Origin of the sequence: Rhodococcus gannanensis, from assembly GCF_042681175.1 — a bacterium.
Classification (GTDB): Bacteria; Actinomycetota; Actinomycetes; order Mycobacteriales; family Mycobacteriaceae; genus Rhodococcus_G; species Rhodococcus_G gannanensis.
On the sequence record NZ_JBHUFB010000009.1, the window covers coordinates 650,199 to 707,103 of the forward strand.

Here is a 56,905-nt window from a genome sequence, read left to right on the forward strand (position 1 = left end):
TGAACCAGGCAGCGAGGTACGCCTCGCACATCATCGCCATGCACTCGGGCGAGATCGTCGCGCAGGGCCCGCCGGCCGAGGTGATCACCGCGGACATGGTCGAGCGCACCTTCGGGGTGCGGGCTCGCATCATCGACGACCCGGAGTCGAACACCCCGCTGGTGATTCCGCTCGGCGCCGGTGCCGTGTCCTTCGATCAAGTCCCCGGCGACACCGCCTCCCTGCGTCGCACCCGCAGCTGAATCGACAGGCACGACCGCCAGGCACGATGAGAGATGAGGAGAAACCGATGACCCCCTCGACCCCGCGACTGCTCGGCGTGCTCGGGTTGGCCGCAGCCCTCGCGTTCGCCGCCACCGGCTGCGTCCAGTCGGACACCACCGAGAACGCCGTGTACTCCGATCCGTCGGAAACCCCCGACCTGAGCCTGCCCGAGAATCCACGGGTCGTCGCGCTCGGTTGGTCCGACGGCGAGATCGCCGCGAGTCTCGGTGTCCCGCCCATCGCCATCTACGACTGGATGTCCTTCGGTGAGGCGACGAACGGTGTCGGGGAATGGGCCACCGACGAATTCGGGGACACCACACCGGTACTGATCCCGCCGGCCAGCGCCGGTGACTTCAACTACCAGCAGATCAAGGAATTCGACCCCGACCTCATTCTGAACGTACGGTCCAAGGCGGACTCGAAGGTCACCGACAGCCTCAAGGAGATCGCCCCGGTCGTCACCGCACCGGAGGGCACCCCCGACTACGCGATCAACTGGCAGGTGCAGACCCAGCTCATCGCCAACGCACTCGGCAAGTCCGCGGAGGGCGAGCAGCAGATCACCGAGACCACCGACCTGCAGGCGACACTCCGGGCGCAGAACCCTCAGTTCGCCGGGAAGACGTTCGTGTGGGGCGCCAAGTTCGGCACCGCCTACGGCGCCTACCTGCCTGGCGACGCCCGGTTCGACACCATCGCCGAACTCGGCTTCGTCGAGTACCCACCCGTGAGCGACCTACAGACGCAGGGCTTCTTCGCCTCGGTTCCGGTGGAGAAGGTGACCGCGCTGGACGCCCAGGTCGCCGTGTTCTCCACGATCGGGATGCCGTTGGCCGATCTGCAGAACGACCCGCTGATCAACTCCCTCGCGGTGACGCGGGACGGTCGGGCGATCGAGCTGGGGGAGGACGACCCGATCGCACAGGCCATGTCCGCCGGTACTCCGGAGTCGCTGCGGTTCGCGCTCGACGGACTCACCCCGATGCTCGCCACCGCGGCGTCGAAGGTGCAGTAGCCGTTCTGCAGTGCCCGTCCGTTGACCGGTCTTGTGGAACCCCAGCCGAGAAACGATACTGGCGGTCTCGTTTGCCGCCAGGGGAGGCCACGGATGACCGAGCAGCTGCAGTCGGGCAGTACCCGCATGTCCGCGCGGGAGGTGTGGACGCTCGCGGTGGTGTGTTCGGCGGTGGCGATGGTCGTGGGCGCCGCGGCCGCGCTGAACACGGCATTGCCGGTGATGGCGGTCGAGACCGGTGCCACGCAGAACGAGCTGACGTGGATCGTCGACGGATACACCCTCTGCCTGGCGGCGTTGCTGCTTCCCGCCGGCGCGCTCGGCGACCGCTACGGACGGCGCGGCGTCCTGCTCATCGGCCTGGCGGTGGTCGCGGTGTCGTCGGCGGCTCCGATCTGGCTGGACAGCCCCCAGTGGCTGATCGGGATGCGCGCACTCGCCGGTGTGGGGGCGGCGCTCGTCATGCCGGCGACCCTGTCGCTGGTCACCGCGACGTTCCCGGCCGAGCATCGCACCCGGGCCGTGACGATCTGGTCGAGCATCGTCGCGGTCGGAGGCATCGGTGGTCTGATCGGCTCGGGATTGCTGCTGGAGAAGTGGTCGTGGCAGTCGATCTTCGTGGCCTTCGCCGCGGTCGCGGTGGTCCTCTTCGTCCTGTCGTGGACGGTACCGCCGTCTCGCGAGCAGTCTCCGCCACCGTTCGACATCCCGGGTGCGCTGCTGGCCGTTGTCGCCGTCGGGCTGTTCGTCCTCGGCATGCTCGAGGCACCGATCCGGGGTTGGACCGACCCGCTCGCACTGACGGCGATCCTGGCCGGATCGGTCTGTGCGGTCGCCTTCGTTCTCGTCGAACTACGGCGTGACGCGCCGCTGCTGGACATGAACCTGTTCCGCAATCGTGCCTTCGGGGCGGGCGCGACGTCGATCGCCTTCCAGTTCCTGGCAACCTTCGCGCTGTTCTTCCTGATCTCCCAGTACACGCAGCTCGTGCTCGGGTACAGCCCGCTGCAGTCCGGCCTGGCGCTGGCGCCGATGGCCCTGCCGCTGCTGGCGGCGACGATCGCCATCCCGTGGCTGCTTCCTCGTGTCGGACTGCGCTGGCTGACGTTCACGGGTCTCGCGCTGTCCGGTGTGGGACTGTTCGCCCTGTCCTTCCTGGACGCCGAGGACGGCTACCTGACCGCCGCCCTGACCCTGCTGGTGTTCAGCACCGGTCTCGGTCTGTGCGCGGCACCCGCGACCACCGCGATCGTCGACAACACTCCCGACGAGCAGCAGGGTGTCGCATCGGCCGTCAACGACGCCACTCGCGAGATCGGCGCCGCGGTCGGCATCGCCCTCGCGGGCAGTCTGCTGGCCGCCACCTACGGACACTCGATCGCACCGGCCGTCGAGGCGCTGCCCGACGCGGCGAAGGAGCCGGTCGGGTCGTCGCTCGCCGCCGCACTCGAGGTCTCGAAACTCGCGGGCCCGCAGGGCGAACAACTGGCGGACTTCGCTCGCAGCGCGTTCATGGACGGAATGAGCGACGCGGCACACGTTCTGGGGGTGATCGTGATCGTCGCAGCGGGCGTCGCCGCCGTGTACGCCCCGCGGCGTCGCCGCACGCCCGAGACCACGGACGAACCGGCGTTCGTCAACGACTGATGCCTGGATCCGGCCGGATCTGATTACGGTGTCGTGGTGAGCACCTGCATCTTCTGCGCGATCATGCGCGGCGAGGCACCGGCGGAGCGGGTGTACGAGGACGACGACCTGCTCGCGTTCCTGGACTCCCGCCCGATCACGCGGGGACACACCCTCGTCGTGCCGAAGACGCATGCCGCCGAACTCGGGGACCTCGACCCGGAGGCCGGGGCGCGAATGTTCCGGCTGGGGCACCGACTGGTGCTCGCACTGCGGCGCAGCGACCTCGCCGCGGACGGCGCGAACCTGATGCTCAACGACGGTCCGGCGGCGTTCCAGACCGTCGCGCACGTGCACCTGCACGTGGTGCCCCGCCGGCACGGCGACCGCCTGCGGTTCGCGACCGGTCTGCTGCTGCGTCGCAGTACCGAACCTGCGGCGACGGCCGCCGCGATCCGCGCCGCGCTCGGCGGGCCGGACGCCGCGTCGTGACCGCCGGTCAGCCGCGGTTGACGCCGGGCACCGGGATCTGCGCGCCCGTGACGGCGGCGGAGGCGTCGCTGAACAGGTAGGAGACGACCTGCGCGATGTCGGCCGGGCTCACCCAGTTCTTCCGCGACGAATCCGGCTGCGACTCGCGGTTGCCCGGGGTGTCGATCACCGACGGCAGCAGTGCGTTGACGCGGATCCCGGCGTCGGCGTACTCGACAGCGAGTGCGCTGACGAACGCCCACACCGCCGCCTTCGACGTGATGTACGCGCTGGCACCGGAGAACGGGGAGAACGCGGACTTCGCGGACACCGCGACGACCGAGCCGCCCCCGGCGTCGACGAGATAGGGAAGTGCGGCCTGCGTGGTCAGGTACAGCGGACGCAGGTTCAGGCGCATCAGCTTGTCGAAGTCGTCGATCGGGGTCTCGTGGACCTTGCCTCCCATCGCGAATCCGCCGACGAGGTTCGCGACACCGGCGAGCGGGGCCTCGGGGTCACTGCCCGCGATCCGCGCCACCTCGGCGACGCTGTCCGGGTCGAAGAGGTCGGCCTGGACGAGTTCGAGACGCGGGTGGGCGTCGAGGCGGGACAGTTCGGCTTCGGCTATCCACGGGACCACGACACGCCATCCGGCATCGAGGAGCGTGGTCGTCACCGCGGATCCGAGTCCACCGGTTCCACCGGTGACGAGTGCAGTCTTGGTCATGGATCGTGTGTATCACCCGACCCACTCGGACCGGTAGCGCTCAACCGCTCTACCGTTGCGACCACGACACCGCCTGGGTCGGTGCAGCGAGAAGTAGGGGGATGCGTGAGCGGCGCGAAGGTTCCGGTCCTGATCGGCGTCGGCGAGGTTCGGGGGAGCGGCACCGGCACCGAGCCGCGCAGCCTCGTCGTGGAGGCCGCGCGTCGGGCGCTCAAGGGTCTCGACCTGCCCGACGGCGTGGACGGCATCTCGATGACGAACACCGCCAGCTGGCGCCACGACGACCTCGCGTCACTGCTCGCGCAGGATCTCGGTGTCCGCCCACGGCACGTGTTCAACGCGCCGGTCGGCGGACACTGGCCCACCCGGTTGCTCGACGCCGCCGCGCAGCGGATCGCGACGGGGCAGAGCACCGTGGAGGTCGTGGCCGGGTGCGAGGCGCAGGCGTCCACGACCAGGGCGATGAAGTCGGGTGTCGATCCGGTGCCGGACTGGGGATGGTCCGCCGCGCCCGGCGGGCCGCCCGCCTTCGATCCCGATCAGCTCGGGTCGCCGGCGATGCAGGCCGCGGGACTGATCGCCCCGTCCCGCGTCTACCCGTTGTACGAGGCCGGACTGCGGAACCGGCGCGGACTGACCGTCGAGCAGGCGGATCGGGAATCGGCGGCACTCTATTCCGCATTGTCGACCGTGGCAGCCACGAATCCCGTTGCATGGTTGCCGAATCCGATCGACCCCGCGACGGTCCTGACGGTCACCGACGGCAACCGGATGGTGTGCGAACCGTACCGGCTGTCGATGAACGCGATGCCGTTCGTCGACCAGGCCGCCGCTCTGGTTCTCACCGATCTCGACACGGCGCGTTCCCTCGGCGTCCACGACGACCGCATCGTCCACATCTGGGGCGGCGCGGGCGCGGAGGACGACCCCGACGTCCTCACGCGGCCGGGGTTCGACCGGTCGCGGGCACTCGCCGCCGCGCTCGACGCGACGCTCGCCGCGTCGGGGATCACCACCGCCGACCTGGACGTGATCGACGTCTACAGCTGCTTCCCGGTCGTACCCAAGCTGGTCGCCGAGCATCTGGCACTACCGGAGGGGGCCGTCCCGAGCGTGACCGGCGGTCATTCCTCGTTCGGCGGTCCCCTGAACAGCTACTCGGTGCATTCGCTCGCCGCTGTCTACCGCAGGCTGTCGACGGGCGGCACCGACGACCTGGCACTCGTCCACGCCAACGGCGGCTACCTCACCTACCAGCACTGCACGGTGCTGTCCCGCAATCCCGGCCCGCGGGGATTCGTGGGCGACCCCGAGCCGCTGCGGATTGCAGGCACCGAGACCCCGGTCGCCCCGATGGCCGGAACCACGCTGACCGTGGAGGCGGCGACCGTGGAGTACGGCCGGAGCGGCGCCCCGCAGCAGGCGTTTCTCGTGGCCCGCACCGAATCCGGAGCGCGGGTCGCCGCGCAGACCGAGCACGGTGACGCGGAGAGCGCCGTCGCGCTGTCCGTCTACTCGCCGGGTGCGCCGCGCGAGGTGGTCGGACGCCGGGTCCGGGTGGACGTGCGCGGCAGCGGGGCCGTCGCCGTCGCCGAACTCTGATCTTCGGGCGAATCGCCCCGGCTCCCGGGCCTGCCCTCGGTATGGTTCGGCCGTGACGTCCACGGATGCGGTGACCCAGCGTGTGTTGCTCGAGGCCATCGAAGGGGGCGGCATCGCGCACTGGGCGAAGGTGGAGGACTGGGACGGCGAGCGGAGCGCGACCATCGTCGAGCCCGGTGGGGTGCGCCACCCGATCGACCTCGACCACGCGAGCGTGGCCGTCGCGGACTTCCTGAGCCGGAATCCGGAGTTCCGTCCGCACGACGTCGACGGCGATCTCGCCGACGAAATCGTCCAGTTGTCCCTGTTCGGGAGCGTTGTCTACCTCTGACGCCGCGCCTTCGGAAAAATAATTCCGGGTCGATGTCGATCCGCCCGCTTTCCGTTCGACGTGCTGAATGAGAGGGTCGGAACGCGACCCGGACGAAGGAGCGAACCATGAAGTACATGCTGATCATGCGCGCAACCGACGAGGCGATCGAGGCGTCGAAGAGCATCCCGTTCGAGCAGGTCATCGAGGACATGGGCCGGTACAACGAGTCCATGATCAAGGCAGGCGTCCTCGTCGGCGGCGACGGCCTGTCCGATGCGGAGGAGGGATTCGTCGTCGACTTCTCCAGCGACACCCCGCTCGTGACGGACGGGCCGTACGGGGAGACCAAGGAACTGTTCAACGGTTTCTGGCTGCTGGAGGTCGCGTCCAAGGAGGAGGCGGCCGAATGGGCGAAGCGCGCCCCGCTCGGCCCCGGCTCGAAGCTGGAGGTCCGGCGCGTGACCGGGCCCGAGGACTTCCCCCAGGACAACGAGTGGATCCAGAAAGAAGTGGGCTGGCGTGAAGAGGCCGAGGCCAAGAAGGGCTGACCACGTGCCACCGACCGAGCGCCGCGCGGACGAGATCGAGTCCGCGCGGCGCTCCGTTGCGGCGGTGTGGCGCATCGAGTCCGCGCGGATCGTCGCAACGCTCACCCGCACCGTCGGCGACTTCGCCCTCGCCGAGGACCTCGCCCAGGAAGCACTCGCCGACGCACTCGCCCAGTGGCCGCAGACCGGCGTCCCGTCGAACCCCGGGGCCTGGCTGACCTCCGTCGCCAAACGCAAGGCCATCGACGGCTGGCGCCGCCGGGAACGCTACGACGACCGGATGGCCGTGATCGCCCACGACCTCGAAGCCGAGGAACGCCGCGCCACCGACGAATCGGAGTTGCCGTGGGATCCGGACCGGATCGACGACGACGTACTCCGGTTGGTGTTCGTCGCCTGCCATCCGGTGCTGTCGCGGGAGGCGCGGGTCGCGTTGACCCTCAAGGTGGTCGGCGGTCTGTCGAGCGAGGAGATCGCGCGGGCGTTCCTGGTGCCGACGTCGACGGTGCAGCAGCGGATCGTGCGAGCCAAGAAGACGCTCGGTGCGGCGAAGGTACCGTTCGCCGTGCCCGGGCGGGAGGAGTTCACCGAACGCCTCGGCGCGGTGCTCGGCGTCCTGTATCTCGTGTTCAACGAAGGACATTCGGCGAGCGCCGGTGACGACTGGATGCGTCCGGACCTGTCCCGCGAGGCACTGCGGCTCGGCCGTGTCCTCGCGCAGCTGGTGCCCGACGAACCGGAGGTGCACGGGCTGCTGGCGTTGATGGAGCTGACCGCGGCCCGGTTCCCGGCGCGCATCGACGCCCAGGGCGACCCGGTGCTCCTGGCGGATCAGGATCGGCGGCGGTGGGATCGCGCCGCGATCGTGCGCGGCCGGTCTGCCCTCGCCCGTTCCGACGAACTCGGCCGCGGCCGCGGCGCGTACGCGCTGCAGGCCGCTATCGCCGAATGCCACGACCTCGCACCATCCGTCGACGACACCGACTGGGACCGCATCGTCGTGCTGTACGAGGCACTGGGCCGGCTCGCGCCGTCGCCGGTGGTCGAGCTCAACCGGGCCGCCGCGGTCGCGATGGCGGACGGTCCGGCCGCAGCATTGGAGATCGTCGACGGCCTCGCCGCCGGGGGCGCACTCGCCGGATACCGCTTCCTGCCCGCGACCCGCGGGGAGCTGCTGTCCCGGCTCGGCCGCACGGACGAGGCGCGCGCCGAGTTCGAGGCCGCGGCCCGTCTCACCGGCAACGACCGCGAACGCAGGCTGCTCCTGGACCGGGCCGCAGAGCTCCGGTGAGCAGTCACCCGTCATGATGTGGCGCTGACGAACTCGACACTCTGACATCAACATTCATCGATTCCGCGGCGAACGAACACGGTGGTTCCCCGATGGTGAAACCCGCGGCGCGGGCCTTCAGCTCGGATTCACCTGTGCGATGAGCGCGACGCCGAGAACGAACGTTCCGACGATCGTCAGTATCGCGATGAGCGGCCACCAGAACACGGTGTGACGGGAGACGACCGCCCAGACGGTACCCACCACGAGAATAATTGCGGCAACGAGGATCCCGGTCCAGATGATGCCGTAGGCGACAGGGAGAAGGCCCTCGTTGCAGTCCTCGTACCCGCAGGAATCCGTCACCATCACCAACAGGGCCGAGAACACGACCGAGAACCAGCCCGCCGCCACCGCGAGCACCGCCAGGACCGCGGCCGCGACGATGTCGACGACCGATCGGCGCCGGCACGGTGGGAACGGAGTTTCCGAGTCAGACGAGTACACGGGGGTTCCTTCCGTCCGTGGCGCCGACGCACCGTCGTCGCCGCACCAGACGGGGCGGCGACGACAGCGGGCTACTCCGCGTTCTGATCGGCCTGCGTCAGGATCAGGTACTGGGCCGAGATCAACTGGTGCACCTCGGTCTGGTCGCCGAGGCCGACCGCGTCACCGATGTAACGGCCGACCCGCACCGAGCACTGGTACTGCTCGCCCGACGGGGACGCCTTGCTCAGGCACGTCGCCGACGGCAGCCCCGGCGGGGTCGCGGCTTCCGCCCATCCACCGGACAGCGACGAGGAGGTGAAGGTGTCGAGCAGTTCCCGTGCGTCCTGATCGGTCGACGCCCGGAACACGGTCGTCTTGTTGATCGCGTTGTGCACCGACCCGTGTTCGGTCAGCGCCCGGTACACGGTCTCCGGCGGGTAGTAGAAGTGCGACATGCCGCGCGGGCCGTAGACGCCGCTGAGGATGTCGCCCATCGGATCGTTCTTGCCCGCGGGAACGGCGTAGATCAGGATGTCGTTCTGGTCGACCTCGATCGGGATGTGGCGGCCCTGGGCCTGCGACTTCGTCGGCGTCGGCGGGAACTGGTCGATGAGCGGGGCCTGCAACTCCAGGGCCTTGACGAGTGTCGGCTCCAGGCGGTCGGCTTCGGCGACCGGCGCGCTCGCCCACGTGTAGACGACGTAGTCGTTGTGCGCGGTGAACGCCTGCATGGTGAGGCTGCCGTTCGGCTGGGTGCCGCGGACGGCGTGCGAGTCCGGCATCGCGGTGACGATCGCCGGTGTCGACCCGTCGAGCGCTGCGGACGCCTCGCCCATCTGCCGTGCCGCATCGGCCGCCGCGGTGGGATCGGTGTATCGCATCACCAGCTGGGTGAGGGCCCGACCCGTCGTGCCGCGCTCCACCGGCGCGGACACCGTCGCGGACGTCACGAACCCGTACACCCAGGACGACGTGTTGGCGGGGACGTTCACGACGGATTCGTCGAACGTTCCCTTCAGCTGCTGGTAGCCGCGCAGCACCATCGTCGGCAGGGTCGGATCGTTCAGCTCCCGGTCCACCTCGAAGGGTGCGACGACGAACTGGGCCATGCGCTGGGCGTCCACCGCCGCGCGGTCCTCGGGAGCCGCCTCGCCGAACGGCGCGGCAGGCGTGGTCGGGTAGTCGCCCGTGTCGAGCTGCGTGACGTCGACCTCCGCCACCGTTTCGACGTCGGACCCCGACACGGTGCTCGTCGCCTGGGCCTCGGACTCGGGTGTTCGGTCGGCTGCGCAGCCGGCTGCCGTGCACACGGCCAGCACGGCTGCCGTCGCCGCCAGTGCCCTCGTACGAATTCGCATGGTGATCCCCCTCGAGATCTGAAGTTCTGTCGACCGGACGGCCGGGTGTCGTCCCGTTCGATGCCGCCCGGGCCCGGAATGTTCCCGACCGGTCCTCACTCGTCGCCCCCCGGTGATCGGCGGTTAGTGTATGGCCCGCACACCGAAGCCAGCCGGTAAGGGGGGAGGGGACGTGGGCGACACCGCAGCCGACGCCGCGGGCAGGGCGACCGGATCCGATGAGTCCCGGGCTCCGGGGAAGCTCGCATCGGCGTTGGAGGCCAACGCCAAGGTGCTGCGCGCCTACGGCCTGGGCGACGTCGCCGACCTCGCGGCCCGCAAGAGCGATCCCGATCGGCAGGCCCGGACGGTGGTGGTGGTCGGCGAGGTCAAGCGTGGCAAGAGTTCGCTGGTCAACGCCCTCGTCGGAGCCCGCGACCTGTGCCCGGTCGGAGTCGAGGTGACGTCCTCGGCGACCGTCAGCGTGACCCCCGCAGCAGCGACGGACGACCCGGCTGCGACGTTGCTGTTTCCCGAGGGCGCCCGGCGCGTTCCGATCGGTGAGCTCGCCCAGTGGGTCAGCGTCGACGGCGAACACGTCCGCGATCCCGCCGCCGAGTCCCTGCCGACCGCGGCGGTCGTCGCGCTGCCGGGCAGTGCGCTCGGCGACGCGACCGTCGTCGACACCCCCGGCGTCGGCGGACTCGACCCCGCCATGGCCGCGGCCGCGGTGGCGACGTCGGCGCAGGCGTCGGTGCTCGTCCTGGTCTGCGACGCATCGACACCGATCACCGCACCCGAGATGGCTTTCGCACGGTCGGCCGCCGAATCGGTGGACGCGCTGATCGTGGCGGTGACGAAGACGGACAAGAACATTCGCCGCTGGCGCGCGATCGTCGACGAGAACCGGCGCCTGCTCCGGGAGCACCTGCACCGGGACGTCCCCGTGGTCGGGGTGTCGAGCCTGCGCGCGGTGATCGCCACCGAGGAGCCCGACCCGGACCGCCGCGCGCATCTCGAGGAGGCCTCGGGAATCACCATGCTGCGGAAGGAGATCCACCGCAGGATCGACGTCGCCGCCGGGCTGCCGGGGATCGACGCGTTGCGCACCGGACTCGAAGGACTGCGGGTCGTGGCGGCACGCGTCGACGCGGAACTCGCCGCCGTCGACGCAGGTGAGGCCGCGCTGCCCGACCTCACCGCCGAACGCGACCGGCTTACCGACCTCAAGGAGCACTCCCGCCAGTGGGAGCAGTACCTGGCCCGCGACATCACCCTCGCCCGGCAGCGCGCATCCGACGACCTCGACCGCAGGCTCGACGAGATCCGCGACCGCTGGACCACCTACGTGAACTCGCACGGAATGCAGGTGCTCCGGCGCAGCCCGCAGAAGTTCACCGCCGACATGCAGACCGATCTGCAGTCGGCGATGGCGGAAACCGTCGCCGGCTTCCTCCGCGCCCTGCACGACGACGTCGTCGCCCCGCGCCTCGGGGACAACCCGGTGATGTGGGAGCGGTTGTGCGGCGGCATCGTCGAGTCGATGCGGGACAGGACGATCGACGCCCAGCAGGTCGCGAGCCGGGGTCAGGGATTGATCGACCCGACCCTGCTGACGATGGGTGTGGTGGGATCGTCCACCCTCGGCGGCCTGATCGGACTGTCCGCGATCGTCGGAATCGGTGCGATCGTCGGAACCGTGTGGGTGGGAGTCAACCTGGGGCACCGGGCAATTCGCTCGGGCAAGACCAACCTGCTGACCTGGCTGCGGGAAACGGTGTCGACCACCCGCGTCGCGACCGGACGGTTGCTGGACGGGGCGGTCGCGCAGGCCAGGCCGGACGTCGTCGTCGGGTACCGCGAGCACCTGCGGGAGGAGCTGGAGGAGTTGCAGCGAACCATCGCGGCGGCGGAGAAGTCCGCGGCCTCCGATTCGGCGACCCGCGACAAGACCCGTGAGCGGCTGACCAACAATCGGCGGATCATTGGAAACCGCATGACCGACACGGAGAACCTGTTGGCGGAGTTGACGACTCGGAAGGCCGGACGATGAGCGCGCCGGTGACCGATCCGGTGCACGTCGGTCTCGACGCCGGACTGCACCAGCTCGCCGCGCTCGGCGGCGACCTCGTCGACCACGCCAACCGGATCGGCGCGATCCTCTGGTCACCGCCACGGGTGGTGATCGTGGGCCGGTTGAAGGCAGGCAAGTCCACGCTGGTGAACGCATTGATCGGGGCACCGGTCGCCGAGACGGCGGCGCTCGAGGCGACCAACGTGGTGACCGTCTACCAGGACGGCGCCCCGTCACGGGCGGAGCTCGCGACCCTCGACGGGAACCGGCGGGGCCTGCCCGTCACGGTCGGAACGCCGGTCGAATTGCCTTGTCCGGCAACGGAGGTCGCGTACGTGCACCGGTGGCTGCCGTCGGTGGCGCTGCGCGATCTGACGCTGGTCGACACGCCGGGACTGGCGACGCTCACCACCGCGAACGAGGATGCCACCCGCCGCGCCGTCGTCGACGGCTTCGACCAGACGCGCACCGCGTCGGTGGACGCCGACGCCGTGGTGTTCCTCTTCGACGCCACCCCGCGCGCCGACGAACTCGACTTCCTCGCGCAGCTGCCCTTCACGCCGCTCAACACCCTCGGGGTGCTCTCCCGGGCCGACGGTTTCGGGGAGGGCGCCCTCGGCAGGCAGGACCCGCTCGCGCACGCCGCCGAACACGCCGCCGTCCTCGCCGCCCGCCTGCACGGCGTGGTGTCGGCGGTGACGCCGGTGTCCGGGCTGATGGCGCAGACCAGCCACACCGGGGCGCTCACCGAGCGCGACGCGCAGGCTCTCGCGCAGGTGGGCGCGATGTCCGCGCTCGATCTGGCGGAGCTGCTGGAGTCCGACGACCCCGCCCCGCTCACGCCGGACCAGCGGGACCGGCTACTCGACCTCCTCGGCGAGTACGGGGTGCTCGGTGGTCGTCACGTTGCCCTCCGGGGTGCAGCCGCGTTGAACCAGTGGCTGGCGGAGCGGTCCGGGGTCGCGGAGCTGCGCCGGGTGCTGCACGCGTCGATCGGGCGATTCGCAGTGTTGCACCGCGCGCAGCGGATCCTCGACGAGCTGGACCGACTCGCTTACCGGCATCCCGCCCGGGACGGTATCCGCACGATCGTGCACCGGATGCGGGTCGATCCCGCGATGCGCCCCGTCACCCTGCTCGCGGATCTCGCCCGGCTGCACTCCGACGACCCGCGCTCGCCGCTGGTCGACGAGTTGCGCGCCCTGCTCGAAGGCCGGAACTCGGCCGAGCGACTCGGACTCGATCCGGCCGCGGGGCCGGACCGGATCCGGGCCGCGGCGCAGGCCAGGCTCGGTGAGGCGCAGAGTCGGGCCGCGTTGTACACGCACACCGCTGCGGAGGACACCGCGCTCGTCTCGCTGATCTCCGCGTATCAGGAGATGGCCGCCCTCCGATGACACCGCCCGACGACACCGACGCCGGGACCACAGCGCGACGCGGGAACATTCCGGCACGTCGGCGCATCGCACAACACAGGAACACCGCCCAGCACAGGGAGATCTCATGACCACGACCGACTGGTGGCTCAGCGTCGACTTCGGAACGTCCAACACCGCCGCCGCCCACTCCGGTGCGACCAGCGGGCGGGTGGAGGTTCTGTCGCTGTCGCACCGCAGCAACCTGATGCCGTCGGCGGTGTACGTCGACGCCCCGGACCGGATCGCGGTCGGCGACGTCGCCGCGAACGAGGCGCAGCGCAATCCGGCGGGCTACCTGCCCGCCCCGAAGCGCCTGGTCGGACCGCCGACCCTGACGGTGAACGGGTTCACGCTGCCCACGTCCGCGCCGGTCGCGGCGGTGCTGCGGACCGTGGTGAGCAGGGCCGTCGCCGCCCACGCGGGCACCGCCCCGGCCGGCGTCGTCCTCACCCATCCCGAGGCGTGGTCGCCGGAACAGGTGCAGGTGCTGATCGACGCCGCGGTCGCCGCAGGCATCGACCCAGTCACCGTCACCACCATCTCCGAACCCCGCGCCGCCGCGCAGTACTACGGCCGCACCCACGCGCTGCAGCCGGGCGCCCGCATCGCGGTGTTCGACTTCGGCGGCGGCACCCTCGACGTCGCGGTCCTCGCCGTCGACGAGGACTCCTCGTTCCGGGTGATCGCGGCCCGCGGAGACAACGGACTCGGCGGCAAGAACCTCGACGGCCTGGTGGCGCGGTGGGTCGACGAGCAACTCGACGACCGGAACCCGGACCTGCGCGAGTACCTGCGGCGGGCACCCCTCGACGTCCGGCAGGCGCTCGACGAGTCGATCCGGCACGCGAAGGAACTGCTCTCCGAGGCGCCGTCCGCCACGATCGCCGTGTCGGGGAACGGGGAGCGGGAGACGCTGCACCTGACCCGCGGCGAGTTCGAGGAACTCACGGCGCCGGTTCTCGACCGGGCGCTCGCGTTGACGCGGGAAACGCTGCGCGACGCGGGGATCTCCGCACCCGACGACCTCGCCGCGCTGTACCTCACCGGCGGCACCGCCCGCATGCCCCTCGTGCACGAGCGCCTGCGCGAGCTGGGTCCGGTTGCCACACTGGACGATCCGAAGACGGTTGTCGCGCAGGGCGCGCTCGCACACGTCGGGACCGCAGCGGTGGCGCCGGCGCCCGCCGCGGCCGGCCCGGTGGTCCCGACGGTCGCGGAGCTCACCCCGAACTGGAAGGCCGCACCGCAGGACACGGGGGCCGGATCGGCACGGGGGCGCGTCGTCGCGGCGGTGGCGGTGCTCGCCGTCGTTGCGGTCGCCGTCGTCGCGGGGCTGGCACTGAAGGGCGGCGGTGACGATTCGGCGGAGGCGAAGGAGACCGCGGCGACCGGGTCCGCGGGAGAGGACGGGGGCTCCGGTTCCTCCCAGAACACCGGCGCGAACGGGGCCGCCCTCGCCACCACCTCGGAGCAGGCCGTCGCGGTCCTGCCGCCCACGCTGCAGGACCAGCTCGTCGACTGCACCGACTCGAACCTGCGCACCGACCAGTCCGCGATGATCGTCTTCTGCGAGCTCGACACCGACGGTGAGCTGGCCGCGCTGACCAAGCCGCCGTTCAACTCGGTGACGATCTACCGCGATCAGACGGAGGCGAAGCAGGACATCTTCAGTGTGCGCAGCGGCGGATTCGAGGGCCCGAACAGCACTCTCCTCGAGAGCACGGACCGGATGGCGGCGGCCGACATCTCGGCGCCCGACCCGAACGACGGGCTCGTCGACTTCACCTACGTGAACATCAACACCGGCGTGAAGGTGACCGTCCGCGACATCACCGACGTCGCGAGCGCCAAGACGTTCCTGAGCCGTTCGGGCCTGCTCACCTGACCGTCGAACTTCTTTTCGCGGGCCGGGAACCTTTCCGCCTCCCGGGTGCATCTCACTGTCGACAGCGCACGACGGAGCACGCACCACCGACGGAAGGGACCAACCCCATGAGCAAGATCGATGCCACCGCCACCGGCACCACCGCCTCCGACCACTCGGCGACCTACCCCGGCGCCGTCGCCCGCGACGTCGACTTCGACGGCTCCGTCGACGTCATCCACTCCACGGACGCCGCGGGCAACCAGGTGATCACCCACGTCGACGAGGCCGGTCAGGTGACCCTCGTCGAGCAGGACAGCGACGGCAACGGCACCTTCGACACGGTGTACGCGACGCAGAGCGACGGCGCCTTCCTCAAGGGCAGGGACAGCGACGACGACGGCGAGATCGACATGGTCGGCCACTACGACGAGACCGGGCAGCCGGAGCGGGTGGACGTCCTCAAGGACGGCCTCGTCGTGGAGTCCACCTTCGACAGCGACGGTGACGGCGAGCCCGACACGCTGATCGCGGACAGCGACCGCGACGGCGTCGTCGACACCATCGCTGTCGACACCGACGGCGACGGCTACATCGACACCGTTTCCGCGGACACCGACGGCGACGGCACCCCCGACACGGTGTACGTCGACCTCGACGGCGACGGCGAGGTGGACTTCGAGGTCACGCCCGACACCGACTCCTACGGCCCCGGGATCGAGTCCATGTCGTACGGCACCGAGTCGGGGTACACCGGCTACGAGACCGGCGCCGGCGAGAGCAGCACCTCGTACGGAGACTCCTCGTACGGAGACTCCTCGTACGGCGACTCGACCGACGCCGGTTGCCACTGAGTCCGCTCATGACACCGCTGCCCCGACACGACGGACGGCCCGCCGCTGCCAGCGGTGGGCCTCCGGCCGTGTGTGCACCGATACGATCGGGCGTCACCGACCCTTGCCGATCCACACCCCGGGAGACACACCATGCAGGATGACGACGCGGTCGACGCGCTGTTCGACGCGGTGCGGTCCGATGTCGCGGCCCAGCCCCCCGCCGGTGTGTGGGAGTCGGCGCTGGAGGCGGCGTTCACAGCGGAACCGGTCTCGGCGGACGAGGCCGGGGTGCCCGAGATGGACGACGACCCGGTGTTCCCCGACGACGAGGTCGTGCTCGACGACGGGTCCGAGTACATCGACCTCGGCGACGACGCCGACGACGACCAGGACGACGTCGTGCTCGGCGACACCGACGAGATCGCCCTCGACGGCGACACCGACGAGATCGCCCTCGGTGCCGAGGAGTTCCCGGCCGACGACCACGGCGGCCCCGACCACCTCGACCCGCCCACCGACGACCACGGCGACGGCGGTTGGTGAGCTTCCGCCCGTAGCCCGCGCCAGGATCGTTCCTCTCCCTGGGATCAGGCCCCCGTTAGGATCAGCGCGGACCGCGACAGGGGGACGAGATGGACGACGTGACGTTGCTGGAGAAGGCGCGCGGTGGCGACCAGCGCGCCTTCGCGCAACTTGTCGAGGCGCACCGCAATCACGTGTGGGCGGTGTGCCTTTCCACCACGGGCAACGCCCACGACGCCGAGGACGCACTCCAGAACACGCTGATCGCGGCCTGGCAGCACCTCGACCGCTTCCGTGGCGAGTCGCGGTTCGGGACCTGGCTGCACCGGATCGCCGTCAACAACGCCTTGATGGTCGTTCGCAAGCGCAAGCCGGACACCGACCTCACCGACTTCACGGACGACGCGCAGACTGTCACGCTGACCGACGACGGCCCACGTTTCGACGACCGCATCGCCGACCACGACGCACTGCGGGCGGCGCTCGCCCAGCTGCCGGAGGACTTCCGGACCGCGCTCGTCCTGCGGGAACTCGGCGACCTCACCTACGCGGACATCGCGGAGCACCAGGGCGTCGGCGTCGCGACCGTGAAGTCGCGGCTCAACCGCGCCCGCACCCAGCTCGCCCGGCACCTCCGCGAGAGTGCCGCCTGACCGCTTCCGACCACATCCCGACGGAATGTCTGTAACGTCCCGTCCCGGTTCCGCGACAACCTCCGTGACGTCACGCGAGTGCGCGGGACGGAATGTCCGCTCGTCGGGCGGGATTCAGGGGAGTAGGGAAACGGCATGGAACTTCGTGGGTTCTTCGCGCGACACAGGATCGTGGCGGCGGTGGCCGCACCGCTGGCGCTGGGCGTCGCGGCGGCAGGCACCGCGTGGCTCGCCTTCGAGTCGCCGACGTCCATCGAGACCGAACTGACGGCGTCGACGACGGAATGCCACGACATGGTCACCGTGTCGATCGCCGGTCGCAACGACACCCCGCCGGACACCGTGCCCCGCCTCGTCGACGCGAACGGAAATCCGCTGCCTGCCGCCCTGTCCGACGACTACAGCAGCCACTGGGTCGACCCGGTCGCCAATGCGCCTGCCTCGGTGAACAACCTGAAGCCCGGCTCGTACGCCAACCTCTACATCGCGTACCCCGCGAACATGGACAGCTACGAGAACGCGGTCTCGACGGGCGTCGAGAACACCCAGCAGGTGATGCGCGAGATTCGCGTGTCCTGCCCGAACACCCGGTTCTCGGTGGTCGGCTACAGCGAGGGCGCCGATGTCGCGCGCCGCGTCGCGATGAACATCGGCCACCAGGACGGCGCCGACGGGTACGACATCGTCGATCCCGCGAACGTCGTCGGGGTGGTCATCTTCGCCGACGCCGGACGCTCCCTCGAGCAGGGCCCCTTCCCCGGAGCGCAGAACCCGTACACGAACCCCGACGGCTTCGGCACCGCCTACCAGACGGGCGAGAACACCGCGGGCGGTGCGGGCGCCGTCACCGGCACCGGCGGCTCCGACTTCGGTGCACTCGCGGGCAAGGTCGCCGCGTTCTGCTCCGACGGCGACCTGACCTGCGCGGCCCCGGAGAACATCTCCCTCCTGCAGCTGGCTGTGAACGTCGGCCGCCAGCTCAACATCGACTCGCTCGAGAAGGACGGCCTCACGCCCGAGAACGGCATCGGCGTCGCGACCGTGATCGGTCGGGTCGCGTACGACGCCTTCGCGGTCATCTCGTCGCAGCCGAACTGGATGCAGAGCGACCAGACCTTCCTCGACGTGCTGCTTCAGGTCTCCGACCCGGCGTACAAGCCGAGCGAGTCGGATGGTGCGCTGCCCGCGACGCCGGTCGCCGACACCATCGAGGCCGAGAAGCTGTCGCCGCTCGCGCTCCTGCCGGAGAAGCTGTTCAAGGAGGTCGTCAACCTCATCGCCACGAACCAGAACACCATCCCGGTCGTGATGAGCGATCCGTACCAGCTGACGCTGGGTGAGGGCACCGGCCGGCACTTCGACTACTGGCGCGACACCGCCGACGGCAAGCCGCTGAGCTCCGCCGAGTACGCGGCAGCCTGGCTGACCCAGCTGGCCGAGGACGCGCGGAACGGCAAGCCGCTGCCCACCACCACGACCACGGCATCGCCGACCACCACGACGAAGGCCGGTACCACGTCGGCCGCCACCACCGGCGGAGCGAAGGCGGCGGCGGTTTCGGCCGTGCCGTCCACGACGGTGCCGGTGCCCTCGTCCACCGCGCCGCTGCCGTCCGTGGTCGAGACCCCGGCGACGTCCGTGCCCGCCGCGACGGTCACCGAGCCCGTGACCACGCCGGAGGCGCCCGCCCCGACGTCGGGTGCGGTCCCGACCAGCGTGTCGGTCACCCCGACCCCGGTCGCCTGACCGGGTCACCACCGATCACGACGCCCATACCGGCCACCCCGCCGGTATGGGCGTTTCGTTCTGTTCGGCCGTGAGTTCTCCCTCACCGGCCGCTGCGGATGCGGTCCCTGGTCCGAGATGTCGTTAGCCTCGGCACTCGTGCCGGAGTCCGGAGCCGATCGAGTCGAGACCCTGCCGATCCCGGTTCCGGCGTCGGCGTGGTCGGCCTTGCTGTCCGTTCCCAGCCAGGGCCGGAAGTGGCCCGGCGTCGCCCGCGCCGCGGTCACCGTCGCACTGCCGGGGCTGGGCGGGCTCGCCTTCGGATCCGGCTCCGTGAGCGCCGTCGCGACCCTGGGTGCGTTCGCCGTCGTCTACGGCGAAGGCCGCCCGTACCGGGTGCGCTGGCGCATCGTCGCACTGGTCGGTGTCGCGCTCGTCGCGCTGGCCGGGATCGGTGCCGCGGCGGGCGCACTCGTGCACGCCCGCGATGCGTCCCCGGGCTGGTGGCTGCTGATGATCGGGGTGATGACGACGGTCGTCGCCGTCGGCGCCTACGTCGTCGACGCGCTGCGCACCGGACCGCCCGGCGCCTTCCTACCGCTGCTGAGCGTCGTGATCGCCTCCACCCTGCCCGGCGCGGGAGTACCGGTGGCGTCGGTGCTCGGGTGGACCGCCCTCGGCGCCGCGTCGGCGCTCGTGGTCGCCATGTCCGGGTTCCCGTTCCGGCCGCGCACTCCCGAACGGACGGCGGTCGCGGCCGCGGTCCGGGACGTCGAGTCGATGCTCGCCGAGAACACCGCGCACCGCCGCCGCGACGCCGTGCGGTCCCTGCACGGTGCCTGGCTGTGCCTGCACGACGCCGACCTGGTCCGGCCAGTCCGGGGACGGGCGCCGCATCGACTGGCGCGGATGCTCTACGCCGCGCATCTGCGGTGCTCGGCGGCCCTCCGCGGGGTCCCGCACGACGCGGCGTCACCCGAGGACGACCTGCACGCCCAGGTGCCGCTGAGGCGTCCGCCTGCGCTGCATCTGCTCGCCCGGGCCCGGCACCCGCACGGCCGCACCGTCACGATCCTGGTGCGACTGCTGATCGCCTGCCCGGTCGCCGGGGTGCTCGCGCTGGTCCTGGACACCGGGCGCCCCGACTGGGCGGTGATCACCACGGCGATGATCCTGCACCAGGGACCCGACCGAGTGCTCGGCATGCACCGCGCCGCCCACCGGTTCCTGGGGACCGTCGTCGGGCTCGTGCTGCTCGCCGCCCTGTGGTACCTCGAGCCGCGGGGTGCGGCGCTGGTGCTGGTTCTCGCCGCGCTGATGGCGGCGATCGAGGCGTTCCTGGTGCGGCACTACGGGATCGCGATGGCCGCGATCACCCCGCTCGCGATGATCCTCGGCGGCGTGGGCCTGCCCGGCGACGTAGGTCCCGCGATCCGCGACCGGATGATCGAGACCGTCATCGGGGTCGCCGTCGCGCTCGCCGTGATGTGGGGAGTGCTTCCGCGTGCCCACCGCCGGATCCTCGTCGACGCCGACGACCGTGTCGCCGCCGCCGTGGCGAACCTGACCGCCGAAACCGGGGACCGCGAGCGCCGCCGGTTGCGTCGCGACCTCGCGTTCGACCTGCAGGCGTCCACCGCCGCCGCAGTCGGCGCCGCGCACACCGAACCGCGGTGGACCGCTGACAGGTGGGCGGACCATCACGCGCTGCACGAGCAGGGCTACCGGCTGCTCGCCGCGCCCGTCGGCTCCGACTGATACCCGTTGGTGGTGTTCTCCCGGCTCCGCCCGTGGTTACGTGGACGGCAGTCGATGTTGGGAGTAGCCATGACCGAAGCGAGGAAGCGACGTGTCGGTGCAGGGCTCGCGGCCGCGGCCCTGACCCTCACACTGGTGACGGCCTGCAATTCGACCGACGAGTCGCAGACACCGTCCGAGCCCGAAGCCCCGATGACCGAGCACGATCTCCACGCGAACACCGACGAGGACACTCCACGGACCACCGCGTCGGTTGACGAGGCCACGACGATCACCATTCGGAACTTCTCGTTCGGCCTCCCGGACAGCGTGTCGCCCGGCGCGACGCTGACCGTCGTCAACGAGGACTCGGTGGAGCATTCCGTCACCGCGGACGGTGCGGACCTGTTCGACGTGGACGTCGACGCCGGCGAGACGGTGACGGTGACCGTGCCCGACGAGCCCGGGACGTACTCGTTCCACTGCACCTATCACCCGGAGATGACCGGGGTCCTGACCGTCGGATGACGCGCACTGCCGCGACGCCGCCGCGCGGGTAGCCTCCCGCGTATCTCACGAAGGCGGCGAAGGTGAGGGCCCCGGATGGCGATCCACCGGCACACCCTGGCGGGTGTCACCCACGAGTTCCACGGGCTCGTCGACCTGCTCGCGAAGGCGTCACCGCGGCGCTCGGGCGACGAGCTGGCGGGCTGCGCCGCCGCCTCGGACAGCGAACGTGCCGCAGCGCAGTGGGCGCTCGCCGACGTCCCGCTCGCCGCCTTCCTCACCGAGGCCCTGGTCCCGTACGAGTCGGACGAAGTGACCCGGCTGATCCTGGACGGCCACGACGCCGCGGCCTTCGCCCCGATCGCGCACCTGACCGTCGGCGGCCTGCGGGACCACCTGCTCGAGCGGGCCGCCGCGCCCGATCCCGGGCTCGGTGCGCTCGCGCCGGGGCTCACCCCGGAGATGGTGGCGGCGGTCGGCAAGATCATGCGGAACCAGGACCTGATCGCGGTGTCCCGGGCGCTGACGGTGACCAGCTCGTTCCGCTCGACCATCGGGCTGCCCGGCACCCTCGCCACCCGCCTGCAGCCGAACCATCCCGTCGACGACCCGCGAGGTGTCGCGGCCGCGCTCCTCGACGGTCTGCTGATGGGCTGCGGGGACGCGGTACTCGGGATCAACCCGGTCAGCGACTCGCCGCACGCCGTCGCGGACCTGTTGCGGTTGCTCGACGACGTCCGCGCCCGATTCGAGATCCCCACGCAGACCTGCGTTCTCACCCACGTCACCACCACGATCGACCTGATCGAGCGCGGAGCGCCGGTCGACCTGGTGTTCCAGTCCGTCGCGGGGACGGAGGGCGCCAACCGGGCGTTCGGCGTCGATCTCGCGGTGCTGCGGGAGGGGAACGAGGCCGGGAGGTCGCTCGGGCGCGGGACCGTGGGTGAGAACGTCATGTACTTCGAGACGGGGCAGGGGTCGGCACTGTCGTCCGGCGCGCATCTCGGGACGGGTGGCCGCCCTGTCGACCAGCAGACCCTCGAAGCGCGCGCGTACGCCGTCGCGCGGGCGTTCGACCCACTGCTGGTGAACACGGTCGTCGGGTTCATCGGCCCGGAATACCTGTACGACGGCAAGCAGATCGTGCGGGCGGGGTTGGAGGACCTGTTCTGCGGCAAGCTGCTCGGCCTGCCGATGGGGGTCGACGTCTGCTACACCAATCACGCCGAGGCCGACCAGGACGACATGGACACCCTGCTGACTCTGCTGGTCGCGGCGGGTACCGCGTTCGTCATCACCGTGCCCGGCGCCGACGACGTGATGCTCGGCTACCAGTCGCTGTCCTTCCACGACGCCCTGTACGCCCGGTCGATCGGGAATCTGCGTCCCGCACCGGAATTCGAGGAGTGGCTGCGCACCCAGGGCATGGCGGACGCCGACGGCCGTGTGCTGCCCGTCGACGTCGGCGCCTCGCCGCTGCGTGTGCTCGGCGGTGCGTCGTGACCGACCACTGGGAGCTGTTGCGCGCCCACACGCAGGCCCGAATCGGATTGGGGCGCACCGGGAATTCGCTGCCCACCCGCCGGCAACTGGAGTTCACCGCCGCTCATGCCGCAGCCCGCGACGCCGTCCACGCGCCGCTCGACGTCGCCGGTGTGTCGGAGCGGTTGCGCGCCCTCGGCTTCGGTGAGCCGCTCGTCGTCGCGGGTGCGGCGCCGGACCGCGCTACCTACCTGCGACGGCCCGATCTCGGGCGCACGCTCGCTCGTCCGCTGACCTGGAACGGGTCCACGAGCGACGTCGGAATCGCCCTGTGCGACGGGCTGTCCGCCACGGCGATCTCCGCCCACGGCCCGGACCTGGCCGCCGCGATCGTGGCCGCGCTACCCGGACTGACCGTGGGCCCGCCGGTGATCGCGACGCAGGCGCGGGTCGCGCTCGGTGACCACGTCGGGGCGGCGCTCGGTGTGACGACGATGCTCGTGCTGATCGGGGAGCGCCCGGGTCTCTCGGTCGCCGACAGCGTCGGTGTCTACCTCACGCATCACCCTCGCCCTGGCCGCACCGACGCCGAACGCAACTGCGTCTCGAACGTCCACCCGCCAGGCGGGCTGGGCTACGAGCACGCGGCCCGCGTCGTCGCGTCGCTCGTCGACGGTGCGAGAGCACTGGGCTCGTCGGGGGTTGCACTCAAGGACAGTTCCCGCGGCCCGGCGCTCGAGGACACCTCCCGTGGTCCCGGTGTCCCGCCCACCTGACACCCCGTCATGGCAGGCTCGCGGCCATGACGCTCCCGATCGTGCTTCCGCATCCACAGGACATGGCCCGGCGCTGGGCGGTCGTCTCGGCCGTCCTCTCCGCACGGGGCCCACGCTGGGCAGACGGCGCCCATGCGACCTCGGACACCTGGCACTACGACGACGGCGGCGGGAACTGGGCCGATCTACGGTTGCTCGGTGACGGGAGGGCGGTCCTCGTCGGGCACGACCACGAGTATTCCGACACCTACTACGGCGCGGGCGCGGAGTACTTCGGTGAGGAGGAGACCGACCTGCTGGCGGGTGCGCCCGACTGGTGGGTGTCGGCGATCTCGGACCACCTGGACCGTGTCGCGACGCAGGGGATGTGGATCGGTTTCGTGTACGGATTCGACGGTGCGAAGTGGTCGCGGGCGGAGTACGAGCCGGACGACGGGTTCACCGCCCTGAATCCACCGTTCCTGAGCGACGAGGCCGCCGTCGACTTCTGTACCGAGCACCTCGACGGCTACGCCGAGGACGACGGCCTGTCCGTGTCCGTCGACGTCGCAGCGCTCGCGCGGGCCCTCGCCGAGGGGGCGGGGCTGGCTCGGGAGACCGCGGCGTCGGTGTTCGCCGGCCGGGGACTGGACGTCGACGCCGCCCTCGCGGCCGCCCATCGATTCGCGCACTGAACGGGAATCCCGCCAAGACCTGTACACCTGTCCACTCGCGTGTCTAGTCTGATGTCGATCCATGTCGACGGACGAGAGCAGGTGGGTTCAGGTGAAGACCAAAGGCGCGCTGATCTGGGAGTTCAACCAGCCGTGGTCGATCGAGGAGATCGAGATCGGCGATCCTCGAAAAGACGAGGTCAAGGTCCAGATGGAAGCGTCGGGCATGTGCCACTCGGACCATCACCTGGTCACCGGCGGCATCCCGATGGCCGGCTTCCCGGTCCTCGGTGGCCACGAGGGCGCGGGCATCGTCACCGAGGTCGGCCCGGGTGTCGAGGACATCGAGGTCGGCGACCACGTGGTGATGTCGTTCATCCCGTCGTGTGGCAAGTGCCCGTCCTGTCAGGCGGGTCTGCGCAACCTCTGTGACCTCGGTGCCTACCTGCTCGGCGGCGCCTCCGTCAGCGACGGCTCGTTCCGCATCCAGGCCAAGGGCCAGAACGTCTTCCCGATGACGCTCCTCGGCACGTTCTCGCCGTACATGGTCGTGCACAAGAGCTCGGTCGTGAAGATCGACAAGTCCATCCCGTTCGAGGTGGCCTGCCTCGTCGGCTGCGGTGTCACCACCGGCTACGGCTCCGCCACCCACACGGCACAGGTGAAGCCCGGTGAGGACGTCACGATCGTCGGCCTCGGCGGTGTCGGCGTCTCGGCGCTGCAGGGGGCCGTCAACTCCGGTGCCCGCTACGTCTTCGCAATCGACCCGGTCGAGTGGAAGCGTGAGCAGGCCCTGAAGTTCGGTGCAACCCACGCGTTCGCGAGCGTCGAGGAGGCGGCCGGACAGATCGCCGAGATCACCGCGGGAGGCATGTCGAAGAAGACGATCGTCACCGTCGGCGAGGTGCACGGCGAGGATGTGGACCTGTGGATGGGGATCACCTCCAAGGCCGGGACCGTGGTGCTCACCGCGATGGGTAGCCTCATGGACAACCAGGTGACGCTGAACCTGTCGATGCTGACACTGCTGCAGAAGAACCTGCAGGGCAGCATCTTCGGCGGTGCCAACCCGCACTACGACATTCCGCAGCTGCTGTCGATGTACAAGGTCGGCAAGCTGAACCTCGACGACATGGTCACGCGCCAGTACCGGCTGGAGCAGATCAACGACGGCTACCGGGACATGTTGGAGGGACGCAACATTCGCGGTGTCATTCGGTACACCGACGCCGATCGGTGAACCGGGGGTCGGTGCCGTGCCGGGTGACGAGGCCCGGCACCGACCTCACTGTTCTCTACCTTCCAGTTCCCGGATCCGGTCGGCGGCCTCCTCGAGACGCTTGCGGCGCGCCCGCTCGTCGGACTTCTTGAGCTGCTCGTACGTCTTCTCGTCGGCGTCGCTGTACTTCAGGAGCATCCGCGGCAGGCTCAGCGTGAGCACCAGCGACGGCCAGACGATCCAGGCGTAGTCCCAGCCGACGACCAGCTGCAGGATCAGGAACGTGATCAGGGTGACGCCGACGATCGCCCAGTCGAGATTCTCGACCAGGCTGCCGCGTGAGCGCAGTGATTGCAGTTCGGCCTCGGCCGATGCGGGCTCGGTCGCCGGCGGAGCGCTCGGCCAGGTCGCCGGCAGGGCGTCCTCGGTGAGTTTGCGGATGCGGCCGTCGGTCGCGTCGAGCGGTACCCCGCCGGGCAGCCCGAGAAAGGGCTCCCGGACGGCACCGAGTGTGCGTGCCGAGGCGACGTCGCCCGACCGCTCGTAGAACTCGCTGCTGTCCAGCCTTCCGGCGGCGTAGTGGTCGCCGAGGACGTTGAGCGCGTGCAGTCGCTCGTCGTCGCTCAGCAGCAGGTCGTCGTGGTCACCCGTACCGTTCACTCGAATCAGCCCCCGTGTGCGTTCGTGTACCAGGGTTCCGATTCTAGGTGGCCGGGTGGACCGCCGAACGGCACAGCAGTTCGAGCTCGTCCACGACCGCATCGAGCGGGGCCGAACTCTCCTGTGCCTGAGCGAGAATCAGCGCGCCTTCGAGCGACGACACGATCAGGACCGCAATCGAGCCGGCGCGCTCCTCCGGGACGCCCTCCCCGATCAGCTTCGTGGCCAGCACCGCGCACCAGGAGTCGAAGGACGTGCCTGCGATGATGCGGGCGCCACGTTCGGTGCCGAGCGCTGCCGCCGCGATCGGGCAACCCTGCTCGTACCGGCTCGACTCGAGCCCGCTGCGCCAGATGTCGACGAGGGCTCGCAGGGCGCCGACGGTGTCGGAGGCGTCGAGGATGCGGTCGATCCCGGTGCCGACCCACTTCGACGCGGAGGTCGTGGCCTCCTCGATCAGCTGCGACTTGCCGTTCGGAAAGTGGTGGTAGACGGACCCGCGGGGGGCGCCGCTTCGGGACAGGACCTCGGCGAACGAGGTGGCCGCGACGCCGCGCTCGCGCATCAGCGTGATGGCGCCGTCGATCATTGCCGCTCGCGGCCCCCTGGTGGGATCCTGCCGTCGTGCCATGTCCGCCCTTCCTGCACGCTGGTGTTCTATGTAGAGTGTCATACATATCCGCCGACCGCCAGGAGTTGTCGTGACCCGCACTGCCACATCCGCCCACCCCCTCGACGTCGCACTCGAACTCGAGCCGGTCGGCGACGGAACCGTCTCGGGTCGCACGACCGCGGACTACGCCAACATGGTGGGACCGTTCGGTGGGATCACCGCCGCCACCATGCTCAGCGCCGCGCTGCGGCACCCCGAGCGGCTCGGTGACCCGGTGTCGCTCACGGTGAACTTCGCGGGCCCGGTCGCCGACGGTCCGTTCACCATCGATGCGCGCCCGACGCGGACCAACAACTCCACGCAGCACTGGACGATCGAGATGACGCAGGACGGCGTCGTCGCCACGACTGCCACGGCGGTGTTCGCGCTGCGCCGCGACAGTTGGACGTCCACCGAGGTGACGCCTCCCACCGCGCCGGCCGCCGAGTCGGTCGAGCCGACCGTGGGCCCCGAGTTCATCCGCTGGATGCGCAACTACGACATGCGTTTCGTCGACGGCGGCCTGACCGACATCGACGGCGAGCGCGGCGACTCCACCACCACGCTGTGGATCCGCGACAGTCCCGCTCGGGCGCTGGACTTCCCGGGCCTGACCGCGCTGTGCGACTCCTTCTACCCACGCGTGTTCCTGCGCCGCGGGCAGATGTGCCCGGCGGGCACCGTTTCGCTCACGATCTACTTCCACGTCGACGCCGACACGCTCGCCGGCCACGGGGACGACGCGGTTCTGGCGACCGCCCGCGCCCAGCACTTCGGCCGCAGCTACTTCGACCAGTCCGCAGAGCTGTGGGGCCGGGACGGCGCACTGCTCGCCACCAGCCACCAGGTGATGTACTTCAAGGTCTGAGTCGCTCGGGCGCCAGACGCGGCGGCAGCGATCCGTGCGGGAGCTGTGGTCCCACCGCGACTTTCGCGCCCGGCGCCCGGCCGCGGCCCCAGCCGATCTCGGCGCGGTAGCGGCCGACCTCGTCCTCGGGTATCGCCGCCGCCGATGGCAGTGGCTCGGACAGCGGGTGCACGTACAGCGCGTCGGTCGGGCAGTGCGCCTCGCACATGAAGCAGGTCTGGCAGTCCGACTGCCGGGCGATCACCGGAATCCCGGAGTCGGTGCGGTCGAACACGTTCGTCGGGCACACGTCGACGCACTTGTCGCAGCCGATGCAGGCGTCCGCGATCAGCTTCTCGATCACGACGCCGCCCCCAGCGCCGCGTGCAACGGTGCTGGGCGCGTCCACACCTGATCGAGGCCGCCGGTGAGGATGTGGTGGTGCTGCGCGGGATCGAGGTCCGGGTGGTCCTCCCGCTTGCTCATCCCGCGACTTTCGGTGCGCGCCAGCGTCGAGTGGTACATCCACCGGCCGACCGCCGTGATCGCCGCCGCCTGCCGGTTCCGGATCCGATCCTCACCGCCGCTGCCACCGAGCCCCAGTGTCACTGCGGTCCACAGTGATTCGAGTTCACCGAGGGCGGACGCCACCCGGGGGCCGTCGCGAAGGAAGTTCTTCTCGTACGGCACCAACTCCTGCTGCGCGGCCGCCACCACCGCAGGTGCGTCCAGGTTCGTCCGCCCGGCCGGGCGCAGTCCGGCACGCCCGGTGGGATGCAGGTCAGCGGCGGGAAGCCGCCCGGCCCGTCGCGCGAAACGTGCTGCGCCCGTTCCGGCCCAGCTGCCCGACGACATCGCCCATGCCGCATTGTGACTGCCGCCGCCGGTGAAGCCGCCGCAGATGCGTTCGCGAGTGGCGGCGTCTCCCGCCGCGAACAGGCCGGGGACCGTCGTCGCGCAGTCGTCGTCGACCACCTCGATGCCCCCGGTCCCGCGGACCGTGCCCTCGGCGAGCAGCGTCACCTCGAACCGGTCGGTGAACGGGTTGACGCCCCGGCGATCGAAGTGCAGGAAGAAGTTCGGCTGTCCGAGGCGCATCAATCGCTGCGTCGCGACGTCCGCGCGATCGAGCTGCGCGTACACCGGCTCCGACAGCAGGGTCTGCGCGATCACGGAGCGGCCCTTCGACGATCCCGCGCCCTCGACGACCCGACCGTCGGCGTGGAAGAACGTGGCATAGCCGTAGTAGGCGGTCTTCGTGATCGGGGATCCGATCGGCGCGATGCCGTACGCGTTGGAGAACTCCATGCCGGAGAACGACGCTCCCACCTCGGCGGCCATGAGCGCGCCGTCCCCGGTGTCGACGTTGGTGCCGAGTGCACCGGACAGGAACGCGCAGCCACCGCTGGCGATCACGACCGCGCCCGCGGTGACCAGGTAGTCGCGGCCCTCCTGCCGCCGATGTCCGGCCGCGCCGCGAACCTGACCGTCGGCGTCGACGAGCAGTTCCAGGGCAGGGGAGTGGTCGAGGATGCGGACCCCGGCGCGCCTGATCCAGGCACGCATCCGGCGCATGTACTCGGGTCCCTGCACGCCGGTGCGGATCTGCCGTCCGGTGTCGGGATCGACCGGGAACGGGTAACGACCCTCCTCGGCGAGCAGGTTCATGTTCTCGAACGTCTGGTCCAGGACGCGGTCCATCCAGCGGTGATCCGCCAGGTATCCGCCGAGTGCTTCTCGGTCGGCCTTCGCGCGTTCCCGTGCGGCGCGGTCGGGCGCGACGTACCAGACACCCGTTCCCGCGGGTGCGGTCGCGCCGCTGGTCCCGCAGTACCCCTTGTCGACGAGGACGACGTCGGCTCCGGTCTGGGCGGCCCGTAGCGCCGCCCATGTCCCGGCGGGGCCGCCCCCGATGACGAGGACGTCGGTGTCCCACTCGATCCGTGCACCCATGTGCCACGCTCCTGTCGACGCACTACCCGGTCACGGGTAGAGGTTTCCGCAGTCGGAGCGGAAAGGCGCCGGTTGGAATCAGCGTGAATCGAGCGCGGTACAGGGGGCCCGAACGCGCGTGAGCCCGGCGTCGCTCAGCGACGCCGGGCTCACACGCGAGAAGATCAGGCCAGCTTGGCCAGCAGATCGGCGCGCTGACGGGCACCGAGACCGGCGACGCGACGCGTCTCCGCGATTCCGACGGACTCCGCGATGTCGCGGGCCTTCACCTTGCCGACCTTCGGCAGGGACTCGAGCAGGTAGAGCACCTTCGTCTTGCCGACGAGTTCGTCCGTCTCCGCCTTGTCGAGGACCTCGACGAGCGTGACCTTTCCGGACTTCAGTTCCTCCCGCAGTTCGGCCCGGGCCTTCCGGGACGCGGCCGCCTTCTCGAGTGCGGCGGCGCGCTGTTCGGGGGTCAAGGTGGGCAATGCCATGAGATGTGCCTTTCTCGCGGTTCCCTGGGAGGAGCCCCAGGGGGATCCCGGGTGAGAACCCCAGGCTAGAGCGGTCGTGACCGGGAATCACGGTACCCCCGCCCCGCGTGTCGTCAAGCCTCACGCACCGCGCCACACCGGCGGACGCTTCTCCAGGAAGGCCGTCATGCCCTCCTGCGCGTCGCAGGTCACGGCGTTGGAGGCCATCGTCTCGGCCATCGCGGAGTACGCCTGGTCCTGCGGCAGATCGATCTGCCGGTAGAACGCCTGTTTGCCGATCTGGAGGGTCAGTGGACTCGCCGACGTGATCCGGGTCGCCAGGCTCCTGACCTGGCCGTTCACCTCCTCGGGCGGTACCACGAGGTTGACCAGACCCCAGTCCGCCGCGGTCGCGGCATCGATCGTGTCACCGGTCAGCAGCATCTGCATTGCCCGCTTGCGCCCCACGGCGCGACTGACCGCCACCATCGGCGTCGAGCAGAACAGACCGATCCGCACTCCGGGGGTCCCGAACACGGCGGATTCCGACGCGACGACGAGGTCGCAGGACGCGGCGAGCTGGCAGCCCGCCGCGATCGCCGGTCCCTGTACGGCCGCGATCACCGGCTGCGGGATCAGCTGTACGGCGTCCATCATCTCGACGCACACGTCGAAGATCGCCTGCTCCTCGTCGAGGGTGCGGCCGACCATCTCGGACAGGTCGTGGCCGGCCGAGAAGACGGGCCCCTCCGCCGCGATCACCACCGCCCGGATCGCCGGGTTCGCCGACAACGACCGCAGCCCGTCCGTCACCTGACGCATCACGTTGCTCGACAGCGGGTTCCGTTGCCCCGGCCGGTCCAGGACGATGGTTCCGATTCCTGCGTCCGAGTCGATCTCGGTACGGACGGCGTCGTTCATGTGCGCGCACCTTCTTCCGTCGATGGTGATGTCGACACTACGACCCGGAAGCGGGTGGCGATGCCCCCGAAAAGGGGCGGCGGGGAGAGGTCAGGCGACCGGCTGCTCCTCCTTGACCTGACTGCGCAGCGGCGCCTTGAGCACCTTGCCGGACGCGTTGCGTGGCAGGGCGTCCACCACCACGACGCGTGTCGGCTTCTTGTACGACGCAAGACGATCGCTCGTGAACGCGATCAGCTCGTCGGCGGCAGGTGCGTCGCCGGGCTCCCGGGGCACGACGACCGCGACGGGAGTCTCGCCCCACTTCGGGTGCGGTGCCCCGACCACCGCCACCTCGAGCACCTTCGGATGATCCGCAAGTACGGCCTCGACCTCGGCGCAGTAGATGTTCTCGCCGCCGGAGATGATCATGTCCTTGAGCCGGTCGACGACGAAGTAGAAGCCGTCCTCGTCGACGCGCACCAGGTCGCCGGAGTGGAACCAGCCGCCCTCGAACGCATTCCGGGTCGCCTCCGGATTCTCCCAGTACCCGATCATGGTCTGCGGTCCGCGGTACACGATCTCACCGACCTCGCCCTGCGGGACGTCGTTCATCTCCGCGTCCACGACCCGGACGTCGACCAGCGGCACGGGCTTGCCGACCGACCCGATCTTCCGGATCGCGTCCTCGCCGTCGAGAATCGTTGTGATCGGCGACATCTCGGTCTGCCCGAAGGAGCACACGTTCGGCACGGCGGGGAACGCCTCAGCCATCGCCCGCAACACGGCCGGGGTTGCGGGCGCCGCACCCCACGACATGTGCCGCAGGCTCAGGGTGCGCTGCGGGATGGTCGGGCTGGCCGCCACCATCTGCCACTGCGCCGGAACAAGGAAAGAGGAAGTGACACGTTCGGATTCGATGAGATCGAGGAACGCCTCCGGATCGAACGCGCCGGTCGGAACGATCACGTTGGTGTATCCGAGGATGACGTTGGGCAGCATCGCGCCGGTGCCGGCGATGTGGAACAGCGGCGCCGTCAGTGCCGCGATCTCGTCGTCCGCGAGGCGGAACGCGCGGGTGATCGTCATCGTCTGTGCCAGCAGGTTCTGGTACGACAGCATCGCGCCCTTGGGTAGGCCGGTGGTGCCCGAGGTGTACATGATCATCGCGCACGACGCGAGGTCGCTGGGCCCGCCGCCCACGCGGGGTTCCGCGGCGGCGAGAGCCGCCTCGTAGAGGTTCGCGGCCGGACCGGCCGACGACGCGTCGTCACCGACCACCAGGCAGGTGGGGAGGAGGCCATCCGCCCGAAGGCCCGTGACGAGGGACGCCAGGGCCTGCTCCACGACGACGGCGCACGACCCGGAGTTCTCCACGAGGAACGCGACCTCACTCGCGGCGAGGCGGAAGTTGACGGGGACCGCGATGGCTCCGAGGCGGTTGATCGCGACCATCGCCTCGAGGAACTCGGGCCGGTTCGTGAGCAGGATGATCACCCGGTCACCGGGGCCGACACCGCCGTCCTCCAGGACCGTGGACAGGCGTCGGCTGCGGTCGTCGAGTTCCCGCCACGTGGTGGTGGCGCCCCGGAACCGGAGCGCCGGCTTCTCCGGCATGGCCCTGGCGTGCTTGGCGATCTGATCCACCCAGGTCAGAGGCGTGCTGGGGTTGCTCGTGGAGGTCGTCACGTGGCACCTTTCGTCGTCCGGCCCGACAGCAGCAGAGTGTCGTGCGTCACAATTTCTCGAAAGGTAGCCACGGGCCGGCGCCGTGGAAAGACCCCGCGACGTATTTGGCCGCAACGGTCGAGATTGGCCGATTGCGCTGTACCCGATCACTCGTGTCGGAGCGATCACGTCGGGCGGCCCCGACCCGGGACAACGGCTCCGCACGCGCCGAACCTGGCAGGATCGGACGGGTGAGCACCGCGAACCTGACCCGTGCCGAGACCGCTGCGCGCGCCGCAGCGGTCACCGTCCGCTCCTACCGCGTCGAACTGGATGTGACGTCGGCGACCGACCAGTCCGAGCCCGGCTTCGGGTCGGTCACCACCGTGGAGTTCGACGCCACCACCGGCGAGACCTGGCTGGACTTCCTCGGTGGCACCGTCGAGTCGGTCACGGTGAACGGCGCGTCCGTCGACGTCCGCTACGACGGTGCCAGGATCGCGTTGCGCCGGCTCGCCGAGTCCAACACGGTCGTCGTGCGCGGCACCGGGCGCTACAGCCGTTCCGGTGAGGGGCTGCACCGCTTCCGCGATCCGGCCGACGGCCGGACCTACCTGTACACGCAGTACGAGCCGTCCGACGCCCGCCGCGTCTTCGCCTGCTTCGAGCAGCCGAACATGAAGGCGCCCTTCACCTTCGTCGTCACCGCCCCGGCGGGCTGGGAGGTGATCTCGAACCAGTCCGTCGCCACCCGCGACGTGACGGACGACCGTCAGGTCGTGGAGTTCGCCCCGACACTGCCGATCTCCACGTACATCACCGCGGTCGCCGCCGGCCCGTACCACCGCGTCGACTCGTCCTGGACCCGCGGCGACCTCACCGTCCCGCTCGGAGTGCTGTGCCGGGCCTCGCTCGCGCCGCACCTCGACGCCGACACCATTCTCGAGGTGACCCGTCAGGGGCTCGGATTCTTCGCCGACAACTTCGAGTTCCCCTACCCCTGGGGCAAATACGATCAGGTGTTCGTCCCCGAGTACAACCTCGGTGCGATGGAGAATCCCGGCCTGGTCACGTTCACCGAGGCGTACGTGTTCCGGGGTGCCGCGACCGACGCCCAGTACGAGGCGCGGGCCAACACGATCCTGCACGAGATGGCGCACATGTGGTTCGGCGACCTCGTCACCATGCAGTGGTGGGACGACCTGTGGCTCAAGGAGTCGTTCGCCGACTACATGGGCGCCCTCGCCAGCGCCGAGGTGACCGAGTGGACGGACGCGTGGGTGGCGTTCGCGAACCGCCGCAAGGCGTGGGCCTACTCGCAGGACCAGCTGCCCACCACACATCCGATCGTCGCGGACATCGTCGACCTCGAAGCCGCGAAGCTCAACTTCGACGGCATCACCTACGCCAAGGGCGCGAGCGTGCTGAAGCAGCTCGTCGCGTACGTGGGGCGGGAGGCGTTCTTCGAGGGGGCACGCCGCTACTTCCGGGCGCACGCGTACGGCAACACCACCCTCGACGACCTTCTCCGGGAGCTGTCCGCGACGTCCGGTCGGGACCTCGACGCCTGGGCGCAGGCCTGGCTGCAGACCACGGGGATGTCGACGCTGACCCTCGAGCGCACGCGCGGCAAGGGGCGCAAGGGCGGGGGCCATCAGGTCGTGCAGACCGATCCTCGGCCGCACACCCTGAGCATCGGGCTGTACGACTTCGACGACGCCGGTTCGCTGGTGCTCACCGAGCGGATCACCGTCGACATCACCTCGGCGCGAACACCAGTCGAGCTCAACGAAACCCCGCTGATGTTGCTCAACGACGACGACCAGACCTACGCGAAGGTCCGGCTCGGCGGCTTCTCCGTCCGCACCGTCGAGGAGTCACTCGACCGGATCGTCGATCCGCTGGCCCGCGGGCTCGTGTGGTCGGCGCTCTGGAACTCCACCCGCGACGGTGAACTCGACCCGCGCCGGTACCTGGAGGTGGCGCGCCGGTTCGCGCCCACCGAACCCAACACGGCCCTGCTGACGGCTGCGACGACGAACGCGGCATTCACTGTGGGGCACTATCTGCGCAAGTCCGACCGCATTCGGTGGCGCGGTGAGTGGCTCGAAACATGCTGGGCGACACTCTGGTCCGCGGAAGCGGGATCCGGTTCCCAGCTCGTCTGGGCGCGCGCGACCGCGTCCGCGGCCGCCCTCGATGATTCCCGTTCCGCCGACATCCGCGCGCTCCTCGACGGCACCGCCCCCGCGCCGGACGGGCTGGCGCTCGACCCCGATCTGCGCTGGTCGCTGTGGACCGCGCTGGCCGCGACCGGTCACGCCGGTGAGGCCGAACTCGACGCAGAACTCACGCGCGACGACACCGCGTCGGGCCGCACCGCCCGACTGCGCGCCCTCGCCGCCCGCCCCGACGAGGCGGTCAAGGCCTGGGCCTGGGAGTCGGCACTGACCGACACCACCCTGACCAACGATCACCTCGACGCGATGATCGGCGGGTTCCGTGCAGGGGAGCGGCGTGACCTGATCGCGCGGTACGACTCCGCCTACTTCGCGGCCCTGACGAACATCTGGTCAGGTCGCAGCATCGAGATCGCGCGCCGTCTCGTCGTCGGCCTGTTCCCGGCGAAGGACTCCACCGAGGCGGTCGACAAGTGGCTCGACGCGAACGAGAAGGCACCCGCGGCGCTGCGCCGACTCGTCGTGGAGCAGCGTGACCACCTGGAGCGGGACCTGCGGGTGCGCTCACGCGCCAGGTAGGGGGCTTGGTCGACTCAGTTGACGTTGTCGAGGGCGAGGTGGTCGGTCCAGATCTGCCCCGCCTTCGGCAGGTCTGCGTGACCGCCTCGCGCATCGGGATTCCACAGCCGCGACGTAGCCAGCGCCGGGTCCGGTCGCAGGTCCACGTCGTCGACGTCCACGACGACGACCAGCTCCGGCTCGGCGAGGCCGGCCGCGAGTCGGGTCCGCAGGCCCGGGTCGTCGGTGATCGTCGCGCGGCCCTGCACGTGCAGCACTCGATCGTCGCCCGCGACCAGGGACAGCAGCGACACCTCGGGGTGCTGCAGCAGATTTCGCAGGGTGTCGGTACGCCGGTTCCCGGGCCGGTCGGGGAACGCGAGGGTGCGGGGGCCCAGCGGAACCAGGAATCCCGCCTCGTCACCCTTCGGGCTGACGTCGGTGCCGCCGCCCGCGTCCGTGCTCGTGATGGTGAGAAAGCGTGAGCGTGCGAGGAATTCGCGCACATGCGGGTCGGCGAGATCGGCGCCCGGCGCCGCCGCAGTGCGTGCCTCGACGTCGTTCCACAGCCCGGAGCGCGTCACGGACCGAGCGCAGTGCAGGTATGCCTCGTCGACCCGCAGCACCGCCGCCGTGCCGTCGCGGTGCAGCCTGCCGTTGACGCGCAGCGTCTCGCCGTACCCCGGTACCAGCGCGACCATGCCGCCCGGAGCGCCGTCGCCCAGCAAGCCGGGGAGACAGGGAGATTCGATGCGCAGGGTGTTCCGGTCGGCGGCCGTCATCACGCCAGGCTCGCCGCCGACGACCAGGCTGCGCTGGGTGCCGTCCGCGCCCTGTGCGCCGAGTACGGCGAACGGTGACCGCTGGAGGAACGTCCGGCAGTGGTCGTCGAGGAACGGAATCGCCTTCAGCATCGTCACGGGTGGACGTTCGCCGTACAGGGCCTCGAGTTGGTCGACGGTCGTGACCGAGCGGATCACGGAAACCTCGGTCATCCGACCGCGGGGACGACAGTCGCCGGGTCGTCGTCGGTGGCCGCGGTCAGTGCGGGCAGCGTGGCGTCGAGCAGGTACGGCTGGCTGAGCGGGCTCGCGAAGCCGAGCGCGGCGGGCACGTCCGTGCCGAACTCGCCGAGGTAGACGGTCCGGTCCTCCGCGACAACCGGCAGCTGCGCGAACAGCGGGTCCGCGAGGAGGTCCTCCTTGGTCGCGCCGACGACGATCAGGGACTGCTGGTTCAGCAGGTCGTACCGTTCGGGGGTGATCGAGCCGGTCTGGGCGGGCGCGGCGAAGCCGAGCTCGGTGAAGAAGGCGCCCCGTGGGTCCTGCGCCTCGAAGATGTAGAACCCGTCGGCCATCTTCATCGCCACCGCGACGGTGCGGCCGGCGAACTGCGGGTTCGCAGCGATCGCCTCGTCGAATCCGGCCTGAACCGAGTCGCGGACCTCCTGCGCCTCGGCCTGCCTGCCGAGAGCGGTGCCGATCGTCGAGAGCTGGTCCTCCCAGGTGGGGTTGTCCATCGGCAGGTCGGCGACCGTCGGTGCGAGGTCGGACAGCGACCGGTAATCGGACTCTTCCATCACCGAGTACGTCCCGAGCAGCAGGTCGGGATTCGCCTGCGCGATCTTCTCGAAGTCCAGCTCCATGCCGCCGACCTCGGGAATGTCGGTCTCGTAACCTTCGGCCCACGGGCGGTTGCGGTAGTCGTAGCCGGTGAACGCGCGCGTCGCGACGGGCGTCTCGCCGAGCGCGAGGACGAAGTCGAGGTCGTTGAAGCCGACGGTGACGACCCGTTCGGGGTCGGACTCGATCGTCGTCGACCCGAACTTGTGCTCCACGGTGACCGGGAAGGCGCCGTCGGGTGCGGTCGCAGCCTGGTCGGACGAGTCGTCGGAACCGCATGCGGTGAGCACGGCGGACAGCGCCAACGCGGACAGGAGGGCGGTGGACACCCGACGGGAGTTGTGCACGACCAGAACCAACCTTTCGCATGGCTTAAGTAAGCCTAACCATAGAACATTGCGCCTCCGTTCACGCCGGAAGGCCACCTTCATTCCCCCCGGTTGGTGGCTGAACGTCACCTTCACGCGGTTGGTCAAGATGAACGGCGCGTTCAGCCGGGCGGCGTCGGGGTCGTCGGGTTGGGGATCGAGGTCATTTCATGTGGATGAGTGATCGGTCGCGGTCACCGCCACTCCAGGGCGAGGTCGTCCCGCAGCGCGGACTTCAGGTCCTGGACGCGTCGCTCCTCGCGGCCGTCGGGTGTCAGCGCGGCTGAAAGAAGAGCGAGGAACCTGGACCGGCTCACGCCGAACGTGACCAGTAGGTCTTCGCGCGGTGACCCGCCGAACGGCGCCCACATGACTGCGAACGTCACGAGGGCGCGATTCGGAGGGGGCAGGGCGTGGACGGACTCGAGAAAACGAAGGACGCCCAGTGACTTCCGGACCCAGATCGCATCGAACCGGTTCTTTCCGCGGACCGGAGTGGGGGCGGTTGCCGACGTCGACGGTTGGTGGAGCTCGTTCATCAGCGCTACTCGTTCACGGCCGTCGAGGATCCGAGGACCGTGGATGCGGCCACGGCCCTCCATGCAGCGTCGTAGCGCCGGACGGTCACCTCGTCGGCGTCCCCGAGCAGGGCGTCCAACAGGGAGCGCGGGTTGCGGCGCCACGCCTGAGCGGTGTTCGCCACGGCGAGATTGCTGAACAGTCCCGACCAGGCGAGCGCGCGAACCCACTCGCCGATGTCACCTCGGTGGATACGTTCGACGGCGACTCTCGCGAGTCCGTCCTCGATGAAGTCGCGAGAGAACATCGCGGTGACGAAGTCACTGCAGGCGTGGAGGTGGTCGTTCATCGGTGCCGTCGCCTTCCCTGGGGTCGACGCATTGGATCCACTGGGCCGACTGATTTCGGCGAGCGAATGCGGGGCGTCGATACCCGGACCCGCGCTGTGTGGTGCATCACATCCTGCGGTGTCCCCGAGCCGGAGACATGCGTGGAATCACCCGGTTGGTACCCGTCTTCCGGTCCCGGTCGCGTGAGTCGGCCTGCTGGGAGGGCTCAAGCCTCGCCTTGGTCGTGGGGGTGCAGACGTACCGAACGCCCGGTTCGCGTGGAGTGTCAGCCGTCGACGGGTTCGGGTGCGTCCCTGGTCCGACGGCCGGGACGGGAGGTTGCGGTGTCGGCGGATGCCCGCGCCAGGGCGATCGTCGCTGCGAGCATCGCCGCCACCGCAACGACGAGCACCGCTGCGGCCTCGTTGCCCGCGTCGAGGTACTCGCCCAGCACCACGAATCCGAGCAGTGTTGCGACGACCGGTTCCATGACGGTGCTGGCAGGCAGTGACGCCTGCAGTGATCCGGTCTGGAACGCCGATTGCTGCAACGACGTCGCGACCACCGCCACGACGACGAGCACATAGAGCTCCAGCGACGTCACGAGCGCGAGCGGCCCCCGCCCGACCAGGTGGACGACGCCCTTCGTCAGCACCGCCGCGAGCCCGAAGAGCGCGCCGGCGGCGACGCCCAGCAGGAGAGCGCGGACCGGTCCCGTCTTCCGGTTCGCGGTCCGCAGGCAGAGTGCTACGAGCGGCAACCCGACGAGCGCGATCAGGATCCAGTGCTCCGCCGCAGCACGCGGCTCACCCGGCCGTGGATCGCCGACGATCACCAGGACCGCGACCGATGCAGTCAGCGTCCCTGCCCACAGCCATTCCCGCGTGGTGATTCGTCGCCCGCCGAACCGCGCGCCCAGCGGTAGAGCGAACAGCAGTGACAGCACCAGCAGGGGCTGCACCAGCAGCAGCGATCCCAGTCCCAATGCGGCTGCCTGCAGTGCGTACCCCGCGGCTCCCGCGGCCGTGCCGAGCCACCAGATCGGATTGCGCACCAGAGTCGTGATCGGCCCCACGGCGCCCGTCGTCTCGCTGGGGACCTCCGACGCCGTGCGTTGCCGGATCACCGTTCCGACCGCGATACACAGGGCGGCGCCGAGCGCGAACAGTGTGGCGAGGACGGAGTCGGACACGGGCCCACCCTGGCACAGCCTGGGTGCCGCTGCCGGATGGGTGGATCTCGACGAAGTCCGGTTGTCGGGCTGGCGGCGGCCGCGCGAGACCTGTCTGTCGGATCTCGCGGTTAGGGTCGAACAGTGCGCCGGACCGTACGGTGCATTCAGGGAGCTGAAGGGTGAGCGACGTGGCCACGGTACGCACTGTCGACGACATCGAACGCCGAGCCCGCCTGGCCCGTCGTCATCGCCTGGCCGGTGACTCGCCAGCCGCGGACGTCGTCGACGCAACCCGCGGTCTCGTCTGCCTGCACGCCACCGACCCGTCCACGGTGTACCTGTCGGCGCGGGCGCGGGTGCCCGGGATGACGATCGCCGACCTGGACCGTGCACTCTACGAGGACCGGTCGCTGGTCAAACATCTGTCGATGCGACGGACCCTTTTCGTGTTTCCGCGCGATGCGATGCCCTACGCGCAGGCCGGTGGCAGCGACCGCGTCGCCGAACGGGAGCGCAAGCGGCTCGTCGCCGAGGTGGAGAAGGCAGGGCTGTTCACCGACGGTGCGCGCTGGCTGGACGAGGCGGCGGACGCCGTCCTGGACGCTCTGGCCGACGGGGAGCCGACGTCGTACACGGCGCTCCGCGACGCACTGCCGGTGCTGCAGGGGTCGATGACCTACGGCGAGGGCAGAAGTTGGGGCGGTCAGGTGTCGATCGGCCCGCGGGTGCTGACGGTTCTGTCCGCGGAGGGCCGCATCGTGCGCGCCACCAACGACGGTTCGTGGCGGGTGTCCCGAAACCGCTGGGCGACAACGCAATCCTGGCTGGGTGCCGGAATCGAACCCCTCGCCGAGGTGGACGGTGTCACGTGGCTCGTCGAGCAGTGGCTGCGCTCCTTCGGCCCCGGCACCGAGAACGACCTCAAGTGGTGGCTCGGTTCGACGCTCACCCTGGTGCGAAAAGCACTGTCCGCGTTGGACATCGTGGAGGTCGACCTCGGTGGGGCGACCGGGTATCTGATGGCGGACGACGTCGAGCCCGTCGCGCCGGTCGAACCCTGGGTGGCGTTGCTGCCCGGGCTCGACCCGACCACGATGGGCTGGAAGGACCGCGACTGGTATCTCGGCCCGCACCGGGAACCGCTGTTCGACACGGCGGGCAACGCCGGGCCGACGCTGTGGTGCGACGGCCGGATCGTCGGCGGCTGGTGGCAGAACGACGCCGGCGAGGTGGTCACCCACCTGCTCGAGGACGTCGGGGCGGACGCCCACCGAGCACTCGATGCGGAGGCGGAAGCTCTGACCGAGTGGCTCGGCGGCGTCAGGGTGATGCTCCGGTTCCCCTCGCCGCTCTCCAAGCGGATGGCGTGACGCGAATCAGTCGGTCAGCGAGTCCTTCGCCTTCTGCGCGGCATCGGAGATCTTGTCGCCGGTCTGCTTGAGGCCGCCTGTGGCCTGGTCCGACTTGCCCTCGGCCTGGAGGTCCTTGTCGTCGGTGGCCTTGCCCGCGGCTTCCTTCGCGTGCCCGGTGAGCTCTTCGACCTTGTGCTTGGCCTTGTCGATGAAGTTCGACATGTGCACTCCTTGCTTCGTGGTTGGGTACGTGGTCCTGTCCTCGAAGACTCTCCCGACCGTACGCCGCGATCCGGATTCGTGCCGCGAGCCTGTCAGACGACGGTGTCCGGACCGGTCCTCGTGGCTCGGCGGACCGACGGGCGTCAGGAGATGCTGTGGAAGAAGGTGCGGATGTCGTCCGCGAGCAGCTTCGGCTCCTCCATCGCGGGGAAGTGGCCACCCTCGGTGAACTCGCTCCAGTGGTCGATGGCTCTCCACGGGTCCATCGTGCGGCGCACGAGCGGGTGGGTGTCGAACACGGCCCATCCGGACGGCACACCGGAGGGCATGGCGAAGTCGAGTCCGGAGTGCTCGGCCTCGTAGTAGAACTGCGCGCTCGACGCGCCGCTGCGCGTGAACCAGTACAGGGTGACGTTCGTGAGGAGCTGGTCGCGGTCCACCGATTCGTCCGGCGTCCGGCGGTCGCCGCCTGCCCTGGTCTTGAACTTCTCGGCGATCCACGCGAGCTGACCGACCGGCGAGTCTGTGAGTGCGACACCGATCGTGTCAGGACGATGGTTCTGCATTTCGAGATACCCGCGGTCGGCCGCTTCCATCCTGTGCGACGCCTCGAGCTGCGCGATCTCGTCAGTGGACAAACCGTCGGGGATCGGGAACTTCTCGCCGACCAATCCGAGGTACCGGGGATCGGCGCCGATGTGTGTGCCGATGACCCGCTCCGGGTGGAGCGCCGCGAGGCGGGCGGCGATGCCCGACCCGATGTCGGTGCCGTGGGTCGCGAACATCTCGTAGCCCAGGCGCGTCATGATCTCGGCAAAGGCCTCGGTTGTCCGCGCCAGCTCCCAGCCGGTCCCGGACAGCGGGGTGGAGAAGCCGAAGCCGGGCGGCGACAGAACGACCACGTGGAACTCGTCGGCCAGGAGCGGGACGAGTCGCTGGTACTCGACGAACGAGCCCGGCCAGCCGTGGTTGAGGAGCAGGGGGATGGCCTCCGGGTTCGCCGATCGCACGTGGATGCCGTGGAACGTCTGGCCGTCGACGACCGTCGTGAACTGTTCGTGCTCGTTGAGTTTCGCCTCCTGAGCACGCCAGTCGAACCCGTCGCGCCAGTAGTCGGCGAGTTCCTTCAGGTACACCGGGGGGATGCCGCGGCCGAAGTCGGTGCGATCGGCCCGGCCCGGCACGGGGGCCGGCCAGCGTGTGTGCGTCAGGCGGGCACGAAGGTCGTCGACGTCGGCCTGTGGGATGTCGACGCGGAAGGGGGCGAGTGCGGTGTTCTGGTTCATGACGCCCAGGGTCTCCGGTAATGCGGCCGATCAGCTTCCGCAATTGCTGGAAGAATCGAGAACATGTTGGAGACCTCGGCTCGGCTGCTCGAACTGCTGTCGTTGCTCCAGCTCAGGCGGGACTGGACGGGCGCCGAACTCGCCGGCCGGCTCGATGTGAGCACGCGGACGGTGCGCGCCGACATCGGCAAGCTGCGGTCGCTCGGCTATCCGGTGAACGCCCGGCCCGGCGTCGCGGGTGGATACCGGCTGGCCGCCGGGGCGGCGATGCCCCCGCTCCTGCTCGACGACGACGAGGCCGTCGCCGTCGCGGTCGGACTGCGTGCAGTCGCGACCCAGAGACTCGGAGTCGAAGAGACGTCGCTCACCGCGCTCGCGAAGCTGGAGCAGGTGCTGCCGTCGCGCCTGCGCCGTCGCGTCGAGTCGGTCCGCGAGGCGACGAGCGTCGTTCCGGGGGCGGAACCGCCGCTGGATCTTTCGGCTCTCGGCGCGGTCGCGGCCGCGATCCGCGGCCATGAAAGGCTCCGATTCGGATACACCAAGCCCGGGGACATGGAGGCGCCACGCCACACCGAACCGCAACGGCTGGTGAGCTGGGGGCCGATCTGGTACCTGCTCGCGTGGGATCTCGACCGCGACGACTGGCGGGTCTTCCGGGTCGATCGTATGGTTCCGCACGCACCGACGGGTGCGCGCTTCCGGCCGCGGTCGATCCCGGAGGACAGGGTCGTCGAGTACGTCATCGGACGCGTCAGCAAGGCGTCCTGGACGTATCGAGCGCGAGTCCTCGTGCACGCTCCCGCGGCGACGGTCGCCGCGAGGATCCCTTTTCCGGTCCCGATCGACATCGAGGTGGTCGACGAGGCCACGTGCCGTGTCCGGTTGGGTGCCGACGACCCGGACCGGCTCGCGCTGTGGTTGGCGCAGCTCGGCGTCGACGTGGAGGTGATCGACGGGGACGAGCTGGCGACGGCGTTCGATCGTCTCTCGGCGAGGTTCCGGCGCGCGGCGGGTGGTGCGTCCACGAGGTGAATCCGGCCGTCGGTCGTTCGAACTGCGCCCGGCTCCTGTCGAGGCAGGCGTGACAGTGTCAGGTGCCCAACAGAAATCAGACCACCGTCACCGACCGCGAGTGCCACCCGGTGGCGCCGTCGGGCACCGGATCCGCGCGGTCCTCGGTCTGGACTTCGCCCGCCGCGTCGGTGGCGCGCACCTGCAGCGTGTGGGTGCCCGCGGTCGCCTGCCACTGCCAGGTCCACTGCCGCCAGGTGTCGATCGAGTACTCCGGGGTGAGGGTCGCGTCCTGCCACGGTTCGTTGTCGACGCGGACCTCGACGCGGGAGATGCCACGGTGCTGCGCCCAGGCGGTACCCGCGACCGTGACCGTTCCGGCATCGACCCGTCCGAGGGCCGCGGGGACGTCGATGCGGGAGGCGGTCTTGATCGGCGCCTGCTCCGCCCAGCCGCGGCGCGTCCAGTACGCCTGCGCGCGGTCGAATCGCGTTATCTCCCAGTCGACCACCCACTTGGTCGCGGACACGTACCCGTACAGGCCGGGCACGACCTGCCGGACGGGATAGCCGTGCTCGAACGGCAGGGGTTCGCCGTTCATCGCGACGGCGAGGATCGCGTCCCGGCCGTCCCGTAGCGCGGAAATCGGGGTTCCGGCGGTGAATCCGTCGGAACTGGTGGACAGCAGCATGTCGGCGTCGGCCGACACCCCGACCTCGTCCAGCAGGTCCGCGATCGGATAGCCGATCCAGACGGCGTTGCCCGCGAGGTCGCCGCCGACCTGGTTGGAGACGCAGGTCAGGGTGACGGCCCGCTCGACGGGGGTGCGGGCGACGAGATCGTCCCAGCCGAGGGTGATTTCGCGATCGACCATGCCGTGGATCCGGAGGGTCCAGTCGTCGGTGGTGAGTGTCGGGACCCGGAGTGCGGTGTCGATGCGGTAGAAGTCGCCGTTCGGGGTGACGTACGGCGTCGCGCCTGGGGTCGCGACGTCGGCACCCGCGGGAATCGCCGGCGCGCGGTCTGCCGCGGCGACGGTTGGCAGGACGAAGCCGAGCCGGTTTCGGACGCTGCCTGCGACCGTTTCCGCGAGGTGCCTGCCCACCGCGGCGGTCGTCACCGCGACCGCGGCTGCCGTGCCCGCGAGAACGAGAAAACTCCTGCGGGACATGCCGTCCCGGCTCGGATCGGCAGCGTCGGCGGACCGGTAGCGCCTCGTCAGGACGCGCAGGACCACGATCCCCGCGGCGACCCCGACGACCGTCGGCAATGCGTGCGCGGCCGTCGCGTCGGGACGGGTCAGCGCCGCGTACACACCGACCACGCCGAGGGCGAGCAGGATGGCGCTGCCGTAGGGGCGGTGCGTGCGCTCCACGATTCCGGCGACTGCGGCGAGCACGACGATCAGGATGCTCATCCCGATGAACAGCGCGGGTTTGTCGGAGGTGCCGAAGGTGTCGATCGCGAATTCCCGTGCCCACGCCGGACTGCGGTCGACAGTCGTCGAACCCACCGCGAGGAACGGCGACGACGACGTCCCGACCGCGACGGCGAGGAGTTCGCCGATGCCGAGGGTGACGCCTGCGGCGAGGATCCCGGACACGGCGCGGCCCACGATCTCGCCTGGGTGCGTCCGTGTCTTCCTGTTCCCGCCGCTGTCTCCGTCGGTCATGTCGCCCATCCTCGTCCGCGAACGCCGCGCTGCGCGATCGCTGCCATTCCGTTTCGACTGTTGAGAGTTCGACGCGAGCCCCGGTTCGGATGGGTCGAGAAATTTCTGCGGATCCCACCCATCCGCCTCGCCGGCGGCTCCGAAGCACCGGTGACATCGGAGAGGCCGGCCACGTGCCGGGCTCGCCACTCACAACCGAGAAGGTGGAACCGAAGATGAAGACGAACCGCACCGCAGCAGTTGCCGGCCTCGCCGCCGTCGCGCTCCTCGGGCTGTCCGCGTGTTCTTCCGACGACGACACGTCCTCCTCGACGTCGGAGACGTCGATGCAGAGCGCCGAGACCACCTCGGGTGCGATGACGTCGGCGATGGCCGATCCGGCCGCCGACCTGGTCGGACCGGGGTGCGCGGCCTATGCCGAGCAGGTTCCCACAGGCGCCGGATCGGTCGAGGGCATGGCGCAGGAGCCGGTCTCGGTCGCCGCGTCGAACAACCCGATGCTCACCACGCTGACCCAGGCCGTGTCGGGACAGTTGAACCCCGACGTCAATCTGGTCGACACGCTCGACGGCGGCGAGTTCACAGTCTTCGCCCCGGTCGACGACGCGTTCGCGAAGATCGACCCCGCCACCATCGAGTCGCTGAAGACGGACTCTGCCACTCTGACCTCGATCCTCACGTACCACGTGGTGCCCGGCAGGCTCGCGCCGTCGGACGTCGACGGCACCCACACCACCGCCCAGGGCGCGACGGTCACCGTCACCGGATCCGGTGACGATCTGAAGGTCGACGACGCCGCGGTCATCTGCGGTGGCGTGCAGACCGCCAACGCGACCGTCTACCTCATCGACGGCGTGCTGATGCCGCCCGCCCAGTAGGACTGTTCCACCCGCCGAATCTCCGCCGCCGGTCGTCTATGCGCCCTCGCAATCACGAGACGCACGGTGTCGGGGTGGCGACCCGGGAGGCCGGTACCCCGACACGGCCTCCCGGGTTCGTCCACACACGACGACCCCGCACTCGGTCCAGCCGAATTGTGCCGATTTGTTGCTGAACCGGACCGCGGGCGACCTCCATCGTGCGAGCATCCCTCGACGAAACTGGAGGTTCGCCCATGGGGACCGCACTCGCCCGGAAACTCGGTGCCGCCGCCGCGACGACGCTGACGGCCGTCGCGCTGAGTGGTTGCCTGGCCCCGGACACGCCCGACGGCTGGTCGAGCTACACGATCGAGCCGGGGGCGCACAGCGCCTCGGTCGCCCGCCCAGTCGGTGCGACGGGCCCGCTCGCTGGATGGATCAGCCCTGGTGGGGCGTCCCGGACCTACGACTTCATCCTCACTCCGACGGCCGAGTACGAGCTCGTCTCGCCCACTCAGCCGGAGGATCAGTTCGACTGGAACAAGTTGCCAGGATTCTCGGACTGCGGCGACTTCGACCTGGCACGCAACGGGGCGATGTTCGGTTGGCGGTGGCGGACCGACACGACGCCCCGGGTGCTGGAGATAGTTCCGTACGCCAATGCCGATGGCGTGCACCAGTATCCGAATGCCGCGCTCGTCGTCCTGGACCACGACGACCTCGACGCGGAGCAACCGCTGCGCTACTCCATCGAGATCGACGGCTCCGTGTACCGTTTCGCGATCGACGGGACGATCCGGGGCCGCGAGATCCACGAGACGGCGACGTTGCCCCGCTCGTGCCCGGCGACGTCCGTGACCGCGGGCAAGTGGTACGCCGGCTTCTACTTCGGTGGCACGTCCACCGCCCCGTCGAGGATCCACGGGTACGTCCGTGAACCGGCCGAGACTCCGGGCACGGGGGACGCCACCGGGTCGGGTTCCGCCGGATCCTCCGGACTGGCCCTCGGCGGGTAGCCGAGGGCCGGCCCCGGCCCCCCGCCGACGGTCGTCGGCGCGTGAGGCGCTTTGTCTGGATTGTCCCGTGATCTGCGGAAAACTCCGACGAACGGCGTTGTGTTGAACGTAAAAGGGACCTCGCCCTCGCCTGGCGATGTGGGTTGGGTCACAATGGTGCCCGACCGCCGGAAGTTGAGGAGCAATTCATGTTGAGCACGATGCAGGACGCACCACTGTCCATCGCCCAGTTGCTGCGCCACGGCAGCACCGTTCACGGCGGGGCAGAGGTCGTCACCTGGACCGACGCCGGGCCGCAGCGTCGCAGCTACGCCGAGGTCGGCCGGCGGTGCGCCGCGCTGGCGCACGCACTGCGCGGACTGGGAGTCGCCGGCGACGAGCGCGTTGCCACGTTCATGTGGAACAACGCCGAGCATCTCGAGGCGTACCTGGCGGTGCCGTCGATGGGCGCCGTCCTGCACACGCTCAACATCCGCCTGTTCCCGGAGCAGCTGGTCCACGTGGCCAACCACGCCGAGGATCACGTGATCATCGTGGACCCCACCCTCATCCCGCTGCTCGCGCCGCAGCTGCCGCAGCTGACCACCGTCAAGCACGTGATCGTGACCGGTGACTCGACTGCGGGCCTGGAGGCGCCGGAGGGCGTGCAGGTGCACACCTACGAGGCGCTGATCGCCGACCAGCCCACCGAGTTCGACTGGCCCGAGGTGGACGAGCGCGCCGCCGCCGCGATGTGCTACACCTCGGGCACCACCGGTGACCCGAAAGGTGTTGTCTACTCGCACCGTTCGATCTACCTGCACTCCATGCAGGTCTGCATGACCGAGGGGCCGGGCCTCAAGCAGGGTGACCGTGCCCTCGCCGTGGTCCCGCAGTTCCACGCCATGTCCTGGGGACTGCCGTACGCGGCCTTCATGATCGGCGCGTCCCTGATCATGCCGGACCGGTTCCTGCAGCCGGCGCCGCTCGCCGAGCTCATCGCCGCCGAGCGCCCGACGTTCGCGGCAGCCGTGCCGACGATCTGGCTCGGCCTGCACCAGTACCTGGAGCAGAAGCCGCAGGACATCTCCTACATGAAGGAGGTGCTGATCGGCGGCTCGGCGGTGCCGCCGTCGCTGATGCACGTCTTCGAGAACGAGCACGGCGTGTCCGTGCTGCACGCGTGGGGCATGACCGAGACGTCGCCGCTCGGATCCGTGGCCCGGCCGCCCGCCGACTCGGAGGGCGACGACCGCTGGCGCTACCGCTACACGCAGGGCCGGTTCCCCGCATCCGTGCAGGCGCGACTCGTCGACGACGCGGGCGAGGTCGTCCCCAACGACGGCACCAGCATCGGTGAGCTCGAGGTCCGCGGCCCGTGGATCACCGGCTCCTACTACGGCGTCGATGCAGCGGACAAGTTCGACAACGGCTGGCTGCGCACAGGTGACGTCGGATCCATCACCCCCGACGGCTACCTGACCCTCACCGACCGCACCAAGGACATCATCAAGTCCGGCGGTGAGTGGATCTCCTCGGTCGACCTGGAGAACGCGGTCATGGGCCATCCGGACGTGCTCGAGGCCGCCGTCATCGGTGTCCCGGACGAGAAGTGGGACGAGCGCCCGCTCGTCGCGGTCGTGCTGCGCGAGGGGTCGCCCGCCACCGTGGACTCGCTGCGGGACTTCCTGTCCGACAAGGTCGCCAAGTGGCAGCTGCCCGAGAACTGGACGGTGGTCTCGGAGGTCCCGAAGACCAGCGTCGGCAAGTTCGACAAGAAGCGGCTGCGGTCGCAGTACCAGGACGGTGGACTGGACGTCACCCGGATCTGAGCGCCAGCCGATACCGAAATGCCTGCCGCGCCTGAAGGGGCGCGGCAGGCAGCGGGCGGTAGCATCCCGGTCGTGACCGCTCACCGACCTCTGCGTGTGCTCGTCTACAGCGACGACGCCACCACTCGTCGGCAGGTGGTCACGGCCCTCGGGACCAGGCCACATCCGGATCTCCCCGAGGTCGACTGCCTCGAGGTCGCAACGGCACCCGTCGTCGTGCGCCACCTCGACGACGGCGGTGTCGATCTGGCGATCCTCGACGGCGAGGCCACCCCGACCGGCGGCATGGGGCTGTCGAAGCAGCTCACCGACGAGATCGACAACTGCCCGCCCATCGTCGTCCTCACCGGCCGGGCCGACGACGCCTGGCTCGCGAAGTGGTCGCGTGCCTCGGCCGCCGTCCCACATCCGATCGACCCCATTCGGCTGACCCAGGAGGTCGTGGCGCTGCTCCGCGCCTCGCGTCCCTGACGGCATCTCCGTCCCCGACTGCCACCGGTCGCGACACACCTGCGTGACGTCAGGCGACCAGCCCCGGGTACCCGGCCCCGCCCATTGCATCGACAAATGTCAATATAGATGTATGTCGAATCAGATCGGTCCGGACGACGACCCGTGTTGCTCACCGCTGGTGCGTGAGCCGCTGACCGAGGACTGGGCGGGGAATCTCGCCCGGATGTTCAAGGCGCTGGGAGATCCGGTGCGCCTGCGACTGTTGTCGCTGGTCGCCTCCCATGCCGGCGGCGAGGCGTGCGTGTGCGACATCTCCGGCTCGTTCGACCTGTCGCAGCCGACGATCTCCCATCACCTCAAGGTGCTCCGCGAGGCGGGCCTGCTGGACTGCGAGCGCCGCGGCACCTGGGTGTACTACTGGGTGCTCCCGGACGCGCTGCGGCAACTCTCGGCGGTGCTGCTCACCGAGGGAGAGCCCGCGGCGGCTTCGGCGCAGTGCGCGGAGGCCACGACATGAGCGCAACCACCAACGACCATCCGCCCGTCGTGGGAAAGCTCTCGACCCTGGATCGGTTCCTGCCGGTGTGGATCGGCGTCGCCATGGCCGCCGGACTCCTGCTCGGCCGATGGATCCCGGGCGTCGGTGACGCCCTGTCCGCGGTGGAGATCGACGGCATCTCGCTGCCGATCGCCCTCGGTCTGCTGATCATGATGTACCCGGTGCTGGCGAAGGTCCGCTACGACCGCCTCGACACCGTCACCGGTGACCGCCGACTCCTGATCGGGTCGCTCGTCCTGAACTGGGTGCTCGGCCCGGCGCTGATGTTCGCCCTGGCGTGGATCTTCCTCGCGGATCTGCCGGAGTACCGGACCGGGCTGATCATCGTCGGGCTGGCCCGCTGCATCGCGATGGTGATCATCTGGAACGACCTCGCCTGCGGGGACCGGGAAGCGGCCGCGGTCCTGGTGGCGATCAATTCGGTGTTCCAGGTGGTCATGTTCGCCGTCCTGGGCTGGTTCTACCTCTCGGTCCTGCCGGGATGGCTGGGGCTGGAGCAGACCACGATCGACACCTCGCCCTGGCAGATCGCGAAATCGGTGCTGATCTTCCTCGGCATCCCGTTGCTCGCCGGGTTCCTGACCCGCCGCTACGGCGAGAAGACGAAGGGCCGCGAGTGGTACGAGTCGACGTTCCTGCCGCGGATCGGGCCGTGGGCGCTGTACGGACTGCTCTTCACGATCGTGGTCCTCTTCGCCCTGCAGGGTGAGCAGATCACCTCCAACCCGGTGGACGTCGTGCGCATCGCGATCCCGCTGCTGGTGTACTTCGCGGTGATGTGGGGCGGCGGCTACGCCCTCGGCGCCGCACTGGGTCTCGGGTACGAGCGCACCACCACCCTCGCGTTCACCGCGGCCGGCAACAACTTCGAACTCGCCATCGCCGTCGCGATCGCCACCTACGGCGCCACTTCCGGTCAGGCCTTGGCCGGGGTCGTCGGTCCGCTGATCGAGGTGCCGGTCCTCGTCGGCCTCGTGTACGTGTCCCTCGCGCTGCGCAAGCGGTTCCCATCCGCCTCCGGCCCGGTGGGCGCACTGTCACATCGTGCGCACTGAACGCACACGATGTGACATTGCGCCGAACCTGCCCGAGCCCGAAACGAAGGAAATCCATGAGTGTTCCGAGTGTGCTGTTCGTCTGCGTCCACAACGCGGGACGGTCGCAGATGGCCGCCGGCTTCCTCGCCGCACTCGCCGGCGACCGGATCGAGGTCCGCTCCGCCGGGTCGGCGCCCGCGGACCACGTGAACCCGGCCGCCGTCGAGGCGATGGCCGAGGTCGGGATCGACATCTCAGCCGAGAACCCGAAGATCCTCACCGTCGACGCGGTGCAGGCGTCGGACGTGGTGATCACCATGGGATGCGGCGACACCTGCCCAGTCTTCCCGGGTAAGTCCTACCGCGACTGGGTCCTGGAGGACCCGGCCGGACAGGGCGTGGAGGCGGTCCGCCCGATCCGCGACGAGATCAAGTCGAAGGTGGAGGCGCTGATCGCGGAGCTGGCCACCGCGCCGAGGAGCTGACCTGCCGCGTTGATCCGATGGCGGCGCAGTCCGTCACGCCGACGTCCGCGCGATCTCCCGGCCGACGATCTCCTTCATGATCTCGGTCGTGCCCCCGTAGATGGTCTGGATCCGGCTGTCCACGAAGGCCCGCGCGATGGGGTACTCCGTCATGTAGCCGTACCCGCCGTGCAGCTGTACGCAGCGGTCGACCACCCGCTTCTGCAGTTCGCTCGCCCACCATTTCGCCTGTGCGGCTTCGACGGGCGTCAGCTCGCCCGCGTTGAGGGCCTCGACCGCGTTGTCGACGTAGGTCTGGGTGACGTCGATCTCCGTGAGCAGTTCCGCGAGGACGAATCGGGTGTTCTGGAAATCACCGACCGGCTTGCCGAACGCCGTGCGCTCGAAGACGTAGCCCCGCGTCCACTCGTAGGCCGCACGAGCGCCTGCGAGTGCGCCGACCGCGATCGACAACCGCTCGCGGGGCAGACGTTCCATCAGGTGTGCAAGTCCGCGGCCCTCGGTTCCGAGCAGGTTGGCCGCGGGCACCCGCACGTCGACGAACGACAGTTCGGCGGTGTCCTGGCCGGCGAGACCGACCTTGTGCAGCTTGCGGCCGCGGGTGAACCCGTCCATGCCGCGCTCGACGACGAGGAGGCTGAACCCACGCGCCCCGGCGTCAGGGTCGGTGCGGGCGGCGACGATGACCAGGTCGGCGTGAATTCCATTGGTGATGAACGTCTTCTGCCCATTCAGGATCCACCCGTCACCGTCGCGGACCGCGGTGGTCGCGATGCTCTGCAGGTCACTGCCGGTGCCGGGCTCGGTCATGGCGATGGCGCCGATGAGCTCGCCGCTCGCCATCCCCGGCAACCAGCGCTGCTTCTGCTCGTCGGTGCCCAGATCGCTGATGTACGGGATGGTGATGTCGTCCTGGGTGCCGAGTCCGGCACCGAGCGACGTCGCGCCCGCGTTCGCGAACTCCTCGGCGACCACGCAGCGGTAGCGGTAGTCCGTCTCACCGGATCCGCCGTACTGCTCGGGCACGGCCAAGCCGATGACGCCGGCCCGGCCGGCCGCCTGCCAGGCTGTGCGGTCGACCAGGCGTTGCTCCTCCCACCGCTCGTAGTGCGGCCGGACCTCCCGAGCCAGGTACTCGCGGACGGTGGCGCGATACGCGTCGTGGTCCTCGGTGAAGATGGTGCGGCGCATGCCGTCTCCTTGTGTACGGGTAGGCAGGTGTCAGTCGGTGAGGAAGATGGACTTCGTGGTGAAGTAGGCGGCCATGCCCTCGGGTCCGAGTTCGCGTCCGATGCCGCTCGCCTTGATGCCGCCGAACGGTGCGCCGAAGTCGAGCGTGTAGTTGTTGACGCCGAACGATCCGGTTTCCACCCTGCGCGCCACGTCGATTCCGTGCGCGGCGTCCGCAGTCCACACCGTGCCGCCGAGGCCGAACTCGGAATCGTTGGCGATGGCGATCGCCTGATCCTCGTCGGCATACGGAATGACCGAGAGGACGGGACCGAAGATCTCCTCGCGGGCGATGGTGTGGTCGAGGCCGACCTCGCCGAACACCGTCGGCTCGACGAACCATCCGCGGTCCCGGTCGGCAGGACGTCCACCGCCGGTGGTCAGTTTCGCGCCCTCGCTGCGGCCGGTCTCGATGTAGGACTCGACGCGGGCACGCTGGTCGGCGCTGACGAGTGGGCCGATGAAGGTGTTCGGATCGAGCGGATCGCCGACGGGCAGGGAGGACACCATCGCAGTGACCGCGTCCAGGATCTCCGAATAGCGACTCTGCGGGGCGAGGATTCGGGTCGACGCATAGCAGGTCTGGCCGGTGTTGATCAATGATGCGGTCGCCAACCCCTGCATCGTGGCTGTCAGGTCGGCGTCGTCGAGGATCACTGCAGCCGACTTGCCGCCGAGTTCGAGCGAGACGGGCCGAAGAAGTCGGCCGCACGTTTCGGCGATCTGACGGCCCGCCGGAGTGGACCCGGTGAAGGCCACCTTGTCCACTCCGGGATGCGCCACGAGATGCTTGCCGATCTCCGGTCCGCCGGTGACGATGTTCAGGACGCCTGCCGGCAGCCCGGCCTCGATCGCAGCCTCGGCGAGCACGAACGCATCCAGCACGGTCTCGGGCGACGGTTTGAGCACGACGGTGCAGCCCGCCGCGAGGGCCGGGGCGATCTTCATCATTGCGAGGAGCCCCGGGTAGTTCCACGGTGCGATGGCCGCGACGACACCGATCGGCTCCTTGCGCACGATCGTTGTGCCGTTGCCCGCCAACGCAGGTCGTCGCTCCTCGAGTTCTGTGGCGCGAGCCAGTGCGGCGTAGTAGCCGAGCAGCCCGGCGGGTGCTTGCCCCTCGGCGACGGTGGAGATCGCGATCGGCATCCCGTTCTGTTCACTGACCAGTCGGGCGGACAGTTCCGCTCGGCTGCCCAATGCCGCCGCGAAGCGCTCCATGACGTCGGCGCGCTCGGCGGGGGTCGTGGCGGACCAGTCGCGGAATGCGCGCCCGGCGGCCGCGACGGCGGCATCGACATCAGCGGTGGTGCTGTCGGGTACCTGGCCGATCTTCTCCTCGGTCGTCGCCGAATGCACCTCGATCACGTCGCGCGACGTGGGTGCGTGCCAGGCGCCGTCGATGAACAGGGCAGCGTGGGTGTGGACCATGGGGCCTCCTCGGGCCGTCGGGACCGTGTTGCACCGCGGCGTCGACACGCGGGCCCGCACGTCGATCGACGTGGGCTCTATAACGATCGTTAAATAACCTAGATTCGGTCGCCGCCGCTGTCAACGGCGGGCGCGTGGCCGTGCGTCGCCGCTGTCACCTCGGCCGCCGCGGCCCGGACCGCCTCACCGAGGGCGAGCACGGTCCGCCCCGGAACGGGTTCCGGGGAATCGACCAGGCACAGGACGAAGGCCGGTTCGCCGCTCGGTCCGAAGACGGTCGCGTTGATCGAGATCGGCCGGTAGTCCAGATCGGTGTCGACATCGCCGATCGGTACCTCGGCGGACAGGAGGTTTCGTGCCTCCCGGAGCGCGAAGGTCGAGCGACTGCCTCCGATGCCGGGCCTGCGGAGCGCCGACACGGCGTCTGCCAGTGAACGGTCCCGCTGGAGGAGGCACTCGACTGCGAATCCGCGCTCGCGGACGACCGCGAGCACCGGGTCGTAACGAGCCCTCAGGGTGTCGGCGTCGACACCGAGTTCCTGCTCGCCGAGCGCGTACCACTGGTCGAGGCGTTCCTGCTGGTACCAGGCCGCCAGCCCGGCTCCCAGGGGTGGGGCGAGCACCACCTTGTCGCCCAGGCGCAGTCCGAGTGTGCCCCGGCGCCCGCCTACCGGCTGGACGATCTCGCCGACCACCAGGTCGTCGCCGGAGGGGAGGAATCCGACGCACGCCAGTTGGGCGTGGTCCGCGAGGTCGTGCATGGCGGACCGGGCGAGGTCGACGATGTCGGTGGCCTCGTCGGCCGCTCGCCCGATCGACACCAGCGACGGGCCCAGTTGGTAGGTCTTGCGGCTGGGATGCCGGATGAGCCAGCCCGATTCGGTGAGGGCGACCACCATCGGATAGCACGTGGCCTTGGCCACGCCGAGGTGGCGTGCGATGTCGGCCAGGGTGCGGCCGCTTCCCGGGTTCTCGGCGAGCAGTTCCATGAGCATCACGATGCGATCGGTCTGCGGAGAGTGTCGTGCCATGTGTTCGCATAATGCCACTCTGGCGTCGCAGTGTGATCGGCGCTACGTTCCTGTGTAACGCTCGATATACAGATCGGGGCGGATCTCCGGAAGGAACTTCGATGCCAATCAACGGTGGTCAGCTGCTGGCCAAGGCGCTCGCGGACGCTGGGACGACGGAGGTGTTCACCCTGCACGGGGGTCACCTGGACTCCTTCCTGATCGCCTGCGGCGACGAGGGAATCCGGCTCACCGACACCCGCCACGAATCCAGTGCGGGGCACGCCGCCGACGCCTACGCCCGCACCACCGGCGGACTCGGCGTCTGCGTGGTGACCTCCGGACCCGGGTTCACCAACGTGTACACCGCGATCGCCAACTCGTACCTCGACCGCACGCCGGTCCTGTTCGTGGTGGGGGCGCCGCCGCTGCGCGAGACCGAGACGAACCCGCTGCAGGGTGGCTTCGACCAGATCGCGGCGGCGACGCCGGTGACCAAGTGGTCGCACCGGATCACCGATCCGGCCCGCGTGCCCGAACTGGTGTCGCTGGCAATCCGCAAGGCCACCACGGGGATTCCCGGACCCGTTCTCCTCGAGGTGCCGATCGACGTGATGTTCGGCGAGGCCGACGAGGACGCGGTCCGCTACCCGAGCGCCTACACGGTCGACGCCCGGCCCGCACCGGCGGCCTCCGCCGTCTCGGCCGCACTCGATCTCCTGCAGACCGCGTCGAACCCGGTGATGATCATCGGTGGCGGCGTCACCTTCGCCAAGGCGTCGGACGCACTGGTCGCCTTCGCGGAGGCCGTGAACATCCCCGTCTTCTACCCCGGCAAGTCCGACGGCGCCATCCCCGCCGGCCACCGCCTCGCCTCGGGCGGACTGCTCGCGCTCGGCTCGCTGCCCGCGATGGGCGCGCCGACGCCGGACGTCGTCCTGATCGTCGGCGCCAGGGCAGGCATGTTCACAGGTGGACGCCCCAGCCTGTACCCCGGCGCCCAGTTGATCCAGGTCGACATCGACGCATCGGAGATCGGCCGGATGCACGACGTCGCCGTTCCCGTGCTCGCGGACTGCCGGGAGGCGCTTCTCGCGCTGACCGCGGGCGCCGCCGACCGCGCCTGGCCGGACTGGTCCGACTGGGTCCGGACGGCCACCAGCGCGAAGGACGTGCACCGCGCGGGCTTCGTCGACGAGACCACCGAGTCCGGCAAGCCGCACCCCTACTTCGCCGCCCGCGCCATCGTCGAGGCGTGCCCGCCCGACACCATCTTCGTGATGGACGGCGCCGAGGCGCCGTCCTGGGGTGAGTTCTTCGCGACCACCGAGACGACGGGCGGCGTCCTACGCCTCGGCTACCTCGGATGCCTCGGTGTCGGACCCGGTTTCGCGATCGGCGCGCACCGCGCCCGCCCGGACGCACCCGTCGTGATCATCACCGGTGACGGCGCCGCCGGCTTCCACATCCAGGAGTTCGACACCATGGCCCGGCACGGAATGCCCGTGGTCACCGTCGTGTTCAACAACGCGGTGTGGGGAATGTCGATCCACGGCCAGGAAGCCGTCTACGGTGACCGCGGTGTCGTGGTGTCCGAACTCGCCGACAGTGCCTACGAGAAGGTCGCCGAGGCGTTCGGCGGCTACGGCGAACGGGTCACCAGCACCGCCGATATCGCCGACGCGATGAAGCGGGCCTTCGACTCGGGCGTCCCCGCCTGCCTCAACCTCGAGGTCGACCCCAACGTCGTCCACCCGATCACGACGATGATGCTCGGTGACGTCACAAGCACCGACGAGATCGTGGTGCCCTACTACGAGAACATTCCCCGATGAGCGCCGTGTCGGGCCGCACCACGGTCGTCATCGGGGGTGCCTCCGGAATCGGCTGGGCCAGTGCGCAACTCCTCGCCGCAGAAGGTGCCACGGTCGTGATCGCCGACATCGACGCCGACCAGGCGGCGGCGCGTGCCGGTGAACTCGGCGGCGGCGCCCGCAGCGTCCGGGTCGACGTCACGGACGAGGAGTCGGTCCGCGCCCTGTTCGAGGGGACGGCCAGCGACCTGGGTTCGGTGGACATCACCCTCAACTGCGCCGGTGTCAACCTGCCGGGCATGATCGTCGACCTCGATGCCGCGTCGTGGCAGCGGACCCTCGACCTGTGCCTGACCGGGGCGTTCCACGTGATCAAGCACTCCGCCCGGGTGATGGGCGCAGGCGCGGCCATCACCAGCATCACCTCCCTCAACGCCCGTCAGCCCGCGGCCGGATTCGCCGGGTACTGCGCCGCGAAGGCGGGGCTGGCCATGCTCACCCAGGTGGCCGCGCTCGAACTCGGAGAGAAGGGCATCAGGGTCAACGCCATCTCCCCGGGGTTGGTGGAGACCCCGCTGGTGACGGGGCTGACGTCCGTTCCGGTGATCCAGGACGACTTCACCGACAACACACCGCTCGG

General features: G+C 69.9%; 55 protein-coding genes (2 of these 55 only partly in view). 34 read left to right on the forward strand and 21 right to left on the reverse strand.

Features of this window, described 5'->3' with window-relative positions:
- From ACFSJG_RS09805 to ACFSJG_RS09820, 4 genes are all read left to right on the forward strand, one after another.
- Positions 1 to 242, forward strand: partial view of an ABC transporter ATP-binding protein gene (locus ACFSJG_RS09805; RefSeq protein ID WP_378485008.1) — the end only. It extends 628 nt beyond the left edge of the window; only the last 242 of its 870 coding nucleotides appear in the window; its start codon lies off the left edge, out of view; it ends in the stop codon at positions 240 to 242.
- A 47-nt stretch (positions 243 to 289) separates the two neighbouring features.
- The gene (locus ACFSJG_RS09810) at positions 290 to 1,282 is read left to right on the forward strand and encodes an ABC transporter substrate-binding protein (protein ID WP_378485009.1); all 993 of its coding nucleotides are present in this window, start codon (positions 290 to 292) and stop codon (positions 1,280 to 1,282) included.
- A 93-nt stretch (positions 1,283 to 1,375) separates the two neighbouring features.
- Positions 1,376 to 2,929: an MFS transporter gene (locus ACFSJG_RS09815; RefSeq protein ID WP_378485010.1), complete on the forward strand. Its 1,554-nt coding sequence runs from the start codon at positions 1,376 to 1,378 to the stop codon at positions 2,927 to 2,929.
- Positions 2,930 to 2,965: 36 nt separating this feature from the next.
- A complete protein-coding gene (locus ACFSJG_RS09820) occupies positions 2,966 to 3,400 on the forward strand; it encodes an HIT family protein (protein WP_378485011.1) in 435 nt (144 codons plus the stop codon).
- A 7-nt stretch (positions 3,401 to 3,407) separates the two neighbouring features.
- Here the strand turns inward: ACFSJG_RS09820 and ACFSJG_RS09825 are convergent, their stop codons facing one another.
- Entirely contained in the window at positions 3,408 to 4,106 is a 699-nt protein-coding gene (locus tag ACFSJG_RS09825) for an SDR family NAD(P)-dependent oxidoreductase (RefSeq protein WP_378485012.1), read from the reverse strand.
- Positions 4,107 to 4,211: 105 nt separating this feature from the next.
- On the opposite strand from ACFSJG_RS09825, the gene ACFSJG_RS09830 reads away from it, so the two are divergent.
- From ACFSJG_RS09830 to ACFSJG_RS09845, 4 genes are all read left to right on the forward strand, one after another.
- Positions 4,212 to 5,708 carry an acetyl-CoA acetyltransferase gene (locus ACFSJG_RS09830; RefSeq protein ID WP_378485013.1) on the forward strand — a complete coding sequence of 499 codons (1,497 nt, stop codon included), beginning with the start codon at positions 4,212 to 4,214 and terminating at the stop codon, positions 5,706 to 5,708.
- Positions 5,709 to 5,760: 52 nt separating this feature from the next.
- Positions 5,761 to 6,039: a hypothetical protein gene (locus ACFSJG_RS09835; RefSeq protein WP_378485014.1), complete on the forward strand. Its 279-nt coding sequence runs from the start codon at positions 5,761 to 5,763 to the stop codon at positions 6,037 to 6,039.
- A 107-nt stretch (positions 6,040 to 6,146) separates the two neighbouring features.
- Positions 6,147 to 6,569, forward strand: coding sequence for a YciI family protein (locus tag ACFSJG_RS09840; protein ID WP_378485015.1), 423 nt, complete (start codon positions 6,147 to 6,149; stop codon positions 6,567 to 6,569).
- A 4-nt stretch (positions 6,570 to 6,573) separates the two neighbouring features.
- Positions 6,574 to 7,860: an RNA polymerase sigma factor gene (locus ACFSJG_RS09845; protein ID WP_378485016.1), complete on the forward strand. Its 1,287-nt coding sequence runs from the start codon at positions 6,574 to 6,576 to the stop codon at positions 7,858 to 7,860.
- 117 nt (positions 7,861 to 7,977) lie between these two features.
- Here the strand turns inward: ACFSJG_RS09845 and ACFSJG_RS09850 are convergent, their stop codons facing one another.
- Together ACFSJG_RS09850 and ACFSJG_RS09855 are read right to left on the reverse strand one after the other, a co-directional pair.
- Complete coding sequence (locus ACFSJG_RS09850) at positions 7,978 to 8,346, reverse strand: hypothetical protein (RefSeq protein WP_378485017.1); 369 nt, start codon at positions 8,344 to 8,346, stop codon at positions 7,978 to 7,980.
- Between the two features lie 71 nt (positions 8,347 to 8,417).
- Entirely contained in the window at positions 8,418 to 9,686 is a 1,269-nt protein-coding gene (locus tag ACFSJG_RS09855; RefSeq protein ID WP_378485018.1) for a DUF7373 family lipoprotein, read from the reverse strand.
- Between the two features lie 172 nt (positions 9,687 to 9,858).
- Here ACFSJG_RS09855 and ACFSJG_RS09860 point away from each other — a divergent pair, with 172 nt between their 5' ends.
- From ACFSJG_RS09860 to ACFSJG_RS09920, 13 genes are all read left to right on the forward strand, one after another.
- Complete coding sequence (locus tag ACFSJG_RS09860; RefSeq protein WP_378485019.1) at positions 9,859 to 11,718, forward strand: dynamin family protein; 1,860 nt, start codon at positions 9,859 to 9,861, stop codon at positions 11,716 to 11,718.
- Entirely contained in the window at positions 11,715 to 13,136 is a 1,422-nt protein-coding gene (locus ACFSJG_RS09865; protein ID WP_378485020.1) for a GTPase, read from the forward strand. Before ACFSJG_RS09860 ends, ACFSJG_RS09865 begins: the two co-directional genes overlap by 4 nt.
- A 106-nt stretch (positions 13,137 to 13,242) precedes the next feature.
- Entirely contained in the window at positions 13,243 to 15,042 is a 1,800-nt protein-coding gene (locus ACFSJG_RS09870) for an Hsp70 family protein (protein WP_378485021.1), read from the forward strand.
- Positions 15,043 to 15,149: 107 nt separating this feature from the next.
- Positions 15,150 to 15,875: a hypothetical protein gene (locus tag ACFSJG_RS09875; protein WP_378485022.1), complete on the forward strand. Its 726-nt coding sequence runs from the start codon at positions 15,150 to 15,152 to the stop codon at positions 15,873 to 15,875.
- Positions 15,876 to 16,007: 132 nt separating this feature from the next.
- Positions 16,008 to 16,400: a hypothetical protein gene (locus ACFSJG_RS09880; RefSeq protein ID WP_378485023.1), complete on the forward strand. Its 393-nt coding sequence runs from the start codon at positions 16,008 to 16,010 to the stop codon at positions 16,398 to 16,400.
- 89 nt (positions 16,401 to 16,489) lie between these two features.
- A complete protein-coding gene (locus ACFSJG_RS09885; RefSeq protein WP_378485024.1) occupies positions 16,490 to 17,032 on the forward strand; it encodes an RNA polymerase sigma factor in 543 nt (180 codons plus the stop codon).
- Positions 17,033 to 17,167: 135 nt separating this feature from the next.
- Positions 17,168 to 18,778: a cutinase family protein gene (locus ACFSJG_RS09890; RefSeq protein WP_378485025.1), complete on the forward strand. Its 1,611-nt coding sequence runs from the start codon at positions 17,168 to 17,170 to the stop codon at positions 18,776 to 18,778.
- Between the two features lie 117 nt (positions 18,779 to 18,895).
- Entirely contained in the window at positions 18,896 to 20,515 is a 1,620-nt protein-coding gene (locus ACFSJG_RS09895; protein WP_378485026.1) for an FUSC family protein, read from the forward strand.
- 69 nt (positions 20,516 to 20,584) lie between these two features.
- Positions 20,585 to 21,022, forward strand: a complete 438-nt coding sequence (locus ACFSJG_RS09900) for a cupredoxin domain-containing protein (RefSeq protein WP_378485027.1) — start codon at positions 20,585 to 20,587, stop codon at positions 21,020 to 21,022.
- Positions 21,023 to 21,097: 75 nt separating this feature from the next.
- The gene (locus tag ACFSJG_RS09905) at positions 21,098 to 22,504 is read left to right on the forward strand and encodes an ethanolamine ammonia-lyase subunit EutB (protein WP_378485028.1); all 1,407 of its coding nucleotides are present in this window, start codon (positions 21,098 to 21,100) and stop codon (positions 22,502 to 22,504) included.
- Positions 22,501 to 23,259: an ethanolamine ammonia-lyase subunit EutC gene (gene eutC / locus ACFSJG_RS09910; RefSeq protein ID WP_378485029.1), complete on the forward strand. Its 759-nt coding sequence runs from the start codon at positions 22,501 to 22,503 to the stop codon at positions 23,257 to 23,259. The genes ACFSJG_RS09905 and eutC overlap by 4 nt, the downstream gene beginning before the upstream one ends.
- A gap of 26 nt (positions 23,260 to 23,285) precedes the next feature.
- The gene (locus ACFSJG_RS09915) at positions 23,286 to 23,933 is read left to right on the forward strand and encodes a hypothetical protein (RefSeq protein ID WP_378485030.1); all 648 of its coding nucleotides are present in this window, start codon (positions 23,286 to 23,288) and stop codon (positions 23,931 to 23,933) included.
- A gap of 91 nt (positions 23,934 to 24,024) precedes the next feature.
- Complete coding sequence (locus ACFSJG_RS09920) at positions 24,025 to 25,152, forward strand: NDMA-dependent alcohol dehydrogenase (protein WP_378485031.1); 1,128 nt, start codon at positions 24,025 to 24,027, stop codon at positions 25,150 to 25,152.
- Positions 25,153 to 25,197: 45 nt separating this feature from the next.
- Here ACFSJG_RS09920 and ACFSJG_RS09925 read toward each other — a convergent pair whose 3' ends face one another.
- Both ACFSJG_RS09925 and ACFSJG_RS09930 read right to left on the reverse strand, forming a co-directional pair.
- A complete protein-coding gene (locus tag ACFSJG_RS09925) occupies positions 25,198 to 25,791 on the reverse strand; it encodes a DUF1707 SHOCT-like domain-containing protein (protein WP_378485032.1) in 594 nt (197 codons plus the stop codon).
- Between the two features lie 43 nt (positions 25,792 to 25,834).
- Positions 25,835 to 26,422, reverse strand: a complete 588-nt coding sequence (locus tag ACFSJG_RS09930; RefSeq protein WP_378485033.1) for a TetR/AcrR family transcriptional regulator — start codon at positions 26,420 to 26,422, stop codon at positions 25,835 to 25,837.
- 70 nt (positions 26,423 to 26,492) lie between these two features.
- Here ACFSJG_RS09930 and ACFSJG_RS09935 point away from each other — a divergent pair, with 70 nt between their 5' ends.
- Complete coding sequence (locus tag ACFSJG_RS09935) at positions 26,493 to 27,311, forward strand: acyl-CoA thioesterase (protein ID WP_378485034.1); 819 nt, start codon at positions 26,493 to 26,495, stop codon at positions 27,309 to 27,311.
- Here ACFSJG_RS09935 and ACFSJG_RS09940 read toward each other — a convergent pair.
- From ACFSJG_RS09940 to ACFSJG_RS09960, 5 genes are all read right to left on the reverse strand, one after another.
- Entirely contained in the window at positions 27,301 to 27,654 is a 354-nt protein-coding gene (locus tag ACFSJG_RS09940) for a 4Fe-4S dicluster domain-containing protein (protein ID WP_378485035.1), read from the reverse strand. The genes ACFSJG_RS09935 and ACFSJG_RS09940 overlap by 11 nt on opposite strands.
- A complete protein-coding gene (locus ACFSJG_RS09945; RefSeq protein WP_378485036.1) occupies positions 27,651 to 29,243 on the reverse strand; it encodes an FAD-dependent oxidoreductase in 1,593 nt (530 codons plus the stop codon). The genes ACFSJG_RS09940 and ACFSJG_RS09945 overlap by 4 nt, the downstream gene beginning before the upstream one ends.
- 164 nt (positions 29,244 to 29,407) lie before the next feature.
- A complete protein-coding gene (gene mihF / locus ACFSJG_RS09950; RefSeq protein WP_007537111.1) occupies positions 29,408 to 29,719 on the reverse strand; it encodes an integration host factor, actinobacterial type in 312 nt (103 codons plus the stop codon).
- A gap of 120 nt (positions 29,720 to 29,839) precedes the next feature.
- Positions 29,840 to 30,619: an enoyl-CoA hydratase gene (locus tag ACFSJG_RS09955; RefSeq protein WP_378485037.1), complete on the reverse strand. Its 780-nt coding sequence runs from the start codon at positions 30,617 to 30,619 to the stop codon at positions 29,840 to 29,842.
- Positions 30,620 to 30,709: 90 nt separating this feature from the next.
- Positions 30,710 to 32,287, reverse strand: coding sequence for a long-chain-fatty-acid--CoA ligase (locus ACFSJG_RS09960; protein ID WP_378485038.1), 1,578 nt, complete (start codon positions 32,285 to 32,287; stop codon positions 30,710 to 30,712).
- 230 nt (positions 32,288 to 32,517) lie between these two features.
- Here ACFSJG_RS09960 and pepN point away from each other — a divergent pair, with 230 nt between their 5' ends.
- Entirely contained in the window at positions 32,518 to 35,025 is a 2,508-nt protein-coding gene (gene pepN / locus ACFSJG_RS09965) for an aminopeptidase N (protein ID WP_378485039.1), read from the forward strand.
- A gap of 14 nt (positions 35,026 to 35,039) precedes the next feature.
- On the opposite strand, the gene ACFSJG_RS09970 is transcribed toward pepN, so the two are convergent.
- From ACFSJG_RS09970 to ACFSJG_RS09990, 5 genes are all read right to left on the reverse strand, one after another.
- A complete protein-coding gene (locus ACFSJG_RS09970) occupies positions 35,040 to 35,999 on the reverse strand; it encodes a pyridoxamine 5'-phosphate oxidase family protein (protein WP_378485040.1) in 960 nt (319 codons plus the stop codon).
- Complete coding sequence (locus ACFSJG_RS09975; RefSeq protein ID WP_378485041.1) at positions 35,996 to 36,973, reverse strand: ABC transporter substrate-binding protein; 978 nt, start codon at positions 36,971 to 36,973, stop codon at positions 35,996 to 35,998. Before ACFSJG_RS09975 ends, ACFSJG_RS09970 begins: the two co-directional genes overlap by 4 nt.
- 215 nt (positions 36,974 to 37,188) lie before the next feature.
- The gene (locus tag ACFSJG_RS09980; protein WP_378485042.1) at positions 37,189 to 37,533 is read right to left on the reverse strand and encodes a hypothetical protein; all 345 of its coding nucleotides are present in this window, start codon (positions 37,531 to 37,533) and stop codon (positions 37,189 to 37,191) included.
- Positions 37,534 to 37,538: 5 nt separating this feature from the next.
- Positions 37,539 to 37,862 carry a hypothetical protein gene (locus ACFSJG_RS09985; protein ID WP_378485043.1) on the reverse strand — a complete coding sequence of 108 codons (324 nt, stop codon included), beginning with the start codon at positions 37,860 to 37,862 and terminating at the stop codon, positions 37,539 to 37,541.
- Between the two features lie 266 nt (positions 37,863 to 38,128).
- Positions 38,129 to 39,034: a DMT family transporter gene (locus tag ACFSJG_RS09990; protein ID WP_378485044.1), complete on the reverse strand. Its 906-nt coding sequence runs from the start codon at positions 39,032 to 39,034 to the stop codon at positions 38,129 to 38,131.
- Between the two features lie 161 nt (positions 39,035 to 39,195).
- On the opposite strand from ACFSJG_RS09990, the gene ACFSJG_RS09995 reads away from it, so the two are divergent.
- Entirely contained in the window at positions 39,196 to 40,386 is a 1,191-nt protein-coding gene (locus ACFSJG_RS09995) for a winged helix DNA-binding domain-containing protein (RefSeq protein ID WP_378485045.1), read from the forward strand.
- Between the two features lie 6 nt (positions 40,387 to 40,392).
- On the opposite strand, the gene ACFSJG_RS10000 is transcribed toward ACFSJG_RS09995, so the two are convergent.
- Together ACFSJG_RS10000 and ACFSJG_RS10005 are read right to left on the reverse strand one after the other, a co-directional pair.
- On the reverse strand, positions 40,393 to 40,590 hold the full coding sequence (locus ACFSJG_RS10000; protein WP_378485046.1) for a CsbD family protein: 198 nt from the start codon (positions 40,588 to 40,590) through the stop codon (positions 40,393 to 40,395).
- A gap of 143 nt (positions 40,591 to 40,733) precedes the next feature.
- Positions 40,734 to 41,876 (reverse strand): epoxide hydrolase family protein, encoded by a 1,143-nt coding sequence (locus ACFSJG_RS10005; RefSeq protein WP_378485047.1) that lies wholly within the window; start codon positions 41,874 to 41,876, stop codon positions 40,734 to 40,736.
- A 63-nt stretch (positions 41,877 to 41,939) separates the two neighbouring features.
- Between ACFSJG_RS10005 and ACFSJG_RS10010 the strand changes: the two genes are divergently transcribed.
- Positions 41,940 to 42,908, forward strand: coding sequence for a helix-turn-helix transcriptional regulator (locus tag ACFSJG_RS10010; RefSeq protein WP_378485048.1), 969 nt, complete (start codon positions 41,940 to 41,942; stop codon positions 42,906 to 42,908).
- Positions 42,909 to 42,984: 76 nt separating this feature from the next.
- Here the strand turns inward: ACFSJG_RS10010 and ACFSJG_RS10015 are convergent, their stop codons facing one another.
- Entirely contained in the window at positions 42,985 to 44,559 is a 1,575-nt protein-coding gene (locus ACFSJG_RS10015) for a molybdopterin-dependent oxidoreductase (RefSeq protein WP_378485049.1), read from the reverse strand.
- Positions 44,560 to 44,774: 215 nt separating this feature from the next.
- On the opposite strand from ACFSJG_RS10015, the gene ACFSJG_RS10020 reads away from it, so the two are divergent.
- The 7 genes from ACFSJG_RS10020 to ACFSJG_RS10050 all read left to right on the forward strand — a co-directional run bounded on the left by ACFSJG_RS10020 (position 44,775) and on the right by ACFSJG_RS10050 (position 50,780).
- Positions 44,775 to 45,437, forward strand: coding sequence for a fasciclin domain-containing protein (locus ACFSJG_RS10020; RefSeq protein ID WP_378485050.1), 663 nt, complete (start codon positions 44,775 to 44,777; stop codon positions 45,435 to 45,437).
- 236 nt (positions 45,438 to 45,673) lie between these two features.
- Positions 45,674 to 46,435: a hypothetical protein gene (locus tag ACFSJG_RS10025; protein ID WP_378485051.1), complete on the forward strand. Its 762-nt coding sequence runs from the start codon at positions 45,674 to 45,676 to the stop codon at positions 46,433 to 46,435.
- A 188-nt stretch (positions 46,436 to 46,623) separates the two neighbouring features.
- Positions 46,624 to 48,246, forward strand: a complete 1,623-nt coding sequence (locus ACFSJG_RS10030; RefSeq protein WP_378485052.1) for a long-chain fatty acid--CoA ligase — start codon at positions 46,624 to 46,626, stop codon at positions 48,244 to 48,246.
- An 18-nt stretch (positions 48,247 to 48,264) separates the two neighbouring features.
- Positions 48,265 to 48,717 (forward strand): Rv3143 family two-component system response regulator, encoded by a 453-nt coding sequence (locus ACFSJG_RS10035; protein ID WP_378485053.1) that lies wholly within the window; start codon positions 48,265 to 48,267, stop codon positions 48,715 to 48,717.
- Positions 48,718 to 48,829: 112 nt separating this feature from the next.
- Positions 48,830 to 49,216 (forward strand): ArsR/SmtB family transcription factor, encoded by a 387-nt coding sequence (locus ACFSJG_RS10040; RefSeq protein WP_378485054.1) that lies wholly within the window; start codon positions 48,830 to 48,832, stop codon positions 49,214 to 49,216.
- Entirely contained in the window at positions 49,213 to 50,313 is a 1,101-nt protein-coding gene (arsB, locus tag ACFSJG_RS10045) for an ACR3 family arsenite efflux transporter (RefSeq protein WP_378485055.1), read from the forward strand. The genes ACFSJG_RS10040 and arsB overlap by 4 nt, the downstream gene beginning before the upstream one ends.
- 56 nt (positions 50,314 to 50,369) lie before the next feature.
- Complete coding sequence (locus ACFSJG_RS10050) at positions 50,370 to 50,780, forward strand: arsenate reductase ArsC (RefSeq protein ID WP_378485056.1); 411 nt, start codon at positions 50,370 to 50,372, stop codon at positions 50,778 to 50,780.
- 33 nt (positions 50,781 to 50,813) lie between these two features.
- Here the strand turns inward: ACFSJG_RS10050 and ACFSJG_RS10055 are convergent, their stop codons facing one another.
- The 3 genes from ACFSJG_RS10055 to ACFSJG_RS10065 all read right to left on the reverse strand — a co-directional run bounded on the left by ACFSJG_RS10055 (position 50,814) and on the right by ACFSJG_RS10065 (position 54,472).
- Entirely contained in the window at positions 50,814 to 51,971 is a 1,158-nt protein-coding gene (locus ACFSJG_RS10055; RefSeq protein WP_378485057.1) for an acyl-CoA dehydrogenase family protein, read from the reverse strand.
- 30 nt (positions 51,972 to 52,001) lie between these two features.
- Positions 52,002 to 53,441, reverse strand: a complete 1,440-nt coding sequence (locus tag ACFSJG_RS10060) for an aldehyde dehydrogenase (RefSeq protein WP_378485058.1) — start codon at positions 53,439 to 53,441, stop codon at positions 52,002 to 52,004.
- Between the two features lie 98 nt (positions 53,442 to 53,539).
- Entirely contained in the window at positions 53,540 to 54,472 is a 933-nt protein-coding gene (locus ACFSJG_RS10065) for a helix-turn-helix domain-containing protein (RefSeq protein ID WP_378485059.1), read from the reverse strand.
- Positions 54,473 to 54,573: 101 nt separating this feature from the next.
- Here ACFSJG_RS10065 and ACFSJG_RS10070 point away from each other — a divergent pair, with 101 nt between their 5' ends.
- Positions 54,574 to 56,286 (forward strand): thiamine pyrophosphate-binding protein, encoded by a 1,713-nt coding sequence (locus tag ACFSJG_RS10070; protein WP_378485060.1) that lies wholly within the window; start codon positions 54,574 to 54,576, stop codon positions 56,284 to 56,286.
- Positions 56,283 to 56,905 carry the 5' portion of an SDR family NAD(P)-dependent oxidoreductase gene (locus ACFSJG_RS10075; RefSeq protein WP_378485061.1) on the forward strand. The gene runs 157 nt beyond the window's last position, so 623 of the gene's 780 nt are visible here — the first part of the coding sequence; its start codon is at positions 56,283 to 56,285; its stop codon lies off the right edge, out of view. The genes ACFSJG_RS10070 and ACFSJG_RS10075 overlap by 4 nt, the downstream gene beginning before the upstream one ends.

Coding starts and splice junctions, on each gene's coding strand:
- ACFSJG_RS09810 (WP_378485009.1), top strand. CDS start 290: ATGACCCCCTCGACCCCGCGACTGCTCGGCGTGCTCGGGTTGGCCGCA.
- ACFSJG_RS09815 (WP_378485010.1), top strand. CDS start 1,376: ATGACCGAGCAGCTGCAGTCGGGCAGTACCCGCATGTCCGCGCGGGAG.
- ACFSJG_RS09825 (WP_378485012.1), bottom strand. CDS start 4,106: ATGACCAAGACTGCACTCGTCACCGGTGGAACCGGTGGACTCGGATCC.
- ACFSJG_RS09840 (WP_378485015.1), top strand. CDS start 6,147: ATGAAGTACATGCTGATCATGCGCGCAACCGACGAGGCGATCGAGGCG.
- ACFSJG_RS09855 (WP_378485018.1), bottom strand. CDS start 9,686: ATGCGAATTCGTACGAGGGCACTGGCGGCGACGGCAGCCGTGCTGGCC.
- ACFSJG_RS09865 (WP_378485020.1), top strand. CDS start 11,715: ATGAGCGCGCCGGTGACCGATCCGGTGCACGTCGGTCTCGACGCCGGA.
- ACFSJG_RS09870 (WP_378485021.1), top strand. CDS start 13,243: ATGACCACGACCGACTGGTGGCTCAGCGTCGACTTCGGAACGTCCAAC.
- ACFSJG_RS09875 (WP_378485022.1), top strand. CDS start 15,150: ATGAGCAAGATCGATGCCACCGCCACCGGCACCACCGCCTCCGACCAC.
- ACFSJG_RS09880 (WP_378485023.1), top strand. CDS start 16,008: ATGCAGGATGACGACGCGGTCGACGCGCTGTTCGACGCGGTGCGGTCC.
- ACFSJG_RS09885 (WP_378485024.1), top strand. CDS start 16,490: ATGGACGACGTGACGTTGCTGGAGAAGGCGCGCGGTGGCGACCAGCGC.
- ACFSJG_RS09890 (WP_378485025.1), top strand. CDS start 17,168: ATGGAACTTCGTGGGTTCTTCGCGCGACACAGGATCGTGGCGGCGGTG.
- ACFSJG_RS09895 (WP_378485026.1), top strand. CDS start 18,896: ATGTCGTTAGCCTCGGCACTCGTGCCGGAGTCCGGAGCCGATCGAGTC.
- ACFSJG_RS09900 (WP_378485027.1), top strand. CDS start 20,585: ATGACCGAAGCGAGGAAGCGACGTGTCGGTGCAGGGCTCGCGGCCGCG.
- ACFSJG_RS09905 (WP_378485028.1), top strand. CDS start 21,098: ATGGCGATCCACCGGCACACCCTGGCGGGTGTCACCCACGAGTTCCAC.
- ACFSJG_RS09915 (WP_378485030.1), top strand. CDS start 23,286: ATGACGCTCCCGATCGTGCTTCCGCATCCACAGGACATGGCCCGGCGC.
- ACFSJG_RS09930 (WP_378485033.1), bottom strand. CDS start 26,422: ATGGCACGACGGCAGGATCCCACCAGGGGGCCGCGAGCGGCAATGATC.
- ACFSJG_RS09945 (WP_378485036.1), bottom strand. CDS start 29,243: ATGGGTGCACGGATCGAGTGGGACACCGACGTCCTCGTCATCGGGGGC.
- mihF (WP_007537111.1), bottom strand. CDS start 29,719: ATGGCATTGCCCACCTTGACCCCCGAACAGCGCGCCGCCGCACTCGAG.
- ACFSJG_RS09955 (WP_378485037.1), bottom strand. CDS start 30,619: ATGAACGACGCCGTCCGTACCGAGATCGACTCGGACGCAGGAATCGGA.
- ACFSJG_RS09970 (WP_378485040.1), bottom strand. CDS start 35,999: ATGACCGAGGTTTCCGTGATCCGCTCGGTCACGACCGTCGACCAACTC.
- ACFSJG_RS09980 (WP_378485042.1), bottom strand. CDS start 37,533: ATGAACGAGCTCCACCAACCGTCGACGTCGGCAACCGCCCCCACTCCG.
- ACFSJG_RS09985 (WP_378485043.1), bottom strand. CDS start 37,862: ATGAACGACCACCTCCACGCCTGCAGTGACTTCGTCACCGCGATGTTC.
- ACFSJG_RS10000 (WP_378485046.1), bottom strand. CDS start 40,590: ATGTCGAACTTCATCGACAAGGCCAAGCACAAGGTCGAAGAGCTCACC.
- ACFSJG_RS10005 (WP_378485047.1), bottom strand. CDS start 41,876: ATGAACCAGAACACCGCACTCGCCCCCTTCCGCGTCGACATCCCACAG.
- ACFSJG_RS10010 (WP_378485048.1), top strand. CDS start 41,940: ATGTTGGAGACCTCGGCTCGGCTGCTCGAACTGCTGTCGTTGCTCCAG.
- ACFSJG_RS10015 (WP_378485049.1), bottom strand. CDS start 44,559: ATGACCGACGGAGACAGCGGCGGGAACAGGAAGACACGGACGCACCCA.
- ACFSJG_RS10020 (WP_378485050.1), top strand. CDS start 44,775: ATGAAGACGAACCGCACCGCAGCAGTTGCCGGCCTCGCCGCCGTCGCG.
- ACFSJG_RS10025 (WP_378485051.1), top strand. CDS start 45,674: ATGGGGACCGCACTCGCCCGGAAACTCGGTGCCGCCGCCGCGACGACG.
- ACFSJG_RS10030 (WP_378485052.1), top strand. CDS start 46,624: ATGTTGAGCACGATGCAGGACGCACCACTGTCCATCGCCCAGTTGCTG.
- ACFSJG_RS10035 (WP_378485053.1), top strand. CDS start 48,265: ATGCCTGCCGCGCCTGAAGGGGCGCGGCAGGCAGCGGGCGGTAGCATC.
- ACFSJG_RS10040 (WP_378485054.1), top strand. CDS start 48,830: ATGTCGAATCAGATCGGTCCGGACGACGACCCGTGTTGCTCACCGCTG.
- arsB (WP_378485055.1), top strand. CDS start 49,213: ATGAGCGCAACCACCAACGACCATCCGCCCGTCGTGGGAAAGCTCTCG.
- ACFSJG_RS10050 (WP_378485056.1), top strand. CDS start 50,370: ATGAGTGTTCCGAGTGTGCTGTTCGTCTGCGTCCACAACGCGGGACGG.
- ACFSJG_RS10055 (WP_378485057.1), bottom strand. CDS start 51,971: ATGCGCCGCACCATCTTCACCGAGGACCACGACGCGTATCGCGCCACC.
- ACFSJG_RS10060 (WP_378485058.1), bottom strand. CDS start 53,441: ATGGTCCACACCCACGCTGCCCTGTTCATCGACGGCGCCTGGCACGCA.
- ACFSJG_RS10065 (WP_378485059.1), bottom strand. CDS start 54,472: ATGGCACGACACTCTCCGCAGACCGATCGCATCGTGATGCTCATGGAA.
- ACFSJG_RS10070 (WP_378485060.1), top strand. CDS start 54,574: ATGCCAATCAACGGTGGTCAGCTGCTGGCCAAGGCGCTCGCGGACGCT.